We start from the raw sequence: 56,137 nt of genomic DNA, 5'->3' as shown, positions 1-56,137 counted from the left end.
GCGTCGCCGTGCCGCGTGGATCGCAACGGCCGCCGTCGGCGTCTCGCTCGTGCTCTCGGGCGCGGCGACGGCACCGGCCGCCCTCGCCGACACCACGGCGACGCTCTCCGGCGTCATCCTGGGTGTCGGGGCCGACGAAGCGCAGCGCATCGTCACCTGGTACTCCTCGGCCGACACCGCGCAGTCGGTGCAGGTCGCGCCGACCTCGTCGCTGGTGAACGGCCAGTTCCCGGCGTCGGCCACGACCTTCTCGGCATCCGGGACCGCCAACATCGCCAGCAGCGGCGGCTACAACCGCCACGCGACGATCACGGGTCTCGCGGAGAACACCGCGTATTCGTATCGCGTCGGCTCGGACGGCAACTGGTCGCCGACCGCCGCCTTCTCGACGCAGTCGTTCGACGGGGACTACGACTTCCTGTTCTTCGGCGATCCGCAGATCGGCTCGTCGGGCGACATCGCGAAGGATCAGGCGGGCTGGCAGGACACGATGAACGTCGCCGTCAACGCCAACCCGAAGGCCGAGATGCTCGTCTCGGGCGGCGACCAGGTCGACGCCGCCAACCGCGAGGACCAGTGGAGCGCGTTCCTCGCACCCGACCAGCTGCGACAGATCCCGTGGGTCGCGACGATCGGAAACCACGACGTGGGCGGCAAGGCCTACGAGCAGCACCTCTACACGCCCAACACCGACCGCACCGGCGCGTACTACCGCAAGGGCGCCTCGAGCATCGGCACCGAGTCGGGCGGCGACTACTGGTTCATCTACAAGGACACGTTGTTCATCGACCTGAACAGCAACAGCTACGCCACCTCCCAGGGCGGCGGCGGTGACGACGCGCACGTGGCCTACGTCACCGACGTCGTGAACAAGCACGGCGCGGAGGCGAAGTACACCGTGCTCGTCTACCACCACGCGATCTACTCGCCGGCCGATCACGCGAAGGATGCTGACAACAAGGTGCGCCGCGTGGACTTCCCGACCACCTTCTCCAAGCTCGGCGTCGACCTCGTGCTCCAGGGTCACGACCACAGCTACTCGCGCTCGTACGAGATCAAGAACGGCGCGAAGGCGAACGCCGACGAGAAGCCCGGTCAGGACGAGGTCTTCGAGGGCCCCGGAGGTGTCGTCTACGTCACCGCGAACACGGCATCCGGATCGAAGTACTACGACATCACGTCTCCCGACAACAGCGGCACGAGCGGAGCCGGAAACGGCGCCGACCCGCTGAACCCGGCGAACTACTGGTACAACTCCGTGCAGAACCAGGAGCACGTCCGCACCTACGTCAAGGTCCAGGTCAAGAAGGACCAGCTCGTCGTGCAGAACATCCGCTCCGGCACCTGCGCGGCCCCGAACGCGGCCGTGGAGTTGAACAAGGTGTTGTGGTGCGGTCCCGAGAACGGCACCAAGCCGGCCGAGGCCGTGGGGTCGATCCAGGACGAGGTGACCATCCACCCCAACCACGGCGACGGCCAGGACATCCAGGTCGACGTGCCCTCGGGCGCCCCGGGCGAGTTCGGCTGGACGATCAACGGGCACAACGGACTGGTCGACCTCGGCACCGCCGAGGAGAAGAACCTCCAGTACTTCGAGGCAACCGGTCAGATCAACCCGATCTCCGTCACCGACACCCGCGCGAGCAAGGCAGCGTGGTCGGTCTCGGCATCCGTGGGTGACTTCGTCGACGGCGACAAGACGTTCGAGGGCAAATACCTCGGATGGGCGCCGAAGGTCGTCACGCCTGGCGCCGGAGCCGCCGCGGGTGCGGCCGTCGGCTCGGGCTACGACGGCGGTGCCGGCCTGTCGACCTCGCAGGTGCTCAGCTCCGCACCGATGGGTCACGACCGCGGCGCCGGCGTCGTGGGCGCCGACCTCGACCTGAAGATCCCGAACACCATCGACAAGGGAAGCTACCGCGCGACCCTGACCCTCACCGCGCTGGCCGGCTGACCAGCGATCCGGGCCGGCGGGGAGCACTCCTCCCCGCCGGCCTCTCCCGAAGGACCCTCATGAACCTGTCCCCCCGTCTGTTCGCCCTGACCCTCGCAGCGCTGACGACCGCGTCCGCGCTGCTCGGGGCGTCTCCCGCCTCGGCCGCGACCGACGACGTCAGCTGGACCGTGCGCACCGCCTCCAACGCCCTGGGCGCCGATCGCACGAACTTCTCGTACGCGCTCAACCCCGGCGCGCACCTCGACGACGGTCTCGTGGTCGCCAATCGCGGCACCGAAGCGGTCGAGCTCGACGTCTACGCCGCCGACGGCTACACCACGTCGACGGGAGCGGTCGATCTCCGGCTCGCCGCGGAGCAGCCCACCGGGGTGGGCAAGTGGATCGTCGTCCCCCAACGGCACGTGTCGGTGCCCGCCGGGCAGACCGTCGAGGTGCCCTTCACCGTCGACGTGCCCGCCGACGCGACCCCGGGCGACTACGCCGGCGGTGTCGTGACCTCGCTGACCGTCGCCGACCAGTCCGCGAACGTCAACGTCGACCGTCGTCTCGGTATCCGTGCCGGTATCCGGGTGGGCGGCGACCTCGTGCCCGCGCTCTCGGTCGACGACGTGCGCGTGGACTGGGACGGCGGCGTCGTCCCGTTCCTGTTCGGCGACGCCACGGTGCATTACGGCCTGCACAACACCGGCAACGTGTCGCTCACCGCCGACGACGGCGACGCCGTCGCGGGGCCCTTCGACCTCGGACGCATCGAGGCGGCACCGGATGCCGCAGCCCCGATGATCCTGCCCGGGGAGACGTGGCCGCGCGACGTCCGCGTGTCCGGCGTGGCGGCCATGGGCCTGCTGTGGGCCTCGGTGACGGCGACGCCCACGGTCACCGACGCGTCGGGCTCGATCACCGCCCTCGATCCCGTCGAGGCCTCCGCGGTCGGCGCGGCCGTGCCCTGGCCTCTGCTCGTCCTGCTGGCGCTGGTCGTGCTGGCGGCGGTCTTCGCGCCGCGCTGGCTGCGCGCGCGTCGTCGGCGCCGCCAGGAGGCCGAGGACGCCCGTGTCGCCGAGGCCGTCGCACGCTCGCTGGCCGAGAAGGACGACGCCCTGTCGCACGCGGGGTGAGCGCGACCGCCGTACCGTTATGCGATTTCGTTTCGTCGGCTGAGCCGCGGCCACTGCCGGGGGACGTACGGCCTCCCGCCGCAGCTCAGCCGATCAGGATGCGCGCACGCCCGCCCACGTCCACGGACGCGGCCGGAACGCCGTACACGCGCGTCACCCGATCCGCGGTGAGAGCCTCGTGCGGCGCCGCGTCGACGAGCACCCGGCCGCGGTCGAGGACGATGACGCGCGTGCAGTACGCCGCGGCGAGGTCGAGGTCGTGCAAGGTCAGCACCGCCGTCGCGCGGGTGTCGCGGAGGTGGGCCAGCAGCGCGTGCTGGTGCCGGAGGTCGAGGTGGTTCGTCGGCTCGTCGAGCAGCAGCAGGTCGGCGCGCTGAGCGAACGCTCGGGCCAGGAGCACCCGCCGACGCTCGCCGCCGGAGAGGGCGTCGAGCGTGCGGTCGAGCAGAGGAGCGAGATCCCACCGCGTCGCCACCTCGTCGACGACGGCGTGGTCGCCCTCGTCGTAACGGTGCCAGTCGCCGCGGCCCGCGGCGCGGCCGAGCAGCAGCACGTCGCGGGCCCGGTACGGCAGATCGGTGTGCTCGTCCTGCGCCACGAAGGCGATGCGGCGGGCGCGGTCGCGGTCGGACAGGCGGGACAGGTCGAGGCCGTTCAGACGCACCGCGCCGTGGGCCGGTCGGACGAGTCCCGCGAGCGCGCGGAGCAGCGATGTCTTGCCCGCGCCGTTCGGGCCGACGACGGCCACGCGCTCGCCGGGGGCGACGGTGAGGGAGACGGCCTCGACGACCCGGCGACGGCCGTGGGCCACGGCCACATCCGTCGCGGCGAGAAGCGGGGCGGGCTGCGCCCCGACTGCCGGGGCGAGACGGTTGCGCCCCGCCCCGCCCCGGCCCGTCGCGCGCGGCTCACCCATCGGTCGCCGCGACGATCTGCTCCAGCCCCGACACCGCGGCCGGCGACGGGCTCGACGTGTCGGCCCCGACCATGACGATCCGCCCGGCCTTCACGGCATCCAGGTCGGAGATCCCGGGCTCCGCGAGGAGCTTCTCCCGCGCCTGCTGCTCGGTCTCGCCGTACAGGCCGTAGGTGAGCACGATCCACGTCGGCTGGGCGGTGAGCAGGCTCTCGGCCGAGACGGTGAGGTAGGCGTCGCTCTGGTCGGCGTAGACGTTGCGCAGGCCGGCGCCGGTCAGCACCGCGGCCGGCATCCCGGCCCCGCCGTACGCCGAGAGGGGGTCCTCGGAGGAGAAGTGGTACACCCACGCGACGGACTCGCCCGTCGCGGCGCGCGACGCCGCGGCGACCCTCGCGTCGAGGGTGTCGGCGGTCGCGTCGGCCGTAGTCGAGGTGCCGAACACGGTGCCCAGGCGGCGCACGTCCGTGGTGATCGTGCCGAGGTCCACCGCCTCGCTGGCCGTGCTGGCGTCGTGCCCGCATTCGCCCTGCACGGTGAGCACCGGGATGCCGGCGGCCTTCACCTGCGCCGGGTCGGCCGTGAAGAGGCCGTAGCCGAACACGAGGTCGGGCGTGGCACCCACGATCGACTCCGTGGTCGGGTCGGCGGGGTCGAGGATCAGGTCGTCGGACGGCGGATTCGTGAGCGTGTCGGGCAGGGCTGCGCCGAACTCGGCGGTGCGCGCGGTGATGGCCGAGCTCGCCCCCGCCGCGTCGAGCAGTTCCACCGCGGCCGTGCCCACGGTGAGCACGCGCTCCGGGCGGTGGGTGATCTGCACGTCGTCTCCGCAGTCGGTGACGGTCACGGGGTAGGCCGCGCCTCCGTCGGCCTGAGGCGCCGTGGTGGCGGGGGCGGCGCACCCCGCGAGGGCGAGGGCGGCGGTCACGAGGGTCGCGGTCGCGAGGGCCGGACGGGAGAGCGAGGGCATCGGTTTCCTTTCGGGAGGGGTCACGCGTCGCGGGTGCGGCGCGCGATGAGCAGGAGCAGCAGCGGAGTGCCGAGGAGGGCGGTGAGGATGCCGAGGGGGATCTCGCGCGGCGCGAGCACGGTCCGCGCGAGGGTGTCGGCGGCCACGAGCAGGATGCCGCCGAGCAGGGCGCTCGTCGGAACCAGCAGGCGATGCGTGGCCCCGACGAGTCCGCGGGCCAGGTGCGGCACGACGAGGCCGACGAATCCGATCGACCCGCTCACCGCGACGGCGGCGGCGATCGCGACGGCGGTCACGATCGCGACGTCGCGACGCAGGCGGTCGGGATCGCTCCCGAGACTGCGGGCGACGTCGTCACCGAGTCCGATGGCATCCAGGCGGCGTCCCCACACCACGAGCACGCCCAGACTCCCCACGAGCGCGAGTGCGACGACGGGCAGATCCCCCCACGACGCCTGGCCAAGCGAGCCGAGCATCCAGAACGTGATCGCCCGGATGGCGTCGCGGTTGTCGGACAGCACGACGACGAGGTTGGTCACGGCCGACAGGGCGTAACCGACGGCGAGACCGGCGAGCACGAGCCGCCCCGACCCGAGCCGGCGGCGGGGTCCGACGAGCGCGAGCACGATGGCGAGGGCGAGCAGGGCGCCGACGAACGCCGCGCCCGAGGTCGAGAGGGCGCCGGCCACGGCGCCGACCCCGAGGGCGATCGCGGCCGCGGCCCCGAGCGAGGCGCCCGAGGTGATGCCGAGCAGGTAGGGATCGGCGAGGTCGTTGCGCACGACGGCCTGCAGGGCGGCGCCGCTCAGCGCGAGGATGGCTCCGACGCAGAACCCCAGCAGGGCTCGAGGCGCGCGCAGCTGCCAGACGACGGTGTCGGCGAGTCGGGCGGCATCCGTTCCCGCGGGGTGGCCGGTCGCACCGCGTGCCAGGGCGTCGACGACGTCGGCGGGCGACAGCACGACCTGACCGACGCCGATGCCCGCGACGAGCACGAGTGGCACGGCGGCTCCGAGCAGGATGATCGCGAGCGTCGCCCGCGCCCGACGGCGAGGCGCGCGGGTCGTCGACTTGACGTCGCGGGCGGGAGCTTCTACGGTCATGCCGTAATGATAACCATTCTCATTAAGGGGCGATGACGTGGTTCACCTTCGCCTCCTTCGTCTGTGGCGCGGCCACCGCGGATCCCTCGCCGCGCTCGTGGTCGTCGGCCTGGCGATTTCGCTCACGTGGGCCGCGCAAGCCGTGCTGCTGTCGCAGCTCTTCGCCGCGTTGCTCGCCGGATCCTCGCTCGTCGATCCCGCGCTGCTCCCGGCGGTGGTGGGGCTCGCCGCCGTGCTCCTCGTGCGGCCGGCGCTCTCCCTGCTCCGGGCTGCCGTGGCGCACCGGGCGATGGATGCCGTGAAACGCGACCTGCGTTCTCGTGCTCTCGCGGCGCTCATCGAGCGGTCGGCGACGCGGCCGGGCGACGGCCGCAGCGGCGGCGACCAGGCGACCGTCGTCGACGGGGTCGAGAACCTCGACGCGTACCTGTCGTCCTACGTGCCGCAACTCGCCGTCACGGGAAGCGTGTTCGCCGGCGTCGGCACCGCCCTCGTGCTCGTCGATCCGCTCATCGGCGTCGTCGCCGTGCTGGCCGCCGCGGTGCTTCCGTTGGCCCCGCGCCTGTGGGACCGCGTCCTCGCGAAGCGCGGCAGCGATCACTGGGAGGCCTATCAGCAGCTGCATGCCGAGTTCGTGGACTCGATGCACGGCATGACGACGCTCGTCGCCTTCGGGCAGGAGCAGCGACGCGAACGCGAGCTCGCGGCGGCATCCGACACGCTGCTGCGGCGGACGCTGCGCCAGCTCATCGTGTCGCTCATCGAGTCGGGGCTGTCGCAGTTCGCCCTGCTGGCGGTGCCCGCACTCGTGCTCGTGCTCGTCGCGGTCCGCGGCGGGGAGCTCGGGGGCTTCGCCGTCTTCGCGGCGGTGCTGTTGTCAATCGAGCTCGTCCGGCCGCTGCGCGAGCTCTCGGCGGCGTGGCATGCGGGGTACCTCGGCACGTTCTCGGGACCGCTGGTGCTCGAGCTCGTCGCGTCCGATCGCGAACGACGGAATGCTCCCGCGGTCGACCCGGCCGCGGGGGCACTGCCCCTCGTCGTCGAGGGCCTGCGGGCACGGCATCCGGGGGCGAAGACGGATGCCGTGTCCGAGGCGACCTTCCGCATCGACGAGGGCCTGACCGCGATCGTGGGTCCCACCGGGGCGGGGAAGTCGTCGATCGCGGCGGTGCTCGCCGGGGTGCTGCCCGCCGCGGCGGGGACCCTCGCGTTCGGGGGGCACCGCGTCGAATCCGTCGAGGAGCTGCGCGTCCGCGTCGCCCTCGTCGCCCAGGACCCGGCGCTGTTCACCGACGACGTCCGCGCGGAGATCCTCCTCGGCGCCGGGGAGCGCGAGGTCGACATCGCCGCCGTCGCGGCGCGCGCGGGCATCGGCACGGGCGAGACCGCGCTCTCGCTCGACACGGCCCTCGGCGACGGCGGGGGCGTACTCTCGGGCGGGCAGCGTCAGCGCGTCGCGATCGCCCGCGGCGACGCGCAGCAGCGACGCGTGCTGGTGCTCGACGAGGCCACCTCCGCCCTCGATCCGGCATCGGAGGCGCGGCTCGTCGCCGCCCTGCGCGCCGCGCACCCGCAAGACGCGATCGTCGCGGTGACCCACCGTCTCGCCGTCGCCGAGGCGGCCGACCGCGTCATCGTCGTCGACGGCGGTCGCGTGGTCGAGAGCGGTGATCCCGGTGCTCTCCGTGCGCGCGGAGGCGCGTACGCCCGGCTGCTCGCGGCGGAGCGGCGGTCGGACGACGGTCCCCCGCACGGAGTCGACGAGACGGATGCCGATGACCCGGCGTCCCGGATGCAGGAGGCCCACGCATGACGTCGTTGCGTCCGCTCGGTCTGCTCGTGCCGTACCTCCGGCGCCGGCGCGCCCTCTTCGGCGGCGTCGTGGCGGTCGTCACGGTCGGCATGCTCGCCTCGGTCGGGGTGTCGGTGCTCTCGGTGACGACGGCTGCGGCGCTGGTGACCGGCGGCGACCCGGCGCGGGCCGTGGCGACCGCTCTCGTGGTCGCCGTCGTCGGGAGCGTCGTGGTCGCCGGTCTCGCGGCGTGGGCGGAGCAGTGGTTCGCGCACGTGCTGGCCTACCGCGTCATCGACGCGCTGCGTCTGGACGTGCACCGCACGATCGCGAGACTCGCGCCGGTCGGCCTGGCGCGTCGTCGCACCGGCGACACGGTGTCCGCGGCGATGGGAGACGTGGAGTCGCTCGAGTGGTTCGCCGCGCACACGGTCGCACAGGTCACGGCGGGAGTGCTCGCGTGCGCGGTGATCGACGTGACCGCCGCGGTGCTCTTCGGCCCGGTCTGGCTCCTGCTGATCGTCGCGCAGGCCGCGCTCGTGACGATCCCGCTGCTGTTCGTGCGCCGTGCCGGCCGTCAGGGCGAGGTGCTGCGCGCCGCCCTCGCGCGCGTGTCGGCTCGCGTTCTGGCGGCCCGCGCGGCCGCCCGAGACGTCGTGCTCCTCGGACGCGTCGACGCCGAGGCGCGCGCCGTGGCCGACGAGACGGGTGCCGTCCAGCGGGCCCGCCGCGGGCTCACCCTGCGGGCGGGGGTGGAGCAGGCGTGCACCGACGCGCTGACCGTCGCCGTCCTGCTCACGACCCTCCTGCTGGTGGGCGCGGGCGTGACCGGGGGAGGGGATGCCGCGACGGCGCCGACCCTCGTGGTGCTCGCGAGCGCGGCGCTCGGACCCGCCGCCATCGCCGCGGGTGCACTCGCCCGTGTGGGTGAGACGGCGGAGGCCGCCCGACGCGTCGACACCGTGCTGCGCGCGCCCGGGGTGCGCCCGGCCGACCCCGCTCCGCGAGCGCTCGACGTTCCGCCCGGCCAGGCGGAACGGCATCCGGGATCCGTGGAGGGGCGGGCGCTGAGAGCCGCGTACCCCGGCACGGACGTCTCCGCCCTCGCCGACGTCGACCTGCGCATCGCCCCGGGCGAGCACGTCGCCGTGGTCGGAGCGAGCGGTGCGGGCAAGACCACGCTCGCCCTGGTGCTGACGCGGCTGCTCGCGAGCGAGGGGTCGCTTCACGTCGACGACATCGACACCGCCGCCGAGGCGGGGGCCGACACGCGGCGGCGGGTCGTGCTCGTTCCGCAGCAGCCGCACGTCTTCCGCGCGACCGTGCGCGAGAACCTCCTCGCCCCGGATGCCACCGACGACGACGCGTGGGACGCGCTCGAACGCGCGCGCCTCGCCGATCACGTGCGGCGGCTCCCCGAGGGCCTCGACACCCTCCTCGCCGAGCGGGGTGCCACGTGGTCGGGTGGCGAGCGGCAGCGGCTCGGCCTGGCCCGCGCGCTGCTGCGCGACCCCTCGGTGCTCGTCCTCGACGAGCCCACCGCGAGCCTCGACACGGCCACCGAGGCGGAGTTCCTCACCGCGCTGTCGCGCTCGCGCGCGGGTCGCACGACCATCGCGATCACGCACCGACCGACCCTCATGCGGGCGATGGACCGCGTGCTGTTCGTCGACGACGGACGCATCGCCGACAGCGCCCCGCACGACGAGCTCCGAGCGCGGTCGCCGCGGTACCGCGCCGTCGTCGGGGGAACCGCCGAGGACCTGTCCGCACACCCCGACCCCGAGAGGAGGTGACACACATGTCGCAGATCACGATCGTCGCTGTCGAGGAGCAGCGCGCCGCCGAGTCGGTGCTCGCTCCGAACTCGAACCACCACGGCCACGTGGCCACGTCGTTCTCCTGGGCCTGAGCGCCCGCGCGGGCCCGGCTCCGGTCGGGCCCGCGTGTCCACCCCCAACTGCCTTCTTCCCGCGCCCGAGGTGACCGAGCCCGTCGAAGGGACCGGGCCCTCCGCGAGACCCCGCCCCGAGGAGACCCCATGACCCCCGCCCCTCTCGTCACGGACGCCCGCCCCGCGCGCACGGGCGTCGAGATCCGCCCGCTCGACGAGCGTCGGAGCCTGCTCACGGTGGGGGAGCGGCACCACATCGTCGATGTCCCCGCCTCCGTCGTGCAGGTGATGGCGTGGGCCTGGCACGAAGGTCGCGACGACCTCATCGGCGCCGACCTCTCCACGGCGGCGGAAGCGCTGCGCGCCCTGCTCGCCACGGCGGCATCGCCGGACGCACCCGTGACCGCTCGGTCGTCCGCGCGCGCCGCCACCGGCCCCGCCGTGCGCGCCGTGCTGGCCGGCGACGACGGTCTGGTCGCGGCCGCGCGTGCCCGTCTGCGCGGTGACGACGACGTCCGGCTCGCGCCCGTCGCCGCCCCGCGCACCGTGGCGACGGCCGCCTTCTCCGCCGCCCGTCTGCTGATCGTCGCGCTGAAGGGCGGCCGGGAGCGGGAGTTCATCGACCTCGACCGCATCTGCCACGACCTGCGCGTGCCGTGGCTCCCGGTGGAGCTGACGCGCGGACGCCTGTGGGTGGGCCCGCTCGTCACACCGGGCGTCGGCGCGTCATACGAGGATGCGGCGGCGCGGCGTCTGGCATCCGCGCGCAATGCGACGGTTCATCGCGCCCTGCGCACGCCGGCGGTGGGCGGCGATCAGGGCCCGGATGCCGCGGATCTCCCCGCCCTGTGGGACGCGATGTGGGAGCTGGCCGCCGCCGCGTCCGACGCCGTCGCGCGGGACGGGCTCGAGGAGGCTCCCGGCGACGTCGTGCACGAGCTGTGGCTCGAGGGCGGAGAGCTCCGCCGCGCAGCCCATCCCGTCCTGCCGTTGCCGCACCGCCGCACCCGTCACCGCGCGCACGACGTCGCCGACCTCGTCGACGAGCGCACCGGGGTGATCACGCGCATCCGCGACGTGCGCCACCACGACCGCGTGCCCGCGGGGCTCGTCACGCGCCAGGCCGACGTCGCCGACATCCGCGCGGTGACCGCGTGGGCGAACAACGTGCTGTGCCAGGGCTCGGCCTTCGACGACGCGGCGTCCGCGCACGCGGCCGCCGTGGGCGAGTCGGTCGAGAGGTACTGCGGCAACATCCTCGACACCCTGCCGGTGAAGCACGGGTCGTTCGCACAGCTCCGCCGGGCGGGGGTGCCCGCGCTCGACCCCCGCCGTCTCGTGCTGTACAGCGACCGGCAGTACGCCGCCCCCGGCTTTCCGTTCGTCCGGCTCGACGCCGACCTGCCCGTGCACTGGGTTCCCGGCCGCTCGGCGGTGACGGGTCGGGAGGTATGGGTGCCCGCGTCGATGGTCTACGTCAACTGGTATTCGGCCGACGTGGCCGCGGCGCCGCCGACGAACTTCTGCGCCTTCGCCGGCATCGCGGCGGGACCGAGTCTCGAGTTCGCGGTGACGAGTGCCATCGAGGAGGTGATCGAGCGTCACGCGACGATGGTGTGGTGGCTCAACGGTCAGGCCCTCGCGCGCGTCGAGGGCGTGCCCGCGCCACCGGTCGCGGCGGGCACCCGAGCCTCGTTCGTGCACCTCGACAACGAGTTCGGTGTGCCGGTGGCCGCGGCGATCCTGCACGATGACGACGACCGCCTGGTCAACGTGGGTTTCTCGGCCCGCCCCGACTTCGTCTCGGCGGCATCCAAGGCCCTGACCGAGGCGTACACCCTGCAAGAGGGCTCGCGCGATCTGCTGCACGCCGACGGGCTGCACTGGCGCGTGATGACCGAGGGCGAGCTGAACGGCCGTGCCTTCAAACCGTGGCGTGCCGACCGCCGCTACCTCGACGACTTCCGCCCCGACATGCACGACTGCGACGACCTGATGGTGCAGCAGCAGGTGTACCTCGACCCGCGCGCCGGCGAGCGCATGCGCGCGCTCCTCGAGCCTACGGCGACGCGGTCGCTCGACACGGTCCCCGGCCTCGCAGAGCGTTCCCGTGTGGCCATGATCGCGGCCCTCGAACGCGGCGGCGTCGAGCCCGTCGTCGTCGACATCACGACCCCCGACGTCGCGAGCGCCGGATTGAGCGTGGTGCGGGTCATCGCCCCCGGCACGATCGGCAACGCCCCCGCGGCCTTCCCCTTCCTCGGCGGCGGACGCGTGCAGCAGATCGCCGTGGACCTGGGCTGGCGCGAGGAACCGCTGCCGGAGTCGCAGGTGAACCTCTTCCCGCTCCCGCATGCCTGAGCTCGTCGCGCGACCGGTGCGGCTGCGGCATCCCGCCCCCTTCCCCTCGGCGTTCCAGCACCTGCAGGTGGCGATGCCCGCCGCGCCGGGCGTCGACGCGCACGCGGTCGTCGTGGATCTGGCGGACGAGGTCGACCTCGCCCTCGTCGATGCCGCCGTGCGCCGCCACTGGTGGTCGGCCGACCACGGGCAGCTCGCCGTGCGTCGCGCCACCGCCCGCGAGCTCCTCGCCGAGGGCGCTCCCGTGCTGCGGATGAGCGCGCTCGGGTGGGTCGATCCGGCGGAACGATCCACGCCCGGCTTCCCCCTCGCCGCCGACGCCGACGACGTCCCGTTCGCCTGGGTCCCCGCGCGACACCGCGATCCTTCGGGTGTCGCGGTGGGATGGATGCCGTACACCGCCGCCGTGGCCCGCCCCGCCGATTCCCGGCCGGACGAGCCGCTCACGCACCCGCCGCTCCTGGGCGGGTTCGGTGCGGGCACCGACCCGGGCGCGGCCGTCGACGCGGCGTGGCGGGCGAGCGTCGTCGACGATGCGCTGTGGTGCTGGTGGACGGGCCTGGTGCCCGCGGCATCCGTCGATCCGACACCCGAGGTGCGCCGGCTGTGGGGCGATGCCGACCTCGATCTGACGCTGCGTCGCCTCGATCACGGGACCCTCGCGCCGGTGACGCTCGCGGTCGTCGACGACGGGGTCGCCTCGACCGTCGGGGGCGGTTTCGGTCGGGATGCCGTCGCCCAGCGCACCGCGATCGCCCGTGCTCTGTGGCAGCTCGCGATCGCCCGCCGTCTCGACGACCCGGCCGGGGCGCTAACCGCTCCCGGTGTCGTGCCCCACCGTGCCGACCGTCGCTACGCGCCGGACAGCGTCATCGATCGCCGTCGTCTGCTCGATCCGTTGGCGCATGTGCAGCTCGCGCTGGACCCTCGGGTGCGCAACCGGGTGCGCAGGCGCCTCGACGAGGTCGTCGCCCCCGCAGACGCGGGCGCAGAGAGATCCGTCGAGACCTGGACCGTTGCGCTCTCGCCCGCGGGCGACGTCGTGCGCGTGCTGTCACCGGCCGTGGTTCCGCTCCCGCTCGGGGCGTTCCGGCTCGATCCCGCCCTCATTGCCCGCGTCGCTGGACGGACAGCTCCTTGGGTCTTGCCGCTCCCCACGAACGAGACCCCTTTTCCGGGGTGGTGACCGGTCGATATCTCGACGTCGGCGCACACGGAGGCCGCTCAGCCCCCGAGGAATAGACTGGATACCAACGTCTTTCGCCCGTCGGGAACCCTCCGTGACCACTCCTCCTGCTGAACGCGCCTTCGACCTGCGCCATCTGCAGCTCGCGCGCGCCCTCTTCGCCGCCCTCGCGGCCGCGATGATCACGTTCTCGTCGGACCACTCCGCTGTGCTCGGCCTGAGCGTCTTCAGCGGCTTCGTGCTGGCGACCGGACTCACGCTGGCACTGTCGGCGTGGCTCGTCTTCCCGGCCGGGCAGCGCGCCGTCCCGGTGACGCTCGCGGCCGTGTCGTTCGCCGCGGGTCTCGTCGCGAGCGTCGGGGCGTGGCGCACCACCGGCATGTTCTTCGGCGTGGTCATCACCTGGGCGATCGTGTCGGGCGTCATCGAGCTCGTCGGGGCGCTCCGCGACCGCTCGGCGGGCCGCACCGCCGGCGTGCGCGACGGCATGCTCATCGGCATCCTGGGCATCGTCCTGGGAGCCGTCCTGCTGCTCACCCCGATGCAGTACGCGCTCGACTACAGCATCACCGGCGCGGGGTCGTTCACCCTCACCGGGATCACCATCGCCGTGGGCCTCTTCGGTGGATACGCGGCGGTCGTCGCCGTGTTCCTCGCGATCGCGGGCTTCTCGCCCCGCCGCACCGAGCCCGTTCCGGCCGTACCCTCCGAGGAGGCCGCGTCATGACCGACAAGCCCACCACCCGCAAAGACCTCATGAAGCCCGTCCAGCTGCTCGGACTGGCCTTCGTCGCCGCCCTCTTCGCCGGCTTCGTCACGCTCATGTCGATGGGGTTCTTCCAGACGCGCCCCGCCGACCAGATCCAGCGGGCCCTCATCGTGGCCCTCGTGGCGGCCGGAGCGACCTTCATCATCGTGCTCGTGAGCGTCGCGCTCATGCTGCTCGCCGTCGACCCGTCGAAGGTCACCGCGACGGTGGACCGTCCGCTGCTCCTCCCCAAGGACGCTCCGGATGCCACCCCCGCCGCCTCCGCCGAGCGTCCGGCCACGCGGGCCGAGGGCGCCGCGCCCGGCAGTGCCACACGGTCGGAGGGTGCAATTCCCCCGCGTCCCGACGACGACGGCGCCGCTCCGCGCGCCTGACTCTCTCGCGGCGCCCCCGGCATTCGCGCTGACGCGGCGCCGTCTCATCGCGCTGCCGCCGGGGCCGTCTCGTCTCGCTGCCGCGGGGGCCGTCTCAGCGCGCGGCCGCTGCGACGCCGCTGCGCTCGGCGGGCACGTCGCTGCCCCCTCGCATCCTCGTCCCACTTCTGGCGGTGCGTGTCCCACTCGTGGTGGGTGCGAGCGGCGTCCACCGGCCATAAGTGGGACATGGATGTCAGGTCCCGGGGTGTCTACGCAGGGCTCAGGCGCGCCGCGGGTCGATCATCGTCATGCCGGCCGGGGAGGCGGCATCCATCTTCGGGAGCAGCGTCGCCGCCTCGCCGAGGCCGATCACGCGCTCGATGAGCTCCTGAGGACGCAGGGCGCCGCTGTCGATGAGCGAGAGCATCTCGGGGTAGTCGACCGCGGCCATGCCGTGGCTGCCGAGCAGGTCGAGCTCCCACGCGATCGCGCGGGCCATCGGCATGGCGGTCATTCCGTCGTCGGTGGGCAGCAGGCCGATCTGCACGTGCCGCCCTCGGCGTCGGAGGCTCAGCACCGCGTCGCGCGCGGTCTGGGCGCTGCCCACGGCGTCGACCGATACGTGACTGCCCCCGCCGGTGATCTCGTGCACCGCCGCGGCGATGTCGGTGTCTCCCGCGGCGAGCGTGTGCTCCGCGCCGAGCCGGCGGGCGGCGTCGAGCGCGGCGGGCGTGCGGTCGACGACGATCACGCGCGCCCCCAGTGCGACGCCGATCATCACGGCGCTCAGCCCCACCCCGCCGGCACCGACGACCGTGACCCACTCGCCCGCCTGCACGCGGGCGCGGCCGGTGAGGGCGCGATAGGCGGTGGCGAAGCGGCATCCGAGGGCCGCCGCCGCCTCGAACGAGACGCCGTCGGGAATGCGCACCACGTTGGTGTCGGCGGCGCGCAGCACCACGCGCTCGGCGAAGCTGCCCCACTGCGTGAAGCCCGGCTGCTGCTGGTCGGGGCACACCTGCGCGTTTCCGCCGAGGCACCACTCGCACGCGCCGCAGCCCATGACGAAGGGCACCGTCACGTGATCGCCGATGCTCCAGCGCTGCACGCCCTCGCCCACCTCCACGATGACGCCGGCCAGCTCGTGCCCCGGCACGTGGGGGAGGGCGACGTCGTCATGACCCACCCAGGCGTGCCAGTCGCTCTTGCACAGACCGGTCGCGTGCACCTCGACCACCACGCCCCCGGCGGGGGCCGACGGCGCGGCCACCTCGCGCACCTCGAGCGGTTCGGCCAGGGCGTCCATGATCATCGCTCGCATGGCATCCATCTTCTCAAGCGACCGCGGGTGCGGCCCGTGACGACGCCGGGCACGCGATCGCCCCGGGCGCCGTCGAACGGTCCCGGGGCGATCGCCGTGCGGCTTACAGCGAGTCGACCACCTTCGACGCCAGACCCGCGTAGGCGGCGGGGGTGAGCGCGAGCAGGCGCTCCCTCGCGGCGTCGCCGATGTCGAGTCCGCGGACGAACTCCGCGAGCTCGGGACCGCCGACGCGGCGTCCGCGCGTGAGGTCCTTGAGCAGCGCGTAGGGGTCGGTGATCTGCGAGCGACCCGCGGCGATCTCGGCGCGCACGACGGTCTGGATCGCCTCGGCGAGCACTTCCCAGTTCGTGTCGAGGTCGGCGAGAAGCACGTCCTCGGCGAGCGAGATCTCGGTGAGGCCGCGCTGCAGGTTGTCGAGCGCGAGCAGCGAGTGCCCGAAGGCGACGCCGATGTTGCGCTGGGTGGTGGAGTCGGTGAGGTCGCGCTGCATGCGGCTCGTGACGAGCGTGGATGCCAAGGTGGCGAACAGTCCGCCGGCGATCTCCAGATTGGCCTCGGCGTTCTCGAAGCGGATCGGGTTGATCTTGTGCGGCATCGTCGACGACCCGGTCGCGCCCGCGACGGGGATCTGCGTGAAGTAGCCGAGCGAGATGTACGTCCAGATGTCCGTCGCCAGGTTGTGCAGGATGCCGCCCGCGTGGCGCGCACGGTCGTACAGCTCGACCTGCCAGTCGTGCGACTCGATCTGCGTCGTGACCGGGTTGAAGCCCAGGCCGAGCGACTCGATGAACGAGCGGGTCAGCTCCGGCCAGTCGACGTCGGGCTCGGCCGCGACGTGCGCCGACCAGGTGCCGGTGGCTCCGGAGAACTTCGCGAGGTACTCCCCGGCATCCAGCTGACGGATGACGCGCTCGAGGCGCCACGCGAAGACGCCGATCTCCTTGCCCATCGTGGTGGGCGTGGCGGGCTGGCCGTGCGTGCGCGAGAGCATCGCGGCGTCGCGGTGCCGCACCGCGAGCTCGGTGAGCGCGGAGGTGACCGAGCGGAGCTTCGGCAGCCACACGCGCTCCACCGAGCGCTGCACGGTGAGCGCGTAGGCGGTGGAGTTGATGTCCTCGCTGGTGCACGCGAAGTGCGTCAGCTCGGCGAGGGCGGTGAGGCCGAGGGTGTCGAGGCGGTCGCGCACGAGGTACTCGACGGCCTTGACGTCGTGGCGCGTCACGGCCTCCTTGTCGGCGAGCCAGGCGATCTCGTCGGCGCCGAACTCCTCGTAGAGCGCGCGGAGCTTCGCGCGGTCGGCGTCCGACACGGGCGAGGTGCCGAAGAGCGAGCGATCGGTGAGGGCGAGGAGCCACTCGACCTCGACCTCGACGCGGGCGCGGTTCAGGCCCGCCTCCGACAGGTAGTCGCCGAGTTCGGACACGGCGCCGAAGTAGCGGCCGTCGAGCGGGCTGAGGGGCTGCGGAGGCAGAGCGGACACGGGTCTCCCGGGGGTCGCGCGAAAGGGTCAGCCCGCGGAACGGATGGCGGGCTCGAGCTGCCGGAACAGGGCGCGGCTGGCGCGTTCGATCATACCGAGCACCTCGTCGAACATCGGCGGTCCGGCGTAGTACGGGTCGGGCACGTCGAGGGTCTCGGCATCGGACAGGAACGACTGCAGCAGAGCGATCTTGTCGGCGTCGTCGTCGCTGCGCGCCCACCCGCGCAGCACGCGCTCGTGGCTGCGGTCGAGGGCGACGACGAGGTCGTTGCGGTCAAAGTCGGCGAAGGAGAACTGCCGCGCGCGGTGAGAGGATCCGTCGTAGCCGAGGCGCTCGAGCGCGTGCAGCGTGCGGTGGTCGGCGCGTTCGCCGACGTGCCAGTCGCCCGTGCCGGCCGAACTCGACGACACGCGGGTGCTCAGCCCCGACGTCTCGGCGATGCGCCGGAAGACCACATCGGCCATCGGCGACCGGCAGATGTTGCCGCTGCAGACGAACACGACGCGGAAGGGCGCGTCGGCACTCGCGGTCATCCCTCCATCATGGCGGGGAAGCGGCGCGCGCGCATCAGTGGGCTGCGTGCGACGGCCCTCAGTTTCGCGCCCGATCGTCGCGGCGCGGACGCAGGATGCCGCCGAGCACGGCGTTGATGATGCCGATGAGCAGCGCGGCGACCACCGTCAGCCAGAACTCGCCCGTGCGCAGGCCCCAGTCCCAGTTCTCGGTGATGACGCCCGTCAGCCACAGCAGGAAGCCGTTGATGATCAGCGAGATCAACCCGAGGGTGAGGATGTACAGCGGGATCGCGACGATTTTCACGATGGTGCCCACGACGCTGTTGACGATCGCGAAGATGAGCCCCACCAGGAGCAGGGTCAGCAGCACCTGCAGCCACTCGCCGGGAGCGAACGGGATGAGGCGCACCTGCAGCGCGGGCAGCAGGGTGACGATCCAGATGGCGAAGGCGTTGACGGCGACGCGGACGACGAAGCGCATGCCCTCATCGTGGCACGCGGGGCCCGTCAGCGGCAGGGAACCCTCCACCTGGGGAGGAACCGGGTCTGACGCGCGACGACGTCTCGCGGTTAGGCTCGCGATGTGAGCGAAGACCCGGTCCTGCCCCGTATCCGTCCCGAGATCGCCGCCCTGCCCGCGTATCGACAGGGCAAGCAGGCGAGTCCCGACGCGTTCAAGCTGTCCAGCAACGAGAACCCCTTCGAGCCGCTTCCCGGCGTCCTCGACGCGGTCCGGGCGGCCGGGGCCTTCAACCGCTATCCGGATGCCACGGCCGCGCGGCTGCGCGAACGCCTCGCCGCGCGGTACGGCGTCTCGGCCGACGAGGTGCACGTCGCCGCCGGCAGCGTCTCGATCCTCGCCCAGCTGCTGCTGGCCACCTCGGGTCCGGGCGACGAGGTCGTCTACGCCTGGCGCTCGTTCGAGGCGTACCCCTCGCTGGTCGCCGTCGCGGGCGCGACGAGCGTGCAGGTTCCGCTGACCGCCGACTTCCGCCACGACCTGCCCGCGATGGCCGATGCGGTCACCGAGCGCACGCGTCTGGTGATCGTGTGCAGTCCCAACAACCCCACCGGCCCCACGGTCGGTTACGACGAGTTCGTCGCCTTCGTCGACCGGGTGCCGCGCGACGTGCTGGTCGTGCTCGATGAGGCCTACGCCGAGTTCGTCACCGACAGCTCCTCGGTCGAAGGCGGTCGCGTGCGTGCCGTGCTGGCGCGCCCGAACGTCGTCGTCCTCCGCACGTTCTCCAAGGCCTACGGCCTCGCAGGCCTTCGCGTCGGCTACGCCGTCGGCCACACCGGCGTGCTCGACGCCGCCCGCAGCACCGCGATCCCGCTATCGGTCACGGCCGCCGGTGAAGCCGCCGCGTTGGCGAGCCTCGACGCCGAGAGCGAGCTGCTGCACCGCGTCGGGGTCATCGCCGAGCGTCGTGACCGTCTCGTCGCGCGCCTGCGCGAGACCGGGTGGGACGTGCCCGACGCCCAGGGCAATTTCGTATGGTTCGCGGCCGGAGAGCGCACGGCCGAGGTCGCGGCCGCATTCGAGGAGGCCGGGCTGATCGTGCGCCCGTTCCCCGGCGACGGCATCCGCGTCTCGATCGGCGAAGAGGAGTCCCTCGATCGCGTCGTCGAGGTCGCAGCGGCTACCGCCCCGCGCTGACGTGCGGGGCCGGCTCGGGCGCACGGCATGGCGTCCGTTTGTCCGACGTCAACGCCGAATCCCGGCATCCGTTGTGCACCTCATGCGGTCTCGCGCATGGGCCGCGCGTTAGCGTGGGTGCATGACCCCGCTCGACGATCCCGCTCTCGTGCGCGTTCTGGCAGCCGACGGCACGCTGGCCCCCACGCCCGCCGCTGAGCGCTACCTGCCGCTCATCGACGCCCTCACCGACGCCGAGCTCGAGACCTTCTACCGCGACATGGTCTCGATCCGCGCGTTCGACGTGCAGGCCACCAACCTGCAGCGCCAGGGGCAGTTGGCCCTCTGGCCGCCGTCCTTCGGGCAGGAGGCCGCCCAGGTCGGCTCGGCCCGTGCCGCCCGCGCGCAGGACCACATCTTCCCCTCGTACCGCGAGCACGTGGTCACCCGTATCCGCGGTGTGGACCCGCTCGACATCATCCGGCTGATGCGCGGCCTCACCCACGGCGGGTGGGACCCGACCGACCCGAAGAACGGCAACACGCACATCTACACGCTCGTGCTCGGCGCGCAGACGCTGCACGCCACGGGTCTCGCCATGGGACTGGTGTTCGACGGCAAGAGCGGAACGGGCGACCCCGAGCGCGACGAGGCCGTCATCGTCTACTACGGTGACGGTGCCTCCAGCCAGGGCGACGTGCACGAGGCGATGGTCTTCGCCGCGAGCTTCCAGACCCCCGAGGTCTTCTTCCTGCAGAACAACCAGTGGGCGATCTCGGTCCCCGTCGCGACGCAGTCGCGCTCGCCGCTGTACAAGCGCGGCGAGGGTTACGGCATCCCGAGCCTGCAGGTCGACGGCAACGACGTGCTCGCCAGCTACGCCGTGTCGAAGACCGCCCTCGACGAGGCGCGGGCAGGCTTCGGACCGCGCGCGATCGAGGCCATGACCTACCGCATGGGCGCGCACACCACCAGCGACGACCCCACGAAGTACCGCACCTCCGACGAAGAGAAGGCGTGGGCCGGGCGCGACCCGATCGCCCGCATGCGCGCGTACCTCGAGGGCCGCGGCGCCTCGCAGCAGTTCTTCGACGACGCGGATGCCGAGGGTGCCGCCCTCGCCGACGACGTGCGCGTGCGCACGAACGAGCTCGGGACCATCCCGCGCGCGCACATGTTCGACAGCGTCTACTCCGAAGCCCACGCGCTGATCGCCGAGGAGCAGCGCTGGCTCGACGACTACGAGGCGTCGATGGAAGGGGGAGCGCAGTGACCGAGAACCTGCCCATCAGCCGCGCGCTGAACGCCGGCCTCCGCCGAGCCCTCGAGACGAACGACCGCGTCCTGCTCATGGGCGAGGACATCGGTCCCCTCGGCGGCGTCTTCCGCGTGACCGAGGGTCTGCAGAAGGACTTCGGCCCGCGCCGCGTCATCGACTCCCCGCTCGCGGAGTCGGGCATCGTCGGCACCGCGATCGGTCTCGCCATGGGCGGCTTCCGCCCGGTGCTCGAGATCCAGTTCGACGGCTTCGTCTTCCCCGCGTTCGACCAGATCACCTCGCAGCTGGCGAAGATCACGAACCGTCACGAGGGCGCGATGCGCATGCCCGTCGTCATCCGCATCCCCTACGGCGGGCACATCGGCGCGGTGGAGCACCACCAGGAGAGCCCCGAGGCGTACTTCACGCACACTGCGGGTCTGCGTGTGGTGAGCCCCTCGAACGCCAACGACGCCTACTGGATGATCCAGCAGGCGATCGACTCGCCCGACCCCGTCGTTTTCCTCGAGCCCAAGGCCAAGTACTGGCAGAAGGGTGAGGTCGACCTCGAGGCCCCCGCCCTGCCGCTGCACGCGAGCCGCATCGTGCGTCGCGGTACCGACGTCACGCTCGTCGGCCATGGCGCGATGGTCACGACCCTGCTGCAGGCAGCCGCGCTCGCCGAGAGCGAGGGCACGAGCTGCGAGGTCATCGACCTGCGCTCCCTCTCGCCCGTCGACTACGGCCCGCTGCTCGACTCGGTGCGCCGCACCGGACGCATGGTCTATGCGCAGGAGGCCCCGGGCTTCACGTCCCTCGGCTCCGAGATCGCCGCGACCGTCATGGAGAAGGCGTTCTTCGCGCTCGAGGCGCCCGTGCTGCGCGTGTCGGGCTTCGACGTGCCCTTCCCGCCCGCGAAGCTCGAAGGCACCTACCTGCCCGACGCCGACCGCATCCTCGAGGCCGTCGACCGGTCTCTCGCGTACTGACCCTCCCTCCGGCCGTCAGGCCCTCCCGCCGCCGGACCATTCCGTTGCGGTATCGCCGGTGGCAAGCTGGCTCCCGAGCAAAGGACACACCGTGACCGAGCAGACCTTCGTCCTCCCCGACGTCGGGGAAGGCCTCACCGAGGCCGAGATCGTGCAGTGGCGCGTCGCCCCCGGTGACACCGTCGCCGTCAACGACGTGATCGTCGAGATCGAGACGGCGAAGTCGCTCGTCGAGCTCCCGTCGCCGTACTCCGGCACGGTCGGCGAGCTGCTGGCATCCGAGGGTTCCACCGTCGAGGTCGGCGCGCCGATCATCACGATCGGGGCCGCGGATGCCGGCACTCCGGCGCCCGCAGCCCCCGCCACGGTTCCCGAGCCCAGCGACCCCGGCGGAGCGGTGCTCGTCGGCTACGGTACTGGTGGTGCGGTGTCGTCGCGTCGGCGCAAGCCCGCGGAGCGCCCCGTGCAGGCCTCCGTCGGTGTGGTCGCGAAGCCCCCGATCCGCAAGCTCGCGCGCGACCTCGGCGTCGACCTCTCGGCCGTGACCCCCAGCGGCCCCGCGGGCGAGGTCACCCGCGACGACGTCGTGAAGCACGCCGAGCAGGCGAGCGTGTTCCGCAACATCGAGACGCCCGCGTGGGGCGAGGTGCGCGAGGAGACGATCCCGGTCGCCGCCCCCGTCGCGCCCGCGCCGGCGGCATCCACCCCCGTCGACGACGCCCGCGAGGAATCGATCCCCGTCCGCGGCGTGCGCAAGGCCACCGCCAACGCGATGACCTCGAGCGCCTACTCGGCCCCGCACGTCTCGGTGTGGGTCGACGTCGACGCGTCGCGCACGATGGAGCTCGTCAAGCGCCTCAAGGCCTCGCCCGACTTCGCCGACGTCAAGATCTCGCCGCTGCTGATCATGGCCCGCGCCGTGATCTGGGCGCTGCGTCGCACGCCGATGATCAACGCCGCCTGGGTCGACACCGAAGACGGCGCGCAGATTCGCGTGCGCCACTACGTGAACCTCGGCATCGCCGCCGCGACCCCCCGCGGCCTGCTCGTTCCGAACATCAAGGACGCGCAGGCGATGAAGACGCGAGAGCTCGCCAAGGCGCTCGAGCACCTCACGCTCACCGCGCGCGAGGGCAAGACGAGCCCCGCCGATCAGACCGGCGGCACGTTCACGATCACCAACATCGGCGTCTTCGGAGTGGATGCCGGAACTCCGATCATCAACCCCGGTGAGGCCGGCATCATCGCCCTGGGGGCCATCCGGCAGAAGCCGTGGGTCGTCGACGGCGAGGTTCGCCCGCGCTGGGTGACCACGGTGTCGGGCTCGTTCGATCACCGCGTGGTCGACGGGGACGGGATCTCCCGGTTCATCGCGGATGTGGCATCCGTTCTGGAGGAGCCGGCGCTTCTGCTGGACTGATGCGGGCCGCGTAGCGTGGACTTCGTGGAGCCTGACGCAGAGAGCCCGGAGGAACGGGCCCTGCGTGCGCTGCGCGCGATCGACGGCGGTGCCGACATCGGCGCCGAGGCCCTCGCCTTGTCGAACGAGTTCACCGACCGCCACACCGCGCGTCTGTCGGCGTGGCTGCGACGCAGGCGGCGCGCGTCCCGCGACGACTAATCGGGCAGCGACGACCGCTCGGCGCGCGGTGCCGGCCGCGCCGGGATGAGCAGCGCCAGCACGAGCGCGACCGCGGCCGCCCCGATGCCCAGCAGGAACGACGCCTGGAATGCCTGCGCCGTCGGCACACGGGTCTCGCCGTCGCCGGTCGAGAGCGTCGCGAGCACCACGCCGACGATCGCGGCGGCCGTGCTGGTTCCGAGAGAGCGCGCGAGGGCGTTCAGGCCGTTTGACGCCCCCGTCTCGCTCGGCGGCACGGCGCGCATGATGAGCATCGGCATGGCCGCGTACCCGAAGCCGATGCCGAACCCGATCAGGACGTTGGCGACGACGAAGTGCCACACCTCGGTCGAGAAGATCAAACTGAATCCGTACGCGAGGATGAGCGAGATCGACCCGGCCACGAGAAGCACCCGGGGCCCGATCGTGCGCGCGAGCGTTCCCGAGATGGGCGAGAGCACCATCATCACCAGCCCCGAGGGCATGACGACGAGGCTCGCGGCCAACAGCGACAGCCCGAGTCCCACTCCGGTCGCCACCGGCAGTTCGAGCATCTGCGGATAGGCGACGTTCGAGGTGAAGAGTGCGAAGCCCATGGCGATGGATGCCAGGTTCGTGAGCAGCACGGGGCGGCGCGCGGCGACTCGCAGGTCGAGCAGCGGTTTCTCGATGCGGAGCTCGAACCAGCCCCACAGCAGCAGCACGCCGATTCCGCCGATCGCGAGCGACAGCGTGAGCGGTGACGTCCAGCCCCACGTGTTCCCGCGGGACACGGCCAGCAGCACGCCGATCAGGCCGACCGCCAGGCCCACCGCGCCGAGATAGTCGAAGCGTCCGGCGGTGCGCAGCACGCTGACCGGGACGATCCAGAGGATCAGCCCGAAGACCACCGCGCCGAGCGCTCCGGCGATCCAGAACAGCCAGTGCCAGTCGGTGTTCTCGGCGACCAGAGCGCTGATCGGCAGGCCCAGTGCGCCGCCGACCCCGAGGGTCGCGCTCATCAGCGCGATGGCGCTGTCGACGCGGTTCTCGTGCAGCACGTCGCGCATGATCGAGATGCCCAGAGGGACGACGCCGACGATGGCGCCCTGCAGAGCACGACCGACGATCATGCCGATGATCCCGGTCGACAAGGCTGCGACGACCGAGCCGAGGATCATGACGACCAGCAGGACGAGCACGATGCGCCGCTTACCGTACATGTCGCCGAGCCGGCCGGCGATGGGCGTGATCACGGCCGCCGCCAGCAGGGTCGAGGTCACGACCCAGGCGGTGTCGTCTCGGGAGGCGTTCAGCAGCTGCGGAAGCTGCGACTGGATCGGCACCACCAGGGTGAACATGAACGAGGAGCACAGCCCCGCCAGTGCCAGCACCAGGACGACGAGCCCCTGGGGGCTGTTCCGGGAGAGTCTTCTTCGCGCGTTCTCGTCCCGTGACATCGCTGTCCAGGCTAGCCGCCCGGGAGACAGCGCCGGGCCTCGGCGGGGGAGAGTGGGGCCTCAGAGCGTCCGATCACTCCCCGCGGGAGCGGATCCGCTGGTCGCCCGCACCCGCAGGGCCGGCGAGAACACGCGGCGCTGCGCGTCGTGACGACCCCCGATCCGTTCGAGCAGGAGCTGCGCCGCGGTGGCGCCCATCTCCTGGCCGTGCTGGTCGACGGTGGAGAGCCCGATCAGGGGGTGGCTGGCGATCGGCACGTCGTCGTAGCCGACGACCGCGAACTCCGCGGCGCCCACTCCCCGTTCGGCGGAGACCTCGAGGGCCGCCAGCGCCAGCGAGTCGTGACCCGCGAACAGCGCTGTCGGCGGCGTCGCGCGGTCGAGGAGGTCGATCACCGTGTGTCGTGTGTCGTGATCGGACGAGTCGATTCGGATGACGTCGGGCTCGAGCCCGCGCTCGCGCATCATGCTCTCGTAGACGCGCAGGCGCCGCGGGTGCGGGTCGGTGCGGGGTTCGACGAGGATCCGCTCGTCGTTCGTCACGTGCACGATCCGGGTGTGACCCGCGTCGAAGAGGTGCTCCATCACCAGGCGCGCTCCGGCATCGTCGTCGCCGACCACGACGTCGTAGTGCTGCGGATGGTCGTGCTGGCCGACCTGAACGAGCGGGACGCGCCGCGCGAGGCCCTCGAGCCAGGCTTGGGGGACGGCCGGAGCGACGGCGATGATGCCGTCGACCTGTCGGTCGTAGAGGCTCTCGAGCGCGGCCGTCCCGCTGACCGGGTCAGCCATCGGGGCGATGATCAATCGGTAGGCCGAGGCGTTGAGCTCCCGCACGATGCCGGTGAGGATGCGCGTGAAGAACTCGTTGTCGACCTGCGGGAGCTGCACGCCGATGGTCGCCGTCGACCCGCGCATCGCTCGCGCCGCCACGCGAGGGCGGTAGTCGAGTGCGGCGATGGAAGCCGTGACCCGCTCGCGCATCCGATCGCTCACGCCGTAGGCGTCTCGGATCACCTTCGACACGGCGGCCTTGGACACGCCGGCGTGCTGTGCGACGTCTTCGATCGTCGCGGCGCGGGTCGGCGGCCCCGCGGATGATGCGTTGTCCGGCATCGAGCTCCTTCGGTCGTTGCTCCCAATGTAGATCGGTTGACGAAATCCCGCCACTCGGTTTATTCTCGCTTCGTCGTCTGGTGTAGATCGGTTTACACTCGATCTCGCACCCGAGTCCCGAGGCGTCGCACCGGTCGGAGTCCCCAGTACCCGGCCCCTTACAAGGAGGTAAGCAGTGTCCTCATTCATCACCCCGCGCCGGGCGACGATCGTCGTCGCCGGTGTCGGCCTCACCGCCCTGGCCCTCGCCGGTTGCTCCGGCGGAGCGGGCGGCGGCTCCGCTGACGGGAAGGTCGAAATCACCTTCCTGACCACCAATGGCGACGACTCCATCGCCACCGGCAATGCGCTCATCTCCGCATTCGAGAAGGCCAATCCCGACATCACCGTCACCCTCAACACCCGCCCCGGCGGCACCGAGGGAGACAACCTCGTCAAGACCCAGCTGTCGACCGGCGAGATGGACGACGTCTTCTTCTACAACACCGGCTCGCTCTTCCAGGCACTCAATCCCGACCAGACGTTGGCGAACCTCGCCGACGAGTCGTGGGTGTCCGAGGTCACCGACAACTTCAAGACCGTCGCGTCCACCGACAACGGCACCTACGGCGCACCTCTCGGCACGTCGATGGCGGGCGGTATCGCCTACAACACGAAGGTCTTCTCCGACCTGGGCATCAGCGTGCCGACCGACTGGTTGTCGCTGGTCGCGGCCGCCGAGAAGATCAAGGCGGCGGGGATCACGCCGATCGAGCAGACCTACGGCGACACCTGGACCTCGCAGCTGTTCCTGCTCGCCGACTTCGGCAACGTCCGGACGCAGGACGAGAACTGGGCCGACGACTTCACGAACAACAAGGCCAAATTCGCCCAGGAGCCCGCCCTCGCCGGCTTCACGCACCTTCAGGACGCCTTCGACAAGGGCCTCTTCAACGCCGACTTCGCCACCGCGACGGCCGCCGAGGGCTCCGCAGCTCTCGCCACGGGCAAGGCGGCGATGTACCCCATGCTCTCGAGCGCCGTCCTGAGCAACATCACGCAGTCGAACCCGGATGCGGTCGCCGACATCGGCTTCTTCGCGATGCCGGCCGACAAGGCCGCGAACACGACGCTCACCGTGTGGGAGCCCAGCGCGGTCTACATCCCCAAGAGCACCGAGGGCGCGCAGCTGGATGCCGCGAAGAAGTTCGTCGCCTTCGTCAACTCCCCCGAGGGCTGCGACATCCAGAACGCGAACTACGTGGCGGGCGGCCCATTCTCGATCAGCTCGTGCTCCGTGCCGTCGGATGCCGCCCCCCTGGTCGCGGAGATCCAGAAGTACGTCGACGAGGGCAAGAGCGCTCCCGCCCTCGAGTTCCTCTCTCCCGTCAAGGGGCCGAACCTCGAGAACATCGCCATCAGCGTCGGCTCCGGCATCTCGAGCGCGCAGGACGGCGCCGCCGCCTACGACGACGACGTGAAGAAGCAGGCCCAGCAACTCGGCCTCGCCGGCTGGTGAGAACGCGCTGAATCCAGCGCCCCCGTGCGGTCGGTGCCCCTCTCCCGCCGCACATCGCGGGGCCGGAGACCCCCCTCTCCGGCCCCGCTCTTCCCCCACGAAGGAGTGACGATGGCCCAGACGTTCGCCAATGTGGTGCCGCCCCAGGTGCGGAACCGGCGCGGAGGCGTTCCCCCCGCGACACGGGCGGGTCGTAAAGCGCGCAGCATGTACCCGTCGTGGTTCTACATCCCCGCGGCCGCCCTGTACGTGGTGCTGTTCGCCGTGCCGACCTTCGCCTCGTTCTACTTCAGCCTCACCCGATGGTCGCTCTTCGACGTCCAGTTCATCGGGCTCGACAACTTCGTCCAGTTCTTCTCCGACCCGCAGCTCTCGCAGGCATTCCTGCACACGCTGATCTACGCCGTCGTCACGAGCGGTCTGAAGGTGGTCCTCGGACTCGCGCTCGCCGTGCTCCTGACCTCGGAGATCATCGGCCGTGGCTACCTGCGGGCCGTCACGTTCTTCCCCGTGCTCGTCTCGACCATCGGGGTGGGCTTGACCTTCAAGGTGCTGCTGGATCCGTTCGACGGCCTCGTCAACGGTGCCCTGTCGGTGTTCGGCATCCAGGGTCCGGGGTGGCTGACGGATCCGAATCTCGCGCTGATCAGCGTGGCGCTGGTCGACGTGTGGAAGGGGCTCGGGATCGCCACGCTCATCTACATCGCCGGGATCGTCGCGATCCCGCAGGAGTACTTCGAGGCCGCCCGTGTCGATGGAGCGAGTGCGTGGAAGGTGTTCCGCAACATCACCTTCCCGCTGTCGTGGCCGGCGACCGGGACGGTCGTGATCCTGTCGCTCATCGGCGGCTTGCGCTCGTTCGATCTGATCTGGGCGATGACGAAGGGCGGCCCGGGCTTCAGCTCGGACGTCATCGCGTCCGTGATCTACAAGCAGTACCAAGCCGGTTTCTACGGCTTGTCGACCGCGGGCAACGTCGTCCTCTTCATCGTCGTGACGGCGGTCATGATCCCCATCTCGATGTTCATCAACAAAAGGAGCGTGGACGCATGACCCGCCTCGCCGTACGGCGGTGGACCGTCGGCACGATCGCCATCATCGTGTCGGTCGTCATCTTCCTCGTGCCCTTCGCCTTCATCCTGGTCACCGCGGCCAAGACCGCGCCCGAGGCGTCGATGCTCGCCTTCAGCTGGCCCACCGAGTGGAAGCTGTGGGAGAACATCGCCGCGGTCCTCGCCGATCGCAACGGCATCCTGATCCGCGCCTTCGCCAACAGCATCGTGCTCACGGTGGCGAGCGTGGTGGTCATGGTCGTGCTGGCGGCGATGGTCGGCTACGTGCTGCAGCGCAAGAAGTCGCGCTGGAACGGCGTGATCAACTTCTTCGTGCTCGCGGGGCTGATCGTCCCTCCCGCGGTCGTGCCCACCATCTGGGTTCTTCAGGGTCTCGGGCTGTTCAAGACCCTCGGCGGTCTCATCCTCATCGAGGCGACGTTCGGCCTGTCGTTCTGCATCCTGCTGTTCCGGGCCTTCGTCTCCACGATCCCCCGCGAGCTCGACGAGGCCGCCCTCATCGACGGCGCGGGGCCGATCCGACTGTTCTTCCAGGTGGTGCTGCCGCTGCTCAAACCGGTGATCGTCACGGTCATCGTCGTGCAGTCGGTCGCTGTCTTCAACGACTTCGCCAACCCGCTGTACTTCCTCCCGGGAGACGCCAACGCGACCGTGCAGCTGACCCTCTACGCCTATGCCTCGAGCTCGACCAGTGCCGGGCAATTCAACCTGCTGTTCGCCGACATCCTCCTCATCACCATCCCGCCCCTCGTCATGTACGTCTTCTTCAACCGCCAGATCGTGGCGGGCATGACCAGCGGGGCGATCAAGGGCTGACCATGTTCCCCACTGCTCTCCTCATCTCCCCGGCAGCGCCCGTGGGCGGCGGCGCTCCGACCCTCATCGGCCGCTTCGTCCTCGACCCCGATCACGGTGAGCCGGTGCGCGCCACCCTGCGGTACTCGGCGCTCGGTGTCGTCGAGGCGGCCGTCAACGGCATCCGTGTCTCCGACGAGCTCCTGACCCCCGGATGGTCGAGTTACGAGTGGCGCGTGCGGGTCGCGGAGACCGACGTCACCGCTCTCGTCGCCGCCGAGTCGACGCTGGAGCTCACCCTCGGCAACGGCTGGTACCGCGGGAGCCTGACCTGGATGGGAGCGACCGGTGTCTACGGCGACCGCCTCGCCGCGATCGCCGAGATCGAGCTCGTCTTCGCCGACGGGCACACGCAGGTCTGGGCGACCGACGACTCGTGGTCGGTCCGGGCTTCCGACACGGTGTCCGACGACCTGTACCACGGGCAGACCATCGACGCCCGTCGTCGCGGGGCCGCCTCGCCCGAGGCGCCGGTCGAGGTGATCGACGTCCCCTCCGTGCGGTTCGAACGCTATGTCGGACCCCCCGTCGTCCCCGTGGAGACGCTCCCAGTCCGCGACGCGTGGCTTTCGCCCACGGGTCGGCTGATCGTCGACTTCGGTGAGAACCTCGTCGGCTGGGTCCGCGCCGAGGTCACCGGCGAATCCGGCGGCGTCGTGACGCTGCGGCACGCCGAGGTTCTCGAGAAGGACGAGATCGGCATCCGTCCCCTGCGTTCGGCCCGCGCAACGGATCGATTCATCCTCTCCGGGGGCACCGACGTCTTCGAGCCCCGCTTCACTTTCCACGGCTTCCGCTACGTGGAGGTCGACGGGTGGCCCGGAGGGGTGGATGCCGTACGTCGGGGTGGACTCGAAGCGGTGCGCATCAGCTCGCGCCTGCGGCGCACCGGCACGTTCTCGAGCTCCGACCCCCTGCTGAACCAGCTGCACGAGAACGTCGTCAACAGCACGCGGGGCAATTTCGTCGACCTGCCCACCGATTGCCCGCAGCGTGACGAGCGGCTCGGGTGGACCGGTGACATCGCGGTCTTCGCGCCCACCAGCGCCTATCTCTTCGACGTCGGCGATTTTCTGCGCGACTGGCTGCGCGACGTGTCCGTCGAGCAGCAGCACCAGGGCGGGGTCGTGCCGTACGTCGTGCCCGACGTGCTGAAGTACGTGGGCGTGCCGGAGGACATCACCCCCGTCGACTCGACGGCAGTGTGGAGCGACGCGATCGTCTGGGTGCCGTGGGCCGTGTGGATGGCATCCGGCGACGTCCGCGTGCTCTCCGAGAACGTCGAGGGGATGCTGGCGCACCTCCGCCATGTGTCGTCGCTCGTGTCGGAGACCGGTCTGTGGGACCGCGGGTTCCAGTTCGGCGACTGGCTCGACCCCGACGCGCCCCCGGAGGACCCCGCTGCGGCCAAGGCCGACCGGGGGCTGGTGGCCACCGCGTGCCTGTACCGGTCCGCGGATCTCGCCGTTCGCGTCGTGGAGGCTCTCGGCCGGTGGGACGTGCGCTGCGAGCTCGAGCACCTCCGCGACGCGACGCGGCGCGCCTTCCGCGAGGCGTACGTCGCCCGCGACGAGCAGCGGCTGCGAAATCACTGCGAGACGTCGTACGCGCTCGCCATCGTGTTCGGACTGCTCGACGACGAGGAGCTCTCCTGGGCGGGCGACCGCCTCGCGGAGCTCGTCGAGGCGGCCGGCCACCGCATCTCGACAGGGTTCGCCGGCACGCCGTACATCCTCGACGCGCTGAGCAGCACCGGTCATCTCGAGACCGCGGGGCGACTGCTCCTGCAGCGCGAGTGCCCGTCGTGGCTCTACCCCGTGACTATGGGCGCGACCACCGTGTGGGAGCGCTGGGACTCGATGCTGCCCGACGGCACGATCAACCCCGGCGAGATGACGTCCTTCAACCACTACGCCCTGGGCGCGGTGGCCGATTGGATGCATCGCGAGCTGGCGGGACTCGCGCCGCTGGAGCCCGGATATTCCCGCGTGCGCGTCGCGCCGCAGCCGATCGACGGCATCGACGACGCGTCGACGTCGTACGACAGCAGGCACGGCACGATCGCGGTCGCCTGGCGCCGCGAGGGCGGCGTCGTGCATCTCGAGGTGACGGTGCCCGAGGGTGTGGTCGCCGAGGTGTGGCTGGGGGAGGTCGATGCCGAGGTCGGAGCCGGCGTGCACCGGTTCTCCGCGGAGTTCGCACCGACCGTCGCGGTGTGATCACCGTGGCAGGCCGCCCGTGACGGCGGTTGGCCTGCCACGCCCCGACGGCGAGGGGATGCCGCGGAGCGCGCGATCCGTCGAATCGATGACGCCGTGTGACGACCGGTTACGGGCCGTAACGGTCGGGTTTGGGCCTCGCGCGGGGGCATGTTGACGTGGTGTCATGACTTCGCACCGCACCCCGCGCCTGGCCACGATCCTCGGCGCCTCCACCGCAGCCCTCCTCCTCGCCCTCACCGGGTGCGCCGGGGGAGCGGCATCCTCCGACGACTCCTCCCGCATCGTGCTGGGCGCCGACGACGGCAACGAGGCGCACTGGACGGTGCTGAAGCAGAAGCTCGCCGACGAGGGCATCGACCTCGAGGTGCGCACGATCAACGACGGCGTGCAGCTCAACCAGGGCGTGCAGGACGGCGAGCTCGACGTGAACCTCTTCCAGCACCTCATCTACCTCTCGCAGTTCAACGTCGAGAACAACGGCTCGCTCGTGCCGGTCGGCGCCACCGCGGTGTACCCGCTCGCGCTGTACTCGGAGCAGTACAAGAACGTGAAGGACCTCCCCGAGGGCGCGAAGATCGCGATCCCGAACAACCCGACCAACCTCGCCCGAGGTCTGCTCAACCTGCAGACGGCGGGGCTGCTCACGCTCAAGGACGGCGGGACCGCCCTCTCGACCCCCGCGGACATCGTGACGTCCAAGGTCGAGCTGCTCCCGGTCGACACCAACCAGACAGTCACCGCGCTCAAGGACGGCAGCGCGCAGGCCGCGATCGTCAACAACACGCAGGCGCAGAAGGGCGGTCTCGGCGATGAGCTCATCATCTTCAAGGAAGACCTGAACAACCCGCAGCTCGCGCCCTACATCAACGCCTTCGTCACGCGCGACGACAAGAAGGACGACCCGCGCTGGGAGAAGCTCGTCGCCGCGTACCACTCGCCCGAGGTCGAGGCGGCGGTCACCGAGCTGAACCAGGGCAACCTGCAGTTCAAGACCGAGTGGACCGGCGCGCAGCTGCAGGACGAGCTCACCAGCCTCGAAGACGCCCTCAAGGCCCAGAAGGGATGACCTCGGTCATCGAGCTGCGGGGCGTCACGAAGAGCTTCCGCACCGATCGCCGCTCCTCCACGAACGCCGTCGACGACGTCACGGTGAGCGTGGAGCAGGGGTCGATCGTCGGGGTCATCGGATACTCCGGCGCGGGCAAGTCGACGCTCGTGCGCCTGCTGAACGGTCTCGAGAAGCCCACCTCGGGCACCGTCGAGGTGCTGGGCGTGAACGTCGGGGATGCCACCGAGGCGAAGCTGCGCGACCTGCGGCGCCGCGTGGGCATGATCTTCCAGCAGTTCAACCTCTTCACCTCGCGCACGGTCGCGGCGAACGTCGCCTACCCGCTCAAGGTCGCCGGCTGGAAGAAGGCCGACCGCGACAAGCGGGTGGCCGAGCTGCTCGACTTCGTGGGCATCGGCGACAAGGCGAAGCAGTACCCGCGACGCCTGTCGGGCGGGCAGAAGCAGCGCGTGGGCATCGCGCGTGCGATCGCGACGAACCCGCAGATCCTGCTCGCCGACGAGGCCACGAGCGCCCTCGACCCGCAGACCACGGCCGAGGTGCTCGACCTGTTGCGCGAGATCAACCGGCGCCTGGGCATCACGATCGTCGTCATCACGCACCAGATCTCGATCGTGCACGAGCTGTGCGATCAGGTCATCGTGATGGACGGAGGCCGCGTCGTCGACAGCGGCGACACCTACCGCGTCTTCGCGCACCCCCGCGCCGACCTGACCAAGCGCTTCGTCGCCGCGGTGACGCAGGGCGTGCCGAGCGGTGAGGCCCTGTCCGCGCTCGCCGCGGGAGGCGGCGCGCTCGTCAGCGTCGAGGTCAACGAGTTCTCGAGCGAGGACGTCTCGGCCGTGTTCCACCGCCACGGCGCGCGGCACTCCGTCGTCTACGGCGGGGTCACCGACGTGCTGGGCAAGCAGCTCGGCACGCTCACCTACCGCGTGCACACCGATGATCTGGATGCCATCGTGACCGATCTCCGCGCTCACACCGACGTCGTCGTCCCCGGCGAGGGAGCCCGCGCATGAACAAGTGGGACACCCTCACCCCGGTGCTGCTGCAGTCGATCGGCGAGACCGTCTACATGGTCGCGGTGTCGCTGCTCATCGCGGGGGTCGCGGGACTCGTCATCGGCGCGCTCCTGTACGCCACGCGGCCGGGCAACCTGTTCGAGAACCGCGTCGTCTTCTTCATCGCCAATCTCGTGATCAACGTCATCCGTCCGATCCCGTTCATCATCTTCCTCACCGCGGTGGCTCCGGTCACGCGCGCGGTGACGGGCACGACCCTGGGGACGGATGCCGCGATCGTGCCGATCACGATCATGGCCACGGTCGTGATCGCCCGCGTCGTCGAGCAGAACCTCGTCGCGGTCGATCCCGGAACCGTCGAGGCGGCGCGTGCCGTGGGTGCGCGCAGGATCGGCGTGCTGTTCGGGGTCGTCATCCCCGAGGCCCTCGCGCCGCTGATCCTCGGCTACACGTTCATGTTCATCGCCGTCGTCGACATGTCGGCCATGGCGGGGTACATCGGCGGCGGCGGCCTCGGCAACTTCGCGATCATCTACGGCTACCAGCAGTTCAACCAGCAGGCGACGTGGGTGACCGTGGCGATCATCGTCGTGATCGTGCAGGCCGGCCAGCTGCTCGGCAATACCCTGGCCCAGCGCATCCTGCGGCGCTGACGCGGGCGCCCTCACCCTGTCGAGTGTCCAGGACACGCCGGTGGTACGCCCCGTGCGCGGCATGTCTTGGACACTCAACTGGGGGGAGCGGCGGCGGCGGGTGGTGAGCACGGCGAACGCGGGCACGCCTACCCTCGACAGATGAGCCTGACCCGCACCCTCGCCCGCTGGCTGCTCGGTGCGGCACTCGTGTTCGCCGGCACCGCGCACCTCACGTTCGCGCGCGACGAGTTCGTCGCCCAGGTGCCGTCCTGGCTGCCGCTCCCGGTCGACGTCACGGTCGTGGCATCCGGGATCGTCGAGATCGCGCTCGGACTCGCCCTCGCGATCCTCCGCCGTCGACGCGTCGCCGTCGGCTGGATCGCGGCGGCCTTCTTCGTCGCGATCTTCCCGGGCAACATCGAGCAGTTCGTCCGCGGTACCGATGCCTTCGGCCTCGACACCGATCTGGCTCGCGGCATCCGACTGCTCTTCCAGCCCCTGCTGGTGGTCTGGGCTCTCTGGTCGACCGGGGCGTGGCGGGCCTGGCGGGCGCGCAGGACCCGCGCCCGCTGAGGTACCCGGGCCGGCCCGGTGCGCGTCAGCCCCGCGCCGCCTCGGCCCGCAGCGCCTCGGCCCGCAGCGCCTCGGTCTGCACCTCGGCCCGCAGGTCCGAGACCGCGGTGGGCGGCGCGTCGCCGATCGCGGCGGGGGAGGCGACGTGGCTGCGGTTCTCGGTGAGGAAGCCGAGCGGGCCCTCCGCGAGCACTGCCGCCGTGGTCGCCGACGCGGTTCCTGAAAAGCCGCTATGGCCTCGCCCCTGAGTTTGAGAACGATTATCAGCAGCGATACGGTGTCTTCATGACCCGTCGTCTTCTCGCCCCCGTCGTCCTCGGTGCGGCCTCCGTGCTCGCCCTCGCCGGTTGCGCCGGCACCTCGACCTCGACCGGCTCGACCTCCGACTCCGGCGGCAAGGTCACCGTCGTGGCATCCACCGACGTCTACGGCTCGATCGCCGAGGCCGTCGGCGGCGACTTCGTCGACGTGCAGTCGATCATCACCTCGTCGTCGCAAGACCCCCACGAGTACGAGGCGAGTGCGCAAGACCAGCTCACGCTGAAGAACGCGGGGCTCGTGATCGAGAACGGCGCGGGCTACGACGCCTTCATGGAGTCGCTCATCGAGGCCAGCGGCACCTCGGCTCCCGTGCTCACGGCGGTCGAGTACAACCACGACTACCCCGGCACCGAGGGGCACGACGACAGCGCCACCCCGGCGCCGAGCGAGAGCGCCGACGACCACGCGCACGACGAGGGCGACGGCCACGACCACATCGAGGGCTTCAACGAGCACGTCTGGTACGACCCGCACACGATCGAAGACCTCACCGCGGCCATCGCGGAAGAGCTCGGTACGCTCGCGCCCGACCACGCCGACGACTTCACCGCCAACGCTCAGGCGTTCACCCAGCAGATCGCCGGGCTCGAGGACTCCCTCTCCCAGATCGAGGCGAAGGATGCTGGGGCGAAGGTGTTCGTGACCGAGCCGGTGCCGGTCTACCTCATCGAGGCGGCGGGGCTCGACAACGCGACCCCGAACGAGTTCAGCGAGTCGGTCGAGGAGGGCCAGGACGTCCCCCCGGCGACGCTTCTGGAATCGCTGCAGCTGATCGATTCGGGTGAGGTCCGCGTGATGATCGTCAACCCGCAGACCGGCGGCGCCGAGACGACGCAGGTCGAGGACGAGGCGAAGGCGAAGAACATCCCGGTGATCGAATTCACGGAAACGCTCCCGGAGGGTCAGACTTACATCTCGTGGATGCAGAGCAACATCACGGCGCTGAGCGACGCGCTGGGCGCGTGAGCGCAGCGGCCCCGCTGCGCATCCACGGCGCCGCCCTCGAGAGGGGCGGACGAGAGCTCTGGGCCGGGCTCGACCTCGAGGTCGAGCCCGGCGAGCTCGTCGCCGTCCTCGGGCCCAGCGGCTCGGGCAAGACCACCCTGCTGCGCGCGATCCTCGGACTCGAGCGGCTGAGCGCCGGCTCGATCGAGGCGCTGGGCGCGCCGGTGCGCCGCGCCGGCAACCGTCGCATCGGCTACATCCCCCAGCAGCGGCCGCTCCCGCGCGAGACGCCGCTGCGCGGGCGCGACATCGTGGGTCTCGGCGTCGACGGACACCGGCTCGGCCTGCCGCTGTCGCGCAAGAAGGACCGTGCCCGCGTCGACGAGCTGCTCGAGGCCGTCGGGGCGACCGCGTTCGCCGACCGCCCGGTCGGGCTGCTCTCCGGCGGCGAGCAGCAACGGCTGCGCGTGGGCCAGGCCCTCGCCGACGACCCCGCCCTGCTGCTGTGCGATGAGCCGCTCACGAGTCTCGACCTCGCCAACCAGCAGGCCGTCGTCCGCCTCATCGACCGTCACCGACGCGAACGCGACGCCGCCGTGCTCCTGGTCACCCACGACATCAATCCGGTGCTGTCGAGGGTCGACCGCATCCTCTACATCGCCCACGGTCGCTTCACGCTCGGCACCCCCGACGAGGTGCTCACGACCGAGACGCTGAGCGCGCTCTACGGCGCCCCGGTCTACGTGGTGCGGGCGGGCGACCAGCTCATCGTCGTCGGAGCTCCGGATGCCGACGACTCCCACCACCATCACCACGACGAGGACGACGCATGAACTGGTCCGACGTCGGCGACGCCCTGTTCGGCGGGGTGAGCCAGTACGGCGCCATTCTCGAGCTGGTGCAGAACTCCGTCTACGCCGGTGCCGTCCTGGGCCTCGTGGGCGGACTCATCGGCGTCTTCGTGATGCAGCGCGACATGGCCTTCGCCGTGCACGGCATCAGCGAGCTCTCCTTCGCCGGCGCCGCGGTCGCGCTGCTGATCGGCGTCGACGTCGTGTCGGGGTCGATCGTCGGCTCCCTGATCGCGGCTGCGCTCATCGGCCTGCTCGGGGCCCGCGCGCGCGACCGCAACTCGATCATCGGCGTGCTCATGCCGTTCGGCCTGGGCGTCGGCATCCTGTGCCTGTCGCTCTACAACGGGCGCAGCGCGACGCGGTTCAGCCTGCTGACCGGCCAGATCGTGTCGGTGCAGAGCGGACAGCTCGGGTGGCTGGTCGTCATCGGCGTCGCGGTGCTCGTCGCGCTGCTGCTGATCTGGCGCCCGCTGCGCTTCGACTCACTCGACCCGCAATCGGCCGCCGCCCGCGGCGTCCCCACGACCGCCGTGTCGTTGGGATTCATGCTGCTGCTCGGGTTGATCGTCGCCGTCGCGGTGCACATCATCGGCGCCCTGCTCGTGATGGCGCTGCTGGTCACCCCCGCCGCGGCCGCCATGCGGGTGGCATCCGGGCCCCTGTCGGTGCCGGTGCTCGCGGCGCTGTTCGGATTCGTCTCGGCGGTGGGCGGGGTGCTGCTCGCGGTCGCGGGCACGCTGCCGGTGAGCCCGTACATCACCACGATCTCGTTCGCGATCTACCTCGTGTGCCGCGTGATCGGTGCGCGCCGCGATCGCACGACCCGTGCGCTATAGCACCCAGCCGATTCACCGAACCCCTCGCTAGACTCGCCGGCATGGTCCAGCGCAACACGTGGCAGCGCGAGCGCGTGCGCGAAGCCCTCTCCGGAGCCGGCGGCTTCGTCAGCGCGCAGTCGCTGCATGCGACCCTGCGCGACGAGAACACCGGCATCGGACTGGCCACCGTCTACCGCACCCTCGCCGGCCTCGCCGCCCGAGGCGATGCGGATTCGCTGCAGAGTCCCGATGGCGAGAACCTGTTCCGCGCGTGCGAGACCCGCGGTCACCATCACCACCTCATCTGCCGATCGTGCGGCAAGGCCGTCGAGATCGCGGCGACCGACGTCGAGGAGTGGGCCCAGCGCACGGCGGCCCAACACGGCTTCAGCGAGGCCGAGCACGTCGTCGACATCTTCGGCATCTGCACCGACTGCGCCCGCGCCCGGGCTCGTGAGCGTGGCGACGAGTAGTCGCACCGCGCCGTCCACCCGTCGGCGCTCCGCCGCCCCCCGCTCGGGCGGCTCCCGCACCCTCGTCGCGCTCGGCCTGGGTGTCGTCGTGGTCACCGCGCTGTTCCTCGTCGACGCGCTCGCGCCCACCTTCTTCTCACAGCCCCTGCCCACCCGCGCGCAGGACGGCCTGACCCTCGCGCTGAGCGTGCTCATCGAGTCGTTGCCGTTCGTCATCCTGGGCGTGGTGCTCTCGATCATCGTCCAGGTCTGGGTGCCGCCGGGGGCGATCGAGAGATGGATGCCGCGCGCGCCGTGGGCGCGCCGGGCGGTGCTGTCGCTGCTGGGCATGTTCATCCCCGTGTGCGAGTGCGGAAACGTGCCCTTCGCCCGCGGACTGCTCATGCGCGGCTTCGGGGTGAGCGACACCCTCACCTTCCTCGTGGCGGCGCCGATCGTGAACCCGATCGTGATCATCTCCACGCACGCCGCGTTCGGCTTCAGCGACGGCATCCTCGTCGCGCGCCTCATCGGCGGGTACCTCGTCGCCAACCTCATCGGGTGGCTGTACAGCCGGCATCCGGATCCCGACAAGCTGCTCACGGAGCGGTTCCTCGAGACGTGCGAGATCGTCGTGCAGGAGCGCGGCGATCGCGGACGCCGCACGCTCGCCCAGTTCGTCGTCGAGCTGCGGTCGGTCATGCCGGCGCTCATCATCGGGTCGCTCCTCGCCGGGGCCGTGCAGGTGCTCGTGCCGCGGAGCGCGCTGCTGGCCATCGGCTCCGACCCCGCCCTGTCGATCGCCGCGATGATGGTGCTCGCCCTCGTCGTGTCGCTGTGCTCGAACGTCGACGCCTTCTTCGCGCTCTCGTTCGCCTCGACGTTCACCCCGGGGTCGATCGTGGCCTTCCTCGTGGTCGGCCCGATCATCGACCTGAAGATGATGGCGCTGCTGCGCACGACCTTCACGACCCGCGTCCTGGCGGGGATGACGGTGGTCGTCGTGCTGTTCGCCTTCGCGCTCGGAACGGTGGTGAACCTCCTTGTCTAGAACCGGCGCTCTCGCGACCCGCTGGCTCGGCGTGGGCCTGACCGCGTGCCTGTCGATCACCACCATCACGCTGTGGGTCACCGGCCGCATGTCGCTCTACATCAATCCGGATTCGGCCTGGTTCGCCGTCGGGATGTCGATCGTGGCCCTCGTCGGCGCGATCGCCTCGTTCGCGCTGCCGCTCGGCGCCGAAGCCGACCACGGCCACGACCACGAGCACGGGCACGCGCCGGCGGCCGCCTCCGCGCGCCGCGAGGCCTTCGCGCACGCCGACCACGAGCACAGCGACGCCCTGGACGATCACGACCACGCCGCGCACGACCACCTCGCCGCGCGCCCCCGCCTGACCCCGAGCGGGATCGCCGCGTTCACGGGAGGCGTCCTCGCCTCGGGTGCGGTGATCGCCGTGCTGCTGACCCCCGCGGCGTCGCTGTCGGCCGAGCTCGCCGTCTCGCGCGACGTGGGGGCCCCTCCGCTGTTCGCCGGATCCGACGTCGTGACCCTCGCCGCATCGGGCGACACGTCGAAATTCGGCATCGGCGACTGGTCGGCGGTCTTCGCGCACGCGACGAACCCCGAGACCTTCGACGGGAAGCCGGTCACCCTCACCGGCTTCATCACCCCGGGCGGCGACGGCGCCACGTTCGACCTCACGCGCCTGGTCATCACGCACTGCGTGATCGACGCGCAGACCGCCCGCCTGCCGATCGCCGCGGCGGTCGACGCGCCCTCGACCGGGCAGTGGGTCACGGTCACGGGCATAGTCCGCTCGAGCGGCGACGGCACGCTCGAGGTGCACGCCGACGAGGTCGCCGCGATCGACGAGCCGGCGGACCCGTATGAGTACTGACGCCCGGCGGGCGGGGGAGTCCCGACGTTCGCGTGGCCGCACGCGCCGGGGCCGCAGGTTCGCGGTCGCCTTCGCGGCGGTGCTGGTGGGCCTGGTCGTGGTCGGCGGGGTGGGCGGGATCTTCGCCGTGGCGCAGGGGCCGCGCGTCACCGACGTGCAGGTGGACCCAGCCGCTGCCGTGGCCGCCTCGGGGTCGCGCGTCATCCTCACCACCACCCAGTCGCTCGAGACGGTCGACCCCTCGCAGGTCGAGGTCGAGCCGGCGACGCCCTTCACCGTCGACACCTCGGGGCGCAGCGTGGGTGTGCGCTTCACGCTCCCGTTGCGCGACGACACCGATTACCGCATCACCGTCAACGGGGTGAACGGCCTGGGAGCCGGGCCCGCGTCGACCCTCACCGAGACCTTCCGCACGCCGCCGCTGCAGGCCTACCTGATGCAGCGCGGCACACCCGAGGGCGACACGATCTTCCGCACCGACCTGGAGGGCGAGGCCGGGCTCCCCGTCTTCGTCCACCCGCACATCGAGGACTTCCGCGCCACCGCCAACCATCTCGTGATCTCGGTGCGCGACGGTGACACCGCCCGGGTGATCGTGACCGATCCCGACGGGAAGAACGAGCGCGACATCGCCCTGCCGGGGCCGGGCTTCGTCACGAACCTGCAGTCGGCCGACCGGGGCGAGCGCATCGGCTTCACCTTCTCGGATGCCGACTTGAGTGCGGCGGGAGGACGCGAGAGCCGCCTGTTCACGGCGTCGGCCGCCGAGGACTCCCCGCCCACCGAGGTGGGGCTGAACGGGGGCGACGTGCGCATCGCCGACTACCGGTTCGTTCCCGACACCGACAGCATGCTCGTGCTCACCTTCGACTCGCGCCTCCTGCTCACCGACGCCCAGGGTGGGAACGCGGCCCCTCTCGGCAGCGCCGTGTCGATCGACGGCATCGCACGCGGATCGTCGGTGGCGATCGTCGAGCGGCTCGAGGGCATCCGCGAGATCAACCTCACCGACGGCTCCGAGCAGGGGCTCGTCGACCCCGTCGACCCGCCGGGTCTCGCGGGTCGGGCCACCCCCGTGCCGGGTGCCGGCGCGGGGACCATCCGCTCCTTCGCCGACATCAGCTCCGACGGCGTCTCGCGCTCGACCATCGTCGCGCACGTCGACACCGACGGCGCCGTGCGGCAGCTGCTCGATGTGCCGGGCACCGACACCGTGCTGCAGACCTGCGTCTCGCCGAGCGGGCGCTATGCCGCCGTGCTCATCGCCCCCCGGGCGGTCGACAACCCCTTCGACCGCTACCAGCTGCCGCTCCCGCAGCGTCTTCTCACGCACCTCGTCGAGGTCGACACCGGCCATGAGGTCGTGGCCCTGCAGGGCTTCGACCTGTCGTGGTGCCAGGTCCCGCCGCAGTGATGCGTGCGGCGACCCGCGCCGATCTCGCCGCCCTGCCGGTCGAGGTCGCTCCGCGGCTGCTCGACGCACGGCTGGAGACCGTCGTCGCGGGGGAGCGGGTCGTCGTTCGTCTCACCGAGGTCGAGGCCTATCATGGACGCGGAACGGGCGACCGTCCCGATCCGGGGTCCCACGCGCGGATGGGGCCCACGCCGCGCAACGCCACCATGTGGGGAGAGCCCGGTCACCTCTACGTCTATCTCAGCCACGGCATCCATTCCTGCGTCAACGTGGTGTGCGGGCCCGACGGCGTGGCCGGCGGAGTGCTGCTGCGCGGCGGCGAGATCGTCGAGGGTGCGGACGTCGCCGAGCGGCGCCGTCTCGAACGTCGGGGCGCGGTGCGCACGCCCCGCGACCTCGCGCGGGGTCCCGGTCGTCTCGGCGACGCCGTGGGGCTCCGGCATCCCCTCCACGACGGCATCGACGCGGTCACGGGGGAGGAGCGCGCCGGGGCGCGGGCGCGCCTGTACCTGCCCGAGACGCCGCCGACGGCCGTGGCGACCGGACCGCGCGTGGGCGTGGCCGGCATCGCCGGTACCGATGCGTTCCCCTGGCGCTTCTGGATCGAGGGGGATGCCACCGTCTCGGCCTTCCGCTGGGGGCGCGGGGCCGCCGAGGCGGCCGCAGGAGGCGGCTGAGCCTCTCGATGCCTCCGGTCCCTTCGACGGGCTCAAGGACCCAGGTGGGTGGGCGTGGGGTCCGGTCGTTGCGCCGGGCTCAGGGACCCGGTGAGGTGGCTGAGCCTGTCGAAGCCAGCGGCCCCGCTTCGATGACCGGGTCAGGTCAAGGCGACACGCCGTGCTAGACTGACCCCTTGTCTGCGCGCACTCCAGCACGCAGTTCGCATCCCTCCTTCTGATCCCGGCCTTCCGTCGTGTTCAGACGGGGTGCAGACAAGGGATCTTGGGTGGCACCGTCCGGTGTCACGGTACAGAAGGAGACATCACCATGGCCGCAGTGTGCCAGGTGACTGGAGCGGTTCCCGGCTTCGGTCACAACATCTCGCACTCGCACCGCCGGACGAAGCGCCGCTTCGACCCGAACGTGCAGAAGAAGACCTACTTCGTTCCGTCGCTGGGTCGCAACATCAAGCTCAACGTTTCGGCGAAGGGCATCAAGGTCATCGACGCCCGCGGCATCGAGTCCGTCGTCCGTGACCTGCAGGCGAAGGGCGTGAAGCTGTAATGGCGAAGAAGGCTCAGGACGTTCGTCCGATCATCAAGCTGCGTTCGACCGCCGGCACGGGGTACACCTACGTGACGCGCAAGAACCGCCGCAACAACCCCGACCGCATCGTGCTCAAGAAGTACGACCCCGTGGTCCGCAAGCACGTCGACTTCCGAGAGGAGCGCTAAGCACATGGCTAAGAAGAGCAAGATCGCGCGCAACGAGCAGCGCAAGGTCGTCGTCGAGCGCTACGCCGCGAAGCGCGCCGAGCTGAAGAAGACCCTGGTCGACCCGAACGCGACCGACGAGGCCCGCGAGGCCGCCCGCGTGGGCCTGCAGAAGCTGCCCCGCAACGCGTCGCCCGCGCGCGTGCGCAGCCGCGACGTCATCGACGGTCGCCCCCGCGGTGTCCTCACGAAGTTCGGCGTCTCGCGCGTCCGCTTCCGTGACATGGCCCACCGTGGCGAGCTGCCCGGTGTGACCAAGTCGTCCTGGTAAGCACCAGACACACGAACGAAGGGCGGGGTTCCGAGAGGAGCCCCGCCCTTCGTCGTTCTCACGTCAGGATGCGCCGCAGTTCGACGACCGCGGCGCTGCGCGCGCCCACGCCGAGCTTGACGTAGATCGATCGCACCTGGCTCTTCACCGTGTTCAATGACACCCCGCGAGTGCGGGCGATGTCGGCGAGGCTGGCAGGCGTCAGCAGCAGCTCCGCGAGCGCGCGTTCGGTGGGAGTGAAGCCGTGCAGCTGATCGGGCAACCGCGGCGCTTCGACCGGGGCGCCGACCGAGGCCAGGGCCGCGCGGATGTAGGCCGCGGTCTCGGCGAGCTCGGGGTGCGTCCGGACCGCGGCGTCGACGAGCTCGGCGCATTCCTCCGGGGGGAGCATGATGAACGGGGTCATCGAGTTCCCCGTGTGCGCGATGAGCAGCAGAGCCGATTCCATGCTCTGGGCGGCGCGGCGGTCGTCACCGAGGCGGTGGAACGCGATGGCCCTCCGCAGCAACAGCGGTGTCAGCGTCCGCAGGCAGTGGTCGGCATCAGAGGCCGCGCACGCTTCGGTCTCCGCGAGTATCTCGCGCTCTCGTCCGAGGAGCAGCAGTGCCCCGCCGCGCTGCATGGCGAAGCAGATGCCGTGCCCCTCCGGGCTCTTCGCGGTCGAGAGCGAGGCGAGCGACTCGGCGTACTGCCCCTGCGCGAGCATGATGTCGGAGCGGATGCAGAGCAGGAAGTCGCGGATGAAGCGGTGGCTCATGCTGCGTTCGCTCCCGTGCAGCAGCTGCTGGCAGGCGGCGAGACCGGCGGCGTGCTCGCCGTGGATGAGCTGGCCCATCGCGTCGATCGCCCGGGCCGAGTATCTCGAATACGGGTCCGTCGGGTGCACGCGCTCGAGCTCTCGTGCCACCCCACGCAAACGCAGATGGTCCATGCGGGCGGCCGCCACCAACGAGTCGGCGAGCAGCAGAAGGTACGACGACTCCTCCTCGGCCCACCCGCCTGTTCGGAACAGCGCGGAGGCGGCATCCATGACGGGGTCGGCGGAGGTGTACTCCCCGTTGAGGGCGAACCCCAGCGCCGTCACCGTGAGGGCGTAGAAGCGCGTCGCGTCGCTGTCGGCGAAGAGCTGAGCCTCACGGCCGAAGCGCACCGCGACCTGCGGCAGCCCGACGGCGCACAGGTACTCGCCGGCGCCGGCCAGGAGGACCGCGCGCGCCTCCATCGACAGCGAGGCCGGTCGGATCAGCCGGGTGCCGTCGAAGTAGCGCCAGACGAGGGCGGCGCCGTCGCCGAGGGCGTCGCGCCGGGCGCGGGCCGCGAACATGGCCGACAGCGCGAGCGCTCGAATCGGCCCAGACGCGGGGAGACGCCGGGGCTTCGACCTCCGACAGGAGGGAGAGGTGGCGCGGATCGGGGAGACCGTGCCCCGGTGCGAGGCGCAACGCGGTGGCGTTCACGGCGGCGCGCAGTGCGGCGCGCGCATCGATGGACGTCTGCGTGCTCGGCATCCCCACACCCCCGGGCTCAGCTCACCCGACACCTTCATCCGATCGCGCGGTGGCTTCCGCGGATTCGGTCGCTGACATCGTACTTCGCACGTTCCACAGCGAATCCGGGTGAGTCGTGAGCGCTCGGGGCGGGCCCGATGGTTCGCACCACAGTTCACCCGAGGAGGTCTGCGGGGTCGCCTCGTCCGTGACGGGGACGGCCTGGCCGCGGCATCGACCGGCTGCGCTCGACGTCGTCGACCGGCCTCCCGCCGTCTGTCGGGAGCCGAACGACGGCGACACGCCGTGCAGATCGGGGCGAAATCCGTCAGAATCCGCGTAATTCCGCGGTTCGGTTGATACTGTCGAGGCGGTCTCCCGACCACCGAGGAGGATTCCTCCTCGTCCGCGTAACGAGAGGCGACATCCGTCGTCGCCTGGAGGACAAACCACATGGCCGACAAGTCCATCACCAAGACCGAGCTCGTCGCGAGCATCGCCAGCGCGACCGGGCAGAGCCAGTCCGCCGTGTCGGGCGTGCTCGACTCCCTCTTCTCCACCGTCTCCGAGGCGGTCGCCAAGGGCAGCAAGGTCTCGATCCCCGGCTGGATCGCCTTCGAGCAGGTCGCCACGTCGGCTCGCACGGGCCGCAACCCGCAGACGGGCGAGGAGATCTCCATCCCCGCCGGCAAGCGCGTCAAGGTCACCGCGGGCTCGAAGCTCAAGGCCGCCGTCAAGTAAGACGACACCGAACCATCGAAGGGGGGATGCCATCGGCATCCCCCCTTCGTCGTCCCCGAGCGACGTAGGCTGGCAAGGTGAATCCCCGACTGCTGCGCGTGGCGGGACCCGTCATCCTGATCGTGGTCTCGCTGATCGCCGTCGTCGTCGGCCTCGCGTACGGCGGGGGAGCGGCGGCACCCCAGCTCGCCGATCCCGGTCCGGTCGTGCGGTGGGGGCTCCCCATCGCCACGGTCGCCGTCAATCTCGCGGCCGCGACCATGGTCGGCTCTCTCGTGCTCGCGCTGTTCGCCCTCAAGGCCGGGGAGCGTCCTTTCGAGATCGCCCTCGACACGGCCTCGATCGGCGCCGCGGTGTTCACGGTCGCGGCCGCCGCGACCGGGTACCTGACGTTCCTCAACGTCCTGAACGCCAAGCCCACGCTCGACGCGGTGTTCGGTCAGCAGCTCGGGCGCTTCCTCGTCGAGAGCCCCGTGGGGCAGGCGTGGCTCATCACCACCATCGCCGGTGCGGTGCTCACGGTGCTGACCTTCGCCGTGCGTTCCTGGATCCCGACGATGCTCGTGGCGATCGCCGCGCTCGCATCGCTCATCCCCATGGGCACGCAGGGCCACACCGGTGCCGAGACGAGCCACGACGCGGCGGTCACCTCCCTCGTGCTGCACATCGTCGCCGCCGCCGTCTGGCTCGGCGGCCTCGTGCTCCTCGTCGTGCTGCGTCCCGCGATGACGCGGCCGCAGCTGCAGACGACGCTGCTGCGCTATTCGTCGCTCGCCCTCGTCGCGTTCATCGTCGTCGCGATCTCGGGCACCGTCCGCGCCTCGATCGGCCTCCAGGGCCTGCAGAACCTGTGGTCGGCCTACGGCGTGCTCGTGCTGGTGAAGGTCGGTGCCCTGATCGCGATGGGCGTGCTCGGCGCGTGGTATCGCCGTCGCCTCATCTCGCGCATGGCCGACGAGCCCGGTTCGCGTCGCTTCTGGGGTGTCGTCTCTCTCGAGCTGGTGTTCATGGGCGTCGCCAGCGGCGTCGCCGCCGCCCTGGCCCGCACCCCTCCACCGGGGGAGGCGTCGCTGGTCGGCACCTCGCCCGCCGAGGTGCTGACCGGCAGCCCGCTGCCGCCCGACCTGACCCTCGAGCGCTGGTTCACCGCGTACAACGTCGACCTGCTGTGGACGCTCGTCGTGGTGGGCGGGTTGTTCTTCTATCTCGCCGGTGTCTGGCGGCTCCTGCGGCGCGGCGATTCATGGCCGATCTGCCGCACGGTGCTGTGGTGCCTGGGCATGTTCGGGGTGTTCTGGGTGACCTCGGGACCGGTGAACGTCTACCAGGACTATCTGTTCAGCATGCACATGATCGGGCACATGCTGCTGTCGATGGCGATCCCGCTCATGCTGGTCGCCGGGGCGCCCGTCTCGCTCGCGGCTCGCGCCATCCGCAAGCGCGACGACGGCACCCGCGGCGGCCGCGAGTGGATCCTGTGGGCCGTGCACAACCCGGTCGCGAAGGTGCTGACCAACCCCTACGTGGCGGCAGGCCTGTTCATCGGGTCGCTGTGGGCGTTCTACTACACCGACCTCTTCCGCTGGTCGCTGTACGACCACGTCGGGCACATCTGGATGGTCGCGCACTTCCTGGTGGTCGGGTACCTGTTCGTGCTCAGCCTCATCGGCATCGACCCCGTCCCGTACCGGCTGCCCTACCCGATGCGCCTGCTCGTGCTCATCGCCGTCATGGCCATGCACGCGTTCTTCGGCATCGCCATCATGATGAACTCCGGTCTCATGGTCGCGGAGTGGTTCGGCGCGATGGGACGCACGTGGGGAGCGACCCCGTTGCAGGACCAGTACGTCGGCGGCGGCGTCGCCTGGTCGGTCGGCGAGATCCCGACGCTCATCCTCGCTATCGCGGTGGCCATCCAGTGGAGTCGCAGCGACGAGCGCCAGCAGCGCCGTCGCGACCGCCACGTCGATCGCGTGGGCGACCTGGAACTCGACGCCTACAACGAAGAGCTCGCCCGCCTCGCGGAGCGCGACGCGCGGGTGGCCGCGCGCGGCCGCAACTGATCCGCCGCCTGGCGCGACGGGAGCCGATCCGCCTCAGTCGGAGGAACCGCCGACGAGGATCGACGCGGTGCCGTCGGGGAGCACGGTGATCTGACCGTCGACGCGGAACGGTACGTCCTCCTCCACCGTGCGGACGCTGCCGTCGAAGATCGAGCGGATCTCGACGTCGATGTGCGCGACGGCCTTGGCCGAGGGGATCCGCCATCCGGCACCGTCGGGAACCACGGTCACGACCGGCTGTTCGACGATCGACCACGTCGGCGCCCCGTCGATGCGGTTGCGCACGGTGAAACCGAAGGGGCACCCGGTGGGCTGCAGCACCTTCTGCTCGGCGCAGGCGGTGAGGAATCCTTCGACGCGATCCTGAACGACGCCGATGAAGTCCTCGGTCGGCTCGGCCTGCACCTCGACCGGGATGCCGACGAGCGGCGCGTCGGCGAGCACGGCGACCCCCGGGGTCGCCGAGATCGCGGTGTCGACGGCGACGGAGTAGAGACCGGGTGAGAACACCAGCAGGGGCACGTCGGCGGACGGGTCGGCATCCGCCCCGTCGATGGAGACCTGCCGCTTATCGACCTCGAAGCCGTTCACCGAGAAGCGCATCGACCCCCCGACGTTCAGTTCCATGACCGACAGGGGACTGCGGGCGAACCGCCAGCGGGGGAGCACGCCTTCCCCGGGGTCGTGCTCGATCGCGAACGTCGTCGTGCCGGAGTACCCGCCGGCCGTGTAGGACACCGTGACTCGCGCTTGGTCTCCGTCGACCGTCTCGTCGGTGACGGTGGCATCCGTCACGGTCGTCAGAGCCTCGGGGCGCAGCAGCGCCTCGGATGCCGTGGCCGGGAGTCCGCGCGCCTCCAGTTCGGCGGAGTCCACGGCGACACCCGGCACCGCCAACGCCTCGGCCGTGCGGTGCTCCTGCAGCAGCTCGAGATAGTGCAGCACGAAGGCGCGCGGGCTGTAGAACTCCCGATAGAGCGAGGCGGCCCCCGCGCCGAGGGCGGCGACCAGGAGGACGGCGATCAGGATCATCGCGGGGATCTCACGGCGCAGGCGCGTGCGCGCACCGCTGACGCCCCTGGGCGTCGCGGGGCCCCCGCCTGCGTTGTCCACGCCTCCAGTGTAGGAAGCGCGCCTGGGCAGGTGCCGCGCGCGTTACGGTGCGACCAGCGATTGCACCACGGCGACCGCCGCGAGCTGCCCTCCGGCGATCGCCGCCGCCAGCGAGAAGAGGGGCCCGGGCAGGTGGTCGGGCTGCGCGATGTCGCCCACGGCGTACACGCCCTCGACGCTCGTGCGGCCGAACGGGTCGGCGCGGACGGCGCCGGAGTCCTGGCGCTGCACGCCGATCCGCTCGAGGAGATCGCCGCGCGGCCGCCAGGTCGGGGCGACGAACGCTCCCGCGACCTCGAGCGCGGAGCCGTCGTCCAAGTCGAGCCGCAGGCCCTCCGGTCGTCCGACGACCTCGCGCACGGCGGCGGGGTCGACGACGTGGACCTCGGATGCCACGGGCTCGAGCATGCGGGCGAGAGCCGACGCGTGATCGGACCCGTTCACGACGGCGACCGGGCGCCCCGCGAACTCGTGGCCGTGGCAGAACGGGCAGTTGGCGACGGTGTCGCCCCAGTGCTCCGCGAGACCCGGGATCGCGGGGAGCTCGTCGGCGACCCCCGTCGCGACGATCACGGCGTGCGTCCGGTGCTCCTCACCGTCGACGACGACCCGCAGGGCGCCCTCGACCGAGGCGATGTCGGTGGCTACGGCATCCCTCGTCTCGACCGTGTCGTAGGCGGCGATCTCGGCGCGGGCGAGCCGCCGGAGCTCGCCGGGGTCGCGGCCGTCGTTGGTGAGCAGGTTGTGGGCGTGGCGCACGGTGGCGTTGCGGTACTCGCCCGAGTCCAGCAGCAGGGTGCGGCGGTGCATGCGCCCCAGGGTCAGGGCCGCCTGCAGTCCCGCGGGGCCGCCTCCGATGATGATCGCGTCGTACACGATGAGCTCCTTCCGCTTGCGTTCGGATCCATCGTGTGACTTCATGTCGACATGAAGTCAAGCGGCGAATCCATCGGCGACACGGCGGCGCGGTTCGGGCTCGACACCCACGTGCTCCGCCACTGGGAGGACGAGCGCCTGCTCGAACCCGCGCGCGACGCAGCGGGACGGCGCCGCTTCGACGAGGACGACATCGTGCGCATCGCCGTGATCCTGCGCAACAAGGCGGCGGGACTCTCGCTCGAGCAGATCCGAGTGCTGCTCGACGAGGGAGCGCCCGACCGGCACCGGGTGCTCGAGGAGCACATCGCCGAGCTCGACCGTCGCGCCGCCGAGATCGCCCAGGCGCGCGCGATGACCGAGCACGCTCTGCGGTGCCGTTCGCACGACATCACGCACTGCCCCCGGTTCCGCAGTCACGTCGGCGACGTGCTGTCGGGACAGGCGCGCTGGCTCCTCGGCCGAACGGAGCCGATGGGCGGGCCCGTCGGCCGCACCGAGCCCGCGGGCGGCCCGGCCGTCGACGCCGGGCCCGCGGGCGGCCCCGGCGCCGTGGCATCCGGATCCGCTCCGGCGTGAACGCGGCGGACGCGCGGGCGCGCGACGGCCGTGTTCCACACCGCGCCCGCCGCCGCGCGCGGCGCGAACTAGCATGAACCGGTGACCACGCCGCCCCTCTCCGCCGAGCAGCAGGCGCTGTTCCGGCTGATCGAGGACACCCGCGAGCACGTCTTCGTCACCGGTCGCGCCGGCACCGGCAAGTCGACGCTGCTGCAGCACCTGGCATGGAACACCAAGAAGCAGATCGCGGTCTGCGCGCCCACCGGGGTGGCGGCGCTGAACGTCGAGGGCCAGACCATCCACTCGCTGTTCCGCCTGCCGATCGGTCTCATCGCGAACGGCGACATCGACCAGAACGACGCCACCCGCAAGATCCTCAACGCGATCGACACGCTCGTCATCGACGAGATCTCGATGGTCAACGCCGACCTGATGGATGCCATCGACCGCTCGCTCCGGCAGGCTCGCGGGCGTCGATCGGAGCCGTTCGGGGGCACGCAGATCGTCATGTTCGGCGATCCCTACCAGCTGGCGCCCGTGCCGCCGCGGGGCGATGAGGCGCGTTACATCCAGGACCACTACCGCTCGTTCTGGTTCTTCGACGCCAAGGTCTGGTCCGGCGAGGCCGCCACCGACGGGCTGATCGACATCGGCCGGCACGGCGCCGACCTGCACGTCAACGAGCTCGTCGAGATCCACCGGCAGTCGGACCCCGGGTTCAAGCAGCTGCTCAACGCGGTGCGCTACGGACGCGTGACGGCCGAGATGGCCGGCATCCTGAACACCGCCGGTGCCCGCACGCCGCCGCACCCGGCCGACGGCGAGCACCCGATCATCACGCTCGCCACCCGCAACGACCGTGTCAACACCATCAACCGCAAGCACCTCGACGAGCTCATCGGGCGCACGCAGACGGCGAACGCCGAGATCTCGGGCGACTTCGGCCGCGGCGAGGCGAACTACCCCGCCGAGATGGAGCTCACGCTGAAGGTCGGCGCTCAGGTGATGTTCCTGCGCAACGACGGCGCGCAGTTCGGCGAGGCCCCCCGGTGGGTCAACGGCACGATCGGCACCGTGACCCGCATCGCGGGCGACAGTGTGCGCGTCGAGGTCGACGGCGTCGAGCACGACGTCGAGCCCGCGGTCTGGGAGAGGTACCGCTATGCGTACGACCCGGGCACCAAGAACCTCTCGCGGGAGATCGTCGCGGAGTTCACGCAGTTCCCGCTGCGTCTCGCCTGGGCCGTGACCATCCACAAGTCCCAGGGCAAGACGTACGACCGGGCCGTCGTCGATCTGGGCGCCGGCGCGTTCGCCCCCGGGCAGACGTACGTCGCCCTCAGCCGCCTCACCTCGCTCGACGGGCTCTACCTGTCGCGGTCGCTGCGCCCGAGCGACATCCGCGTCGACGAAGACGTCCGGCGGTTCATGAAGCAGGCGTGGCTGTCGCGCCAGGAGGCGGCGAAGGCGTGAGCCTCAGGCGACGTGCGCGCTCTTGGCCCGCGTGAGGTCGGCGAAGAGCTCCGTCGTGAACCGATAGGCGACCAGCACCTCGGCGATCACCCGCTCCTTCTCGTCGTCGTCCCAGGGGGCGGTGTCGAGCTGTTCGCGGTAGACGCTCTTGAAGGCGCGGGGGTCGGCGATGTCGCCGAAGAGCAGGAATCCGATGCCGTTGGTCTCGAAGCCGAAGCGGCGCTGCATGAGACGGCCGATCGACGGTCCGCCCGAGAGGTCGCCGAGCAGGCGCGTGTAGTGGTGCGCCACGAAACCGCCCGGCCAGGTCGCGGCGACGCGGCGGATGCGCGACACGTAGGCCTGCGTCGTCGGCAGGGGGCGGATGCTCTCGCGCCACTCCGGTCCGATGAGGAACGCCAGATCCGCCTCGAGCGCGGGCAGTCGCGAGGTGCGATCGCGGAGGAAGACGGATGCCACCGGGTCGAGGCGCATGCGCACGGCTGCGTCTTCGAGGGCCGCGTAGATGAACCAGTGCTGGGCGATGAGGGCGATGTAGTCGTCGCGGGTGCCGGCGCCGGTGAGCAGGTCGGTCATGAACCCGTCGCACTCGCTCGAGGAGTGCGCGCTGCTGGAGCGTTCGCGCAGGGCGAGGGAGAACGGGACCACGGCGTTCATGCGGCCATCATACGCACTCACTTAGGCTGACCTAACCCCTAAGACGGCCCGAGTTTCCTTCGAACGACGGAGTCGTGATGCAGACGTGACGGGCGGGCGGTGCAAGGGGCGATTGCGCTCAGGTGCCGTGTGTTTGAATCGAGGGAGCGTACGCGTGTCTGCGTGCGGAAGTGCTGGGGGTATCCACATGGCGAGATGGCGTCGTTCCGCGGCCATCGCGATCGCGAGCGCGGGAGCACTGGCGCTCGCGCTGAGTGGCTGCACGCCGCAGCAGTCGGTGTCGATCGACGTCCCGGCGCAGGTCGACGCGCCTCTGCCCGAGGCTACGGTCGCAGAACTGCAGGATGCCGTCACCTCGGCCATGACGGCGACGGGCTCGACCGGAGCGATCGTCGGGGTGTGGGCGCCGTGGAGCGGCACGTGGGTCTCCGGCGTGGGAACGCAGGGCCCCGGGGGCGCGGAGGTCACCAGCGACCTCTCCTTCCGCGCCGCGGAGGTGACGGGCGCGATGACCTGCGACATCCTGTATGGTCTCGCGGCCGACGGGACCGTCGCGATGAGCGACCCGATCAACAAGTGGGTCAGCAACCTTCCCGGCTACGACGACATCACCCTGCGCGAGCTGTGCGACGGAACGTCGGGACTCGCGTCGTACACCGCCACTCTCGAGGCGACGGTGCTCGCCAACCCCGACCGCGTGTGGAACCCGCGCGAACTCCTGGCCTACGGCATCGCGCGCCCGCGCCTGAACGCGCCCGGAGACGCCTACGGAACCTCGGCGACCAACTACCTCATCGCCGGTCTCGCAGCCGAGCGGGCGACGAACGAGACGCTCTCCACCCTGATCGCTGAGCGCGTGACGCAGCCGCTCGGCCTCTCGTCGACGTCGCTGCCGGCGCCCGCCCCGGCGACCCCCGGCCCGTCCTCGCTGCCGGGGTACTGGTCGCAGCCGAATGCCGAGGGCGCGTGGAACTGCACCGACCCGGCCGAGTTCACCGAGATGTCGTCGAGCTACGGTGGCGCGGCCGCGGGGGCCGTCACCTCCATCGGCGATCTCGGTCGATACGCCCAGGCGCTCGCCACCAAGGCTCTCCTGCCCGCCGACAGCGACCGCTTCGCCGCCCCCGTGCCCGTGGGCCCCGACCAGCCGTCGTGGTTCACCGCCGCCGGCGGCACGTTCCAGGCGGGTTCGCTCATCGGGCAGTTTGGGTGGACGCCGGGTTACATGACTGCCGCCTTCGCCGATCCCCAGACCGGCATGTCGGTCGCGGTGGTGCTGAACAACTCGGGGGGCAACAAGCTCACCAGCGCGTGGCTGGCGTGGGAACTCGCGGCGATCGCCTCGAAGGCGCCCGCCGCGCAGGGACAGACGTTGCCCGAGGCGGGCCTGCCGTGGACGGCCGAGCAGATGCGCGACAACATCGCCCAGAACGCGATCTGCGCACCTCCCGCCTCGTGACCGGACGATGAGCGCGCGCGGCGGACAGGGCTCGGCCGCCGCTCTCGTGTTCGTCGGCCTGGCCTGCCAGGAGGTGGGCGCGTCGTTCGCGGTGATGCTCTTCCCCCAGACCGGGCCGCTCGGCATCGTCATGCTGCGCCTGGTCTTCTCGGCGCTGCTGCTGCTCGCGATCGCGCGCCCGCGCCTGCGGGGGCACACGGGCGTCGCCTGGCGGTCGGTGGTGGTGTTCGGCGTGGTGCTGGCATCCATGAACGGGCTGTTCTACCTCGCCCTGGAGAGGCTCCCGTTGGGTGTCACCGTGACGATCGAGGTGCTCGGGCCGCTCACGCTCTCGATTCTGACCGCGACGGGGGCCGCCCGGTGGCTGTGGGCGGGGCTCGCACTGGCCGGAGTGGTCGCGCTCGGCGCCGGCGGATGGGACCGCCTCGACGCCCTCGGCGTGGTCTTCGCTCTCGGCGCCGCGGTCAGCTGGGCCCTGTACATCCTGTCGTCGGCGCGCGTGGGGCGACAGTTCCCGCGTCTGGACGGCCTCGCGCTCGCGATGGCGGTCGGCGCGTGCCTGGCGCTGCCCTTCGGCCTCTGGCAGGCGGGGCCCGCGCTGCTGCGCGCGGACATCCTCGCCCTCGGGGCCGCCGTCGCGCTGCTGTCGTCGACCATCCCCTACGCGCTCGAACTGGTCGCCCTGCGCCGCCTGCCGGCGTCGGCGTTCGCGATCATGATGAGCCTCGGCCCCGCGACGGCCTCGATCGCCGGCTTCGCGCTGCTCGGTCAGAAGCTGTCGCTGCTCGAAGTGGCCGGTATCGCCCTGGTCATCGCGGCCAGCATCGGCGCGGTGCTCGCTGCGGCGCGGCGCGGCGCGGGGTCGCGGCATCCCGGGCCCGACGCCGAGGAGCCGCTCAGCGAGCCCGTCGGCTGACCGGGCGAAGGGGATGCCATGGCCCCGCCCTCGGCGCAAGGGGGCCGTCGCGCGCCCGGGCGCTGGCCAGGATGACGACATGAGCGACGACGACGACCAGACCCGCAGCGACTTCGATGACGCGGTCAACATGACCGCGAGCGAGCTGAAGAAGTGGCTCGACACCGGCGAGTCGAAGTCCGTGGGGCAGAAGAAGGACGGCGGCGAATCGACCGGTCACGAGAGCGGCCGCCACATCGTGCGCATCCTCGAGAAGAAGAAGGCCGACCTCACCGACGACGACTTCGCCCACATGCGCAAGGTCGTCGGCTACGTCAAGCGGCACAGTGCGCAGAAGCCGAAGGGCGACGTGACCGACACCGATTGGCGCTACTCGCTGATGAACTGGGGCCACGACCCGAAGAAGTGACCCGCGGCGCGTCGGGGAGGCGGGAGGGCTTCGGCGCTAGGGTGCAGCTGTGAACCGTGGGAATCTCGCACCCGTGCTCGGCTGGGCTCTCGTCGTCATCGGTCTGTTCAATCTGGTGCTGGCCGTCGTCGACATCTCGTCGGGCGCGAGCGTCGGCAACAACGTGCTGTCGGCGGCGCTGGGCGTCATCCTCGTGATCGCGGGTGTGCTGCAACTCATCGCCAAGGGGCGCACGCGTCGATAGGGCGCCGGCGCTGGGGGCAGCGTCATCCCTCGTCCATCTGAGAGGGGTAGAACGGTAGACATGCCCATCATCGACAGCGCGGTCTACGTCGACGGCCACCGCATCGAGAACCCCTCGAGCCTCGACCAGACCTTCGAGTACATGGAGGCGCACGGCGGGATGGCCTGGATCGGCCTGCTGCGCCCGTCTCCCGAGGAACTCGAGCGCGTGGCCGCGGAGTTCTCCCTGCATCCGCTCGCCGTCGAGGACGCGCTGACCGGTCATCAGCGCGCGAAGCTCGAGCGCTACGGGCAGAACCTGTTCACGGTGCTGCGTCCCGCGCGCTACATCGACGAGACCGAGACCGTCGAGTTCGGCGAACTGCACGTGTTCATCGGCGCGGACTTCGTGGTGACCGTGCGCCACGCCGAGGTCCCCGACCTGTCGCGCGTGCGCCGGCGACTGGAGAAGAACCCCGACCTGCTCGCGCGCGGCCCCGAGGCGGTGCTGTACGCGATCCTCGACGAGGTCGTCGACCAGTACGACCCGGTCGCCCGGGGGCTGCAGAACGACGTCGACGAGATCGAGGACGGTCTGTTCAGCGAGGGCGGCGCCGACCTCACCCAGCGCATCTACCAGCTCGCGCGCGAGGTCATCCACTTCCAGCGTGCGGTCGAGCCGCTCCGCGACATGCTCGAGGCCCTGCTGCGCGGCGCCGACAAGTACGGCGTCGACATCGAACTGCAGCGCTCGCTGCGCGACGTGCTCGACCACGTGCTGCGTCAGGGCGAGAAGCTCACGGCGCTGCGCGCGATCCTCGACAACGCCCTCACCGTCAACGCGACGCTCGTGACGCAGCGTCAGACCGAGACCTCGCTCGAGCAGAACGATCAGGTGAAGAAGATCTCGGGGTGGGCGGCGATCCTTTTCGGCCCGTCCCTGGTGGGCGCGATCTACGGCATGAACTTCCGGAACATGCCGGAGCTCGACTGGACCTTCGGC

The 56,137-nt window shown here is 71.2% G+C and carries 55 protein-coding genes (2 of these 55 cut by a window edge); 41 read left to right on the top strand and 14 right to left on the bottom strand.

Annotated elements, in window-relative coordinates; all coding sequences use genetic code 11:
- Positions 1–1,954: the 3' portion of a fibronectin type III domain-containing protein gene (locus ACFZA2_RS06420; RefSeq protein ID WP_391402190.1), read on the top strand. Its footprint begins 38 nt before the window's first position; the window shows 1,954 of its 1,992 coding nt (coding positions 39–1,992); the start codon falls outside the window, past its left edge; its stop codon occupies positions 1,952–1,954.
- Positions 1,955–2,013: 59 nt separating this feature from the next.
- Entirely contained in the window at positions 2,014–3,072 is a 1,059-nt protein-coding gene (locus ACFZA2_RS06415) for a WxL protein peptidoglycan domain-containing protein (RefSeq protein WP_391402187.1), read from the top strand.
- An 85-nt stretch (positions 3,073–3,157) separates the two neighbouring features.
- Here the strand turns inward: ACFZA2_RS06415 and ACFZA2_RS06410 are convergent, their stop codons facing one another.
- Genes ACFZA2_RS06410 through ACFZA2_RS06400 form a run of 3 tightly spaced genes read right to left on the bottom strand, consistent with a single transcriptional unit; the run spans position 3,158 to position 6,061 of the window.
- Positions 3,158–3,988, bottom strand: coding sequence for an ABC transporter ATP-binding protein (locus tag ACFZA2_RS06410; protein ID WP_391402184.1), 831 nt, complete (start codon positions 3,986–3,988; stop codon positions 3,158–3,160).
- A complete protein-coding gene (locus ACFZA2_RS06405; protein WP_391402181.1) occupies positions 3,981–4,958 on the bottom strand; it encodes an ABC transporter substrate-binding protein in 978 nt (325 codons plus the stop codon). Before ACFZA2_RS06405 ends, ACFZA2_RS06410 begins: the two co-directional genes overlap by 8 nt.
- 20 nt (positions 4,959–4,978) lie before the next feature.
- Positions 4,979–6,061 (bottom strand): FecCD family ABC transporter permease, encoded by a 1,083-nt coding sequence (locus ACFZA2_RS06400; RefSeq protein WP_391402178.1) that lies wholly within the window; start codon positions 6,059–6,061, stop codon positions 4,979–4,981.
- Between the two features lie 37 nt (positions 6,062–6,098).
- On the opposite strand from ACFZA2_RS06400, the gene ACFZA2_RS06395 reads away from it, so the two are divergent.
- From ACFZA2_RS06395 to ACFZA2_RS06370, 6 genes are all read left to right on the top strand, one after another.
- Positions 6,099–7,874: an ATP-binding cassette domain-containing protein gene (locus ACFZA2_RS06395; protein WP_391402175.1), complete on the top strand. Its 1,776-nt coding sequence runs from the start codon at positions 6,099–6,101 to the stop codon at positions 7,872–7,874.
- A complete protein-coding gene (locus ACFZA2_RS06390) occupies positions 7,871–9,649 on the top strand; it encodes an amino acid ABC transporter ATP-binding/permease protein (RefSeq protein ID WP_391402172.1) in 1,779 nt (592 codons plus the stop codon). Before ACFZA2_RS06395 ends, ACFZA2_RS06390 begins: the two co-directional genes overlap by 4 nt.
- Positions 9,650–9,894: 245 nt before the next feature.
- Positions 9,895–12,108, top strand: a complete 2,214-nt coding sequence (locus tag ACFZA2_RS06385) for a YcaO-like family protein (RefSeq protein ID WP_391402169.1) — start codon at positions 9,895–9,897, stop codon at positions 12,106–12,108.
- Positions 12,101–13,294, top strand: a complete 1,194-nt coding sequence (locus ACFZA2_RS06380; protein ID WP_391402166.1) for a hypothetical protein — start codon at positions 12,101–12,103, stop codon at positions 13,292–13,294. Before ACFZA2_RS06385 ends, ACFZA2_RS06380 begins: the two co-directional genes overlap by 8 nt.
- A gap of 94 nt (positions 13,295–13,388) precedes the next feature.
- Positions 13,389–14,021, top strand: a complete 633-nt coding sequence (locus ACFZA2_RS06375) for an acyl-CoA synthetase (protein ID WP_391402163.1) — start codon at positions 13,389–13,391, stop codon at positions 14,019–14,021.
- A complete protein-coding gene (locus tag ACFZA2_RS06370; protein WP_391402160.1) occupies positions 14,018–14,437 on the top strand; it encodes an amino acid transporter in 420 nt (139 codons plus the stop codon). Before ACFZA2_RS06375 ends, ACFZA2_RS06370 begins: the two co-directional genes overlap by 4 nt.
- 262 nt (positions 14,438–14,699) lie before the next feature.
- Here ACFZA2_RS06370 and ACFZA2_RS06365 read toward each other — a convergent pair whose 3' ends face one another.
- The 4 genes from ACFZA2_RS06365 to ACFZA2_RS06350 all read right to left on the bottom strand — a co-directional run bounded on the left by ACFZA2_RS06365 (position 14,700) and on the right by ACFZA2_RS06350 (position 18,220).
- Entirely contained in the window at positions 14,700–15,740 is a 1,041-nt protein-coding gene (locus ACFZA2_RS06365) for a zinc-dependent alcohol dehydrogenase family protein (protein ID WP_391403400.1), read from the bottom strand.
- 103 nt (positions 15,741–15,843) lie between these two features.
- A complete protein-coding gene (purB, locus tag ACFZA2_RS06360; protein ID WP_391402157.1) occupies positions 15,844–17,223 on the bottom strand; it encodes an adenylosuccinate lyase in 1,380 nt (459 codons plus the stop codon).
- Positions 17,224–17,250: 27 nt separating this feature from the next.
- Positions 17,251–17,757: a low molecular weight protein-tyrosine-phosphatase gene (locus tag ACFZA2_RS06355; protein WP_391402154.1), complete on the bottom strand. Its 507-nt coding sequence runs from the start codon at positions 17,755–17,757 to the stop codon at positions 17,251–17,253.
- A 58-nt stretch (positions 17,758–17,815) separates the two neighbouring features.
- A complete protein-coding gene (locus tag ACFZA2_RS06350) occupies positions 17,816–18,220 on the bottom strand; it encodes a phage holin family protein (protein WP_391402151.1) in 405 nt (134 codons plus the stop codon).
- A 102-nt stretch (positions 18,221–18,322) separates the two neighbouring features.
- On the opposite strand from ACFZA2_RS06350, the gene ACFZA2_RS06345 reads away from it, so the two are divergent.
- The 5 genes from ACFZA2_RS06345 (at position 18,323) to ACFZA2_RS06325 (ending at position 23,246) form a co-directional block, all read left to right on the top strand.
- Positions 18,323–19,399: a histidinol-phosphate transaminase gene (locus tag ACFZA2_RS06345; protein ID WP_391402148.1), complete on the top strand. Its 1,077-nt coding sequence runs from the start codon at positions 18,323–18,325 to the stop codon at positions 19,397–19,399.
- A gap of 121 nt (positions 19,400–19,520) precedes the next feature.
- Entirely contained in the window at positions 19,521–20,651 is a 1,131-nt protein-coding gene (locus tag ACFZA2_RS06340) for a thiamine pyrophosphate-dependent enzyme (RefSeq protein ID WP_391402145.1), read from the top strand.
- Positions 20,648–21,625 carry an alpha-ketoacid dehydrogenase subunit beta gene (locus tag ACFZA2_RS06335; RefSeq protein ID WP_391402142.1) on the top strand — a complete coding sequence of 326 codons (978 nt, stop codon included), beginning with the start codon at positions 20,648–20,650 and terminating at the stop codon, positions 21,623–21,625. Before ACFZA2_RS06340 ends, ACFZA2_RS06335 begins: the two co-directional genes overlap by 4 nt.
- A gap of 91 nt (positions 21,626–21,716) precedes the next feature.
- Positions 21,717–23,045 carry a dihydrolipoamide acetyltransferase family protein gene (locus tag ACFZA2_RS06330; protein ID WP_391402139.1) on the top strand — a complete coding sequence of 443 codons (1,329 nt, stop codon included), beginning with the start codon at positions 21,717–21,719 and terminating at the stop codon, positions 23,043–23,045.
- Between the two features lie 24 nt (positions 23,046–23,069).
- Positions 23,070–23,246 (top strand): hypothetical protein, encoded by a 177-nt coding sequence (locus tag ACFZA2_RS06325; RefSeq protein WP_391402135.1) that lies wholly within the window; start codon positions 23,070–23,072, stop codon positions 23,244–23,246.
- Here the strand turns inward: ACFZA2_RS06325 and ACFZA2_RS06320 are convergent.
- Entirely contained in the window at positions 23,243–24,685 is a 1,443-nt protein-coding gene (locus ACFZA2_RS06320) for an MFS transporter (RefSeq protein ID WP_391402132.1), read from the bottom strand. The genes ACFZA2_RS06325 and ACFZA2_RS06320 overlap by 4 nt on opposite strands.
- 60 nt (positions 24,686–24,745) lie before the next feature.
- A complete protein-coding gene (locus ACFZA2_RS06315) occupies positions 24,746–25,801 on the bottom strand; it encodes a LacI family DNA-binding transcriptional regulator (RefSeq protein ID WP_391402129.1) in 1,056 nt (351 codons plus the stop codon).
- Positions 25,802–25,976: 175 nt separating this feature from the next.
- Between ACFZA2_RS06315 and ACFZA2_RS06310 the strand changes: the two genes are divergently transcribed.
- The 8 genes from ACFZA2_RS06310 (at position 25,977) to ACFZA2_RS06275 (ending at position 34,748) form a co-directional block, all read left to right on the top strand.
- Entirely contained in the window at positions 25,977–27,299 is a 1,323-nt protein-coding gene (locus ACFZA2_RS06310) for an ABC transporter substrate-binding protein (protein ID WP_391402125.1), read from the top strand.
- 111 nt (positions 27,300–27,410) lie between these two features.
- Entirely contained in the window at positions 27,411–28,352 is a 942-nt protein-coding gene (locus ACFZA2_RS06305; RefSeq protein WP_315994219.1) for a sugar ABC transporter permease, read from the top strand.
- A complete protein-coding gene (locus tag ACFZA2_RS06300) occupies positions 28,349–29,188 on the top strand; it encodes a carbohydrate ABC transporter permease (protein WP_391402121.1) in 840 nt (279 codons plus the stop codon). The genes ACFZA2_RS06305 and ACFZA2_RS06300 overlap by 4 nt, the downstream gene beginning before the upstream one ends.
- 2 nt (positions 29,189–29,190) lie before the next feature.
- A complete protein-coding gene (locus tag ACFZA2_RS06295) occupies positions 29,191–31,446 on the top strand; it encodes a family 78 glycoside hydrolase catalytic domain (RefSeq protein WP_391402118.1) in 2,256 nt (751 codons plus the stop codon).
- A 166-nt stretch (positions 31,447–31,612) separates the two neighbouring features.
- Positions 31,613–32,515 (top strand): MetQ/NlpA family ABC transporter substrate-binding protein, encoded by a 903-nt coding sequence (locus tag ACFZA2_RS06290; protein WP_391402115.1) that lies wholly within the window; start codon positions 31,613–31,615, stop codon positions 32,513–32,515.
- On the top strand, positions 32,512–33,537 hold the full coding sequence (locus tag ACFZA2_RS06285; RefSeq protein ID WP_391402113.1) for a methionine ABC transporter ATP-binding protein: 1,026 nt from the start codon (positions 32,512–32,514) through the stop codon (positions 33,535–33,537). Before ACFZA2_RS06290 ends, ACFZA2_RS06285 begins: the two co-directional genes overlap by 4 nt.
- A complete protein-coding gene (locus tag ACFZA2_RS06280) occupies positions 33,534–34,193 on the top strand; it encodes a methionine ABC transporter permease (protein WP_391402109.1) in 660 nt (219 codons plus the stop codon). Before ACFZA2_RS06285 ends, ACFZA2_RS06280 begins: the two co-directional genes overlap by 4 nt.
- Positions 34,194–34,334: 141 nt before the next feature.
- A complete protein-coding gene (locus ACFZA2_RS06275) occupies positions 34,335–34,748 on the top strand; it encodes a hypothetical protein (protein ID WP_391402106.1) in 414 nt (137 codons plus the stop codon).
- 25 nt (positions 34,749–34,773) lie between these two features.
- On the opposite strand, the gene ACFZA2_RS06270 is transcribed toward ACFZA2_RS06275, so the two are convergent.
- Complete coding sequence (locus ACFZA2_RS06270) at positions 34,774–34,941, bottom strand: hypothetical protein (RefSeq protein ID WP_391402104.1); 168 nt, start codon at positions 34,939–34,941, stop codon at positions 34,774–34,776.
- 92 nt (positions 34,942–35,033) lie between these two features.
- Between ACFZA2_RS06270 and ACFZA2_RS06265 the strand changes: the two genes are divergently transcribed.
- The 11 genes from ACFZA2_RS06265 (at position 35,034) to rpsN (ending at position 43,157) form a co-directional block, all read left to right on the top strand.
- Positions 35,034–36,035, top strand: a complete 1,002-nt coding sequence (locus ACFZA2_RS06265) for a metal ABC transporter solute-binding protein, Zn/Mn family (protein ID WP_391402101.1) — start codon at positions 35,034–35,036, stop codon at positions 36,033–36,035.
- Positions 36,032–36,847: a metal ABC transporter ATP-binding protein gene (locus ACFZA2_RS06260; protein WP_315994227.1), complete on the top strand. Its 816-nt coding sequence runs from the start codon at positions 36,032–36,034 to the stop codon at positions 36,845–36,847. The genes ACFZA2_RS06265 and ACFZA2_RS06260 overlap by 4 nt, the downstream gene beginning before the upstream one ends.
- Positions 36,844–37,704, top strand: coding sequence for a metal ABC transporter permease (locus ACFZA2_RS06255; RefSeq protein ID WP_363388624.1), 861 nt, complete (start codon positions 36,844–36,846; stop codon positions 37,702–37,704). The genes ACFZA2_RS06260 and ACFZA2_RS06255 overlap by 4 nt, the downstream gene beginning before the upstream one ends.
- A gap of 41 nt (positions 37,705–37,745) precedes the next feature.
- Positions 37,746–38,159, top strand: a complete 414-nt coding sequence (locus ACFZA2_RS06250; protein WP_076673009.1) for a Fur family transcriptional regulator — start codon at positions 37,746–37,748, stop codon at positions 38,157–38,159.
- Positions 38,140–39,189, top strand: a complete 1,050-nt coding sequence (locus ACFZA2_RS06245) for a permease (RefSeq protein WP_315994229.1) — start codon at positions 38,140–38,142, stop codon at positions 39,187–39,189. The genes ACFZA2_RS06250 and ACFZA2_RS06245 overlap by 20 nt, the downstream gene beginning before the upstream one ends.
- Positions 39,182–40,039: a DUF1980 domain-containing protein gene (locus ACFZA2_RS06240; protein ID WP_391402095.1), complete on the top strand. Its 858-nt coding sequence runs from the start codon at positions 39,182–39,184 to the stop codon at positions 40,037–40,039. Before ACFZA2_RS06245 ends, ACFZA2_RS06240 begins: the two co-directional genes overlap by 8 nt.
- On the top strand, positions 40,029–41,453 hold the full coding sequence (locus ACFZA2_RS06235) for a hypothetical protein (RefSeq protein WP_391402092.1): 1,425 nt from the start codon (positions 40,029–40,031) through the stop codon (positions 41,451–41,453). Before ACFZA2_RS06240 ends, ACFZA2_RS06235 begins: the two co-directional genes overlap by 11 nt.
- Complete coding sequence (locus tag ACFZA2_RS06230) at positions 41,453–42,130, top strand: DNA-3-methyladenine glycosylase (protein ID WP_391403397.1); 678 nt, start codon at positions 41,453–41,455, stop codon at positions 42,128–42,130. Before ACFZA2_RS06235 ends, ACFZA2_RS06230 begins: the two co-directional genes overlap by 1 nt.
- A 310-nt stretch (positions 42,131–42,440) precedes the next feature.
- On the top strand, positions 42,441–42,677 hold the full coding sequence (gene rpmB / locus ACFZA2_RS06225; RefSeq protein ID WP_055832508.1) for a 50S ribosomal protein L28: 237 nt from the start codon (positions 42,441–42,443) through the stop codon (positions 42,675–42,677).
- A complete protein-coding gene (gene rpmG / locus ACFZA2_RS06220; RefSeq protein WP_013584775.1) occupies positions 42,677–42,847 on the top strand; it encodes a 50S ribosomal protein L33 in 171 nt (56 codons plus the stop codon). The genes rpmB and rpmG overlap by 1 nt, the downstream gene beginning before the upstream one ends.
- A 4-nt stretch (positions 42,848–42,851) precedes the next feature.
- Complete coding sequence (gene rpsN, locus ACFZA2_RS06215) at positions 42,852–43,157, top strand: 30S ribosomal protein S14 (protein ID WP_022878196.1); 306 nt, start codon at positions 42,852–42,854, stop codon at positions 43,155–43,157.
- Positions 43,158–43,215: 58 nt separating this feature from the next.
- Here rpsN and ACFZA2_RS06210 read toward each other — a convergent pair whose 3' ends face one another.
- The gene (locus tag ACFZA2_RS06210; protein ID WP_391402085.1) at positions 43,216–44,481 is read right to left on the bottom strand and encodes a hypothetical protein; all 1,266 of its coding nucleotides are present in this window, start codon (positions 44,479–44,481) and stop codon (positions 43,216–43,218) included.
- A gap of 616 nt (positions 44,482–45,097) precedes the next feature.
- Here ACFZA2_RS06210 and ACFZA2_RS06205 point away from each other — a divergent pair.
- Both ACFZA2_RS06205 and ACFZA2_RS06200 read left to right on the top strand, forming a co-directional pair.
- On the top strand, positions 45,098–45,385 hold the full coding sequence (locus tag ACFZA2_RS06205) for an HU family DNA-binding protein (protein WP_013584778.1): 288 nt from the start codon (positions 45,098–45,100) through the stop codon (positions 45,383–45,385).
- A gap of 77 nt (positions 45,386–45,462) precedes the next feature.
- Positions 45,463–47,448 (top strand): cytochrome c oxidase assembly protein, encoded by a 1,986-nt coding sequence (locus ACFZA2_RS06200; protein ID WP_391402081.1) that lies wholly within the window; start codon positions 45,463–45,465, stop codon positions 47,446–47,448.
- Positions 47,449–47,481: 33 nt separating this feature from the next.
- On the opposite strand, the gene ACFZA2_RS06195 is transcribed toward ACFZA2_RS06200, so the two are convergent.
- Positions 47,482–48,561 carry a hypothetical protein gene (locus tag ACFZA2_RS06195; RefSeq protein WP_391402078.1) on the bottom strand — a complete coding sequence of 360 codons (1,080 nt, stop codon included), beginning with the start codon at positions 48,559–48,561 and terminating at the stop codon, positions 47,482–47,484.
- A 42-nt stretch (positions 48,562–48,603) separates the two neighbouring features.
- Entirely contained in the window at positions 48,604–49,482 is an 879-nt protein-coding gene (locus ACFZA2_RS06190) for an NAD(P)/FAD-dependent oxidoreductase (protein ID WP_391402075.1), read from the bottom strand.
- A 6-nt stretch (positions 49,483–49,488) separates the two neighbouring features.
- Between ACFZA2_RS06190 and ACFZA2_RS06185 the strand changes: the two genes are divergently transcribed.
- Together ACFZA2_RS06185 and ACFZA2_RS06180 are read left to right on the top strand one after the other, a co-directional pair.
- Entirely contained in the window at positions 49,489–50,016 is a 528-nt protein-coding gene (locus ACFZA2_RS06185) for a MerR family transcriptional regulator (protein WP_391402072.1), read from the top strand.
- An 81-nt stretch (positions 50,017–50,097) separates the two neighbouring features.
- A complete protein-coding gene (locus ACFZA2_RS06180; protein ID WP_363388647.1) occupies positions 50,098–51,471 on the top strand; it encodes a DEAD/DEAH box helicase in 1,374 nt (457 codons plus the stop codon).
- Between the two features lie 3 nt (positions 51,472–51,474).
- Here the strand turns inward: ACFZA2_RS06180 and ACFZA2_RS06175 are convergent, their stop codons facing one another.
- A complete protein-coding gene (locus tag ACFZA2_RS06175) occupies positions 51,475–52,128 on the bottom strand; it encodes a biliverdin-producing heme oxygenase (RefSeq protein WP_363577187.1) in 654 nt (217 codons plus the stop codon).
- Positions 52,129–52,315: 187 nt separating this feature from the next.
- Between ACFZA2_RS06175 and ACFZA2_RS06170 the strand changes: the two genes are divergently transcribed.
- From ACFZA2_RS06170 to ACFZA2_RS06150, 5 genes are all read left to right on the top strand, one after another.
- Positions 52,316–53,587: a serine hydrolase domain-containing protein gene (locus ACFZA2_RS06170; protein WP_391402068.1), complete on the top strand. Its 1,272-nt coding sequence runs from the start codon at positions 52,316–52,318 to the stop codon at positions 53,585–53,587.
- 7 nt (positions 53,588–53,594) lie between these two features.
- Positions 53,595–54,503 carry an EamA family transporter gene (locus tag ACFZA2_RS06165; protein WP_315994240.1) on the top strand — a complete coding sequence of 303 codons (909 nt, stop codon included), beginning with the start codon at positions 53,595–53,597 and terminating at the stop codon, positions 54,501–54,503.
- Between the two features lie 79 nt (positions 54,504–54,582).
- Positions 54,583–54,912 (top strand): DUF3140 domain-containing protein, encoded by a 330-nt coding sequence (locus ACFZA2_RS06160; protein ID WP_391402064.1) that lies wholly within the window; start codon positions 54,583–54,585, stop codon positions 54,910–54,912.
- Between the two features lie 49 nt (positions 54,913–54,961).
- Positions 54,962–55,156, top strand: a complete 195-nt coding sequence (locus ACFZA2_RS06155; RefSeq protein ID WP_391402061.1) for a hypothetical protein — start codon at positions 54,962–54,964, stop codon at positions 55,154–55,156.
- Positions 55,157–55,216: 60 nt separating this feature from the next.
- Positions 55,217–56,137, top strand: the 5' portion of a protein-coding gene (locus ACFZA2_RS06150; protein WP_391402058.1) for a magnesium and cobalt transport protein CorA. Its footprint extends 78 nt past the window's final position; only the first 921 of its 999 coding nucleotides appear in the window; its start codon is at positions 55,217–55,219; its stop codon lies beyond the right edge, outside the window.

The sequence above is a fragment of the Microbacterium sp. NPDC007973 genome (assembly GCF_042958465.1).
GTDB classification, from domain to species: Bacteria; Actinomycetota; Actinomycetes; order Actinomycetales; family Microbacteriaceae; genus Microbacterium; species Microbacterium galbum.
The sequence above is the reverse complement of the archived record's forward strand: the minus strand, read 5'-3'. Positions and strand labels throughout refer to the sequence as shown.

What these genes read in the sequence shown, in the direction of transcription:
- ACFZA2_RS06415 (WP_391402187.1), top strand. Translation starts at nt 2,014, where the DNA reads ATGAACCTGTCCCCCCGTCTGTTCGCCCTGACCCTCGCAGCGCTGACG.
- ACFZA2_RS06410 (WP_391402184.1), bottom strand. Translation starts at nt 3,988, where the DNA reads ATGGGTGAGCCGCGCGCGACGGGCCGGGGCGGGGCGGGGCGCAACCGT.
- ACFZA2_RS06405 (WP_391402181.1), bottom strand. Translation starts at nt 4,958, where the DNA reads ATGCCCTCGCTCTCCCGTCCGGCCCTCGCGACCGCGACCCTCGTGACC.
- ACFZA2_RS06400 (WP_391402178.1), bottom strand. Translation starts at nt 6,061, where the DNA reads ATGACCGTAGAAGCTCCCGCCCGCGACGTCAAGTCGACGACCCGCGCG.
- ACFZA2_RS06390 (WP_391402172.1), top strand. Translation starts at nt 7,871, where the DNA reads ATGACGTCGTTGCGTCCGCTCGGTCTGCTCGTGCCGTACCTCCGGCGC.
- ACFZA2_RS06385 (WP_391402169.1), top strand. Translation starts at nt 9,895, where the DNA reads ATGACCCCCGCCCCTCTCGTCACGGACGCCCGCCCCGCGCGCACGGGC.
- ACFZA2_RS06380 (WP_391402166.1), top strand. Translation starts at nt 12,101, where the DNA reads ATGCCTGAGCTCGTCGCGCGACCGGTGCGGCTGCGGCATCCCGCCCCC.
- ACFZA2_RS06370 (WP_391402160.1), top strand. Translation starts at nt 14,018, where the DNA reads ATGACCGACAAGCCCACCACCCGCAAAGACCTCATGAAGCCCGTCCAG.
- ACFZA2_RS06365 (WP_391403400.1), bottom strand. Translation starts at nt 15,740, where the DNA reads ATGCGAGCGATGATCATGGACGCCCTGGCCGAACCGCTCGAGGTGCGC.
- ACFZA2_RS06355 (WP_391402154.1), bottom strand. Translation starts at nt 17,757, where the DNA reads ATGACCGCGAGTGCCGACGCGCCCTTCCGCGTCGTGTTCGTCTGCAGC.
- ACFZA2_RS06350 (WP_391402151.1), bottom strand. Translation starts at nt 18,220, where the DNA reads ATGCGCTTCGTCGTCCGCGTCGCCGTCAACGCCTTCGCCATCTGGATC.
- ACFZA2_RS06340 (WP_391402145.1), top strand. Translation starts at nt 19,521, where the DNA reads ATGACCCCGCTCGACGATCCCGCTCTCGTGCGCGTTCTGGCAGCCGAC.
- ACFZA2_RS06320 (WP_391402132.1), bottom strand. Translation starts at nt 24,685, where the DNA reads ATGTCACGGGACGAGAACGCGCGAAGAAGACTCTCCCGGAACAGCCCC.
- ACFZA2_RS06315 (WP_391402129.1), bottom strand. Translation starts at nt 25,801, where the DNA reads ATGCCGGACAACGCATCATCCGCGGGGCCGCCGACCCGCGCCGCGACG.
- ACFZA2_RS06305 (WP_315994219.1), top strand. Translation starts at nt 27,411, where the DNA reads ATGGCCCAGACGTTCGCCAATGTGGTGCCGCCCCAGGTGCGGAACCGG.
- ACFZA2_RS06300 (WP_391402121.1), top strand. Translation starts at nt 28,349, where the DNA reads ATGACCCGCCTCGCCGTACGGCGGTGGACCGTCGGCACGATCGCCATC.
- ACFZA2_RS06295 (WP_391402118.1), top strand. Translation starts at nt 29,191, where the DNA reads ATGTTCCCCACTGCTCTCCTCATCTCCCCGGCAGCGCCCGTGGGCGGC.
- ACFZA2_RS06290 (WP_391402115.1), top strand. Translation starts at nt 31,613, where the DNA reads ATGACTTCGCACCGCACCCCGCGCCTGGCCACGATCCTCGGCGCCTCC.
- ACFZA2_RS06285 (WP_391402113.1), top strand. Translation starts at nt 32,512, where the DNA reads ATGACCTCGGTCATCGAGCTGCGGGGCGTCACGAAGAGCTTCCGCACC.
- ACFZA2_RS06280 (WP_391402109.1), top strand. Translation starts at nt 33,534, where the DNA reads ATGAACAAGTGGGACACCCTCACCCCGGTGCTGCTGCAGTCGATCGGC.
- ACFZA2_RS06275 (WP_391402106.1), top strand. Translation starts at nt 34,335, where the DNA reads ATGAGCCTGACCCGCACCCTCGCCCGCTGGCTGCTCGGTGCGGCACTC.
- ACFZA2_RS06265 (WP_391402101.1), top strand. Translation starts at nt 35,034, where the DNA reads ATGACCCGTCGTCTTCTCGCCCCCGTCGTCCTCGGTGCGGCCTCCGTG.
- ACFZA2_RS06255 (WP_363388624.1), top strand. Translation starts at nt 36,844, where the DNA reads ATGAACTGGTCCGACGTCGGCGACGCCCTGTTCGGCGGGGTGAGCCAG.
- ACFZA2_RS06250 (WP_076673009.1), top strand. Translation starts at nt 37,746, where the DNA reads ATGGTCCAGCGCAACACGTGGCAGCGCGAGCGCGTGCGCGAAGCCCTC.
- ACFZA2_RS06235 (WP_391402092.1), top strand. Translation starts at nt 40,029, where the DNA reads ATGAGTACTGACGCCCGGCGGGCGGGGGAGTCCCGACGTTCGCGTGGC.
- ACFZA2_RS06230 (WP_391403397.1), top strand. Translation starts at nt 41,453, where the DNA reads ATGCGTGCGGCGACCCGCGCCGATCTCGCCGCCCTGCCGGTCGAGGTC.
- rpmB (WP_055832508.1), top strand. Translation starts at nt 42,441, where the DNA reads ATGGCCGCAGTGTGCCAGGTGACTGGAGCGGTTCCCGGCTTCGGTCAC.
- rpmG (WP_013584775.1), top strand. Translation starts at nt 42,677, where the DNA reads ATGGCGAAGAAGGCTCAGGACGTTCGTCCGATCATCAAGCTGCGTTCG.
- rpsN (WP_022878196.1), top strand. Translation starts at nt 42,852, where the DNA reads ATGGCTAAGAAGAGCAAGATCGCGCGCAACGAGCAGCGCAAGGTCGTC.
- ACFZA2_RS06210 (WP_391402085.1), bottom strand. Translation starts at nt 44,481, where the DNA reads ATGTTCGCGGCCCGCGCCCGGCGCGACGCCCTCGGCGACGGCGCCGCC.
- ACFZA2_RS06205 (WP_013584778.1), top strand. Translation starts at nt 45,098, where the DNA reads ATGGCCGACAAGTCCATCACCAAGACCGAGCTCGTCGCGAGCATCGCC.
- ACFZA2_RS06190 (WP_391402075.1), bottom strand. Translation starts at nt 49,482, where the DNA reads ATGAAGTCACACGATGGATCCGAACGCAAGCGGAAGGAGCTCATCGTG.
- ACFZA2_RS06185 (WP_391402072.1), top strand. Translation starts at nt 49,489, where the DNA reads ATGAAGTCAAGCGGCGAATCCATCGGCGACACGGCGGCGCGGTTCGGG.
- ACFZA2_RS06175 (WP_363577187.1), bottom strand. Translation starts at nt 52,128, where the DNA reads ATGAACGCCGTGGTCCCGTTCTCCCTCGCCCTGCGCGAACGCTCCAGC.
- ACFZA2_RS06170 (WP_391402068.1), top strand. Translation starts at nt 52,316, where the DNA reads ATGGCGAGATGGCGTCGTTCCGCGGCCATCGCGATCGCGAGCGCGGGA.
- ACFZA2_RS06165 (WP_315994240.1), top strand. Translation starts at nt 53,595, where the DNA reads ATGAGCGCGCGCGGCGGACAGGGCTCGGCCGCCGCTCTCGTGTTCGTC.
- ACFZA2_RS06160 (WP_391402064.1), top strand. Translation starts at nt 54,583, where the DNA reads ATGAGCGACGACGACGACCAGACCCGCAGCGACTTCGATGACGCGGTC.